The sequence below is a fragment of the Granulicatella sp. 20925_1_45 genome, from assembly GCF_041433555.1.
Taxonomy (GTDB): Bacteria; Bacillota; Bacilli; order Lactobacillales; family Aerococcaceae; genus Granulicatella.
Map to the genome: position 1 here is coordinate 1 of NZ_JAPWBR010000017.1, position 44192 is coordinate 44192.

Sequence of the window (44192 nt, forward strand, 5' to 3'; positions counted from 1 at the left end):
ATCCCCTTGACGATTTTTTGTTGTATATTGTTCGTCACTACCTGTTGAGTTTGTGGCAGTTACTTTTACTTGACCGATTTGTGCATTTACCCCTAAAGCACCTGTAGCTGCGGCTTCGTTTGCTTCAGAAGTAGTATTTTCTGTACTTACCGTAGTTTCAACTGCTGGTGTTTCACTAGTTTCTGTATTACTTGTCTCTACTGTTGTAGGTTCACTAATCTCCTGCGCATAGGCAAAAGTTGGCGCTACTTGATTCGTTAATAATGTGAATATTAATAATGTAGTTGATAATTTATGAATAAACCTTTTCATCTAGTTCTCCTTCTTTTTTAAAAATATTATTCTATAAAAATTCATATATATTATACTGTATTAATGTGAGTTATCCAAGAGAGAATCAAGACCAATTTTCTTCCTTTAAAAAGAATTTTTTTCACATTTGAAACCCAAATCAAGAAAAAAGAGCCGGATAAACCGACTCTTTCCATATTATTTACTTAAATAGTCTTTTGAAGATGCATTCAATTCTTTTACGATTTCGTTTACTTCTTCAAGAGTTTGAACAATCGCACCTGATGCTAATGGATGTCCTCCACCACCATGGTTTTGAGCAATCACATTCACGATTGGGCCTTTAGAACGAAGATTTACTCGGTAGCTTCCATCTGGTTGCTCAACAAATAACGCCCAGCAATGAATGCCTTCAACCGTACTTGGAAGTGAAATAACACCATGTGTTTGATCTTCTTCAATTCCAAAGTGCTCTAAATCCTTTTGCGTTAAAATTGTAGCTGCAACGCCATTCTCAGAAATTTCCATGTTTTGGTAAATATAACCTGCTAAACGGCTTACTGAAACAGGATTTGTAATCATGTGGTAAGCAATGCCTGAAATATCAACATCGAATTCTAATAGTTTAGAAACCATTGCAAATGTTACAGCTGTTGTTGATGGATAAAGGAATCGACCTGTATCTCCTACAATACCTGCATATAATGCATTAGCTGCTTCTTTTGAGACGTTCCAAGTACTTTCTTCACCAAATGCAAAACGACATAAAATTTCACTTGTACTACTTGAATTCGTATCTACAAATGAAATGGCACCATAAACATCTCTATCTGGATGGTGGTCGATTTTAATTACTTTCGATGGATCTACTTCAAATGGGCAGTCAATACGTGGTGTATTTGCACAGTCTAAAACAATAATCAGTGCAGAATCGAATTGTTCCTGTGTAATTTCATCCATTTCTCCAATATAACTTAGTGAACTTGGCATTTCACCTAATAAGTACACTGTTTTTTCTGGATAAGTTGCGCGAATAATTTCTCTTAACCCTACTTGTGAACCAATTGCATCTGGGTCTGGTGATTCATGACGCAAGATAACAATCGAATCTGCTTTTTTAATTTCTGCATCAATCTTTTTAAAAAACTCTGTATAATTCATTATTTAATATTTCCTTTCATCCAATGATTGGACTGATTTTTATTGTAAATACAACATCTTATAATACTCTTATTTAGGCGTAATTTCAATTTTTCTTAAAGGTTTTCACTGCCTCTTTTAACTCAGCATCCACTTCTAAAATTTGACTCTTCGTAACAGAAGGAATGCCACACGCTAGCGTATGTCCTCCACCGCCAAAAGCTTGCGCAATATGATTCACGGTTGGCCCTTTTGACCGCAAATGAACTCTAAAGGTGCCATCCTCTTGTTCCACATACATACTCCACGCCAGAATCCCTTCAACCGTTCCAGGAACTGAAACTACAAGTGAAGCTAATTGGTCAGTAGCTTGGAAACGTTCGAGTACTTCTTTCGTTAAAACTACACTCGCCATTCCTTTACTATATATTTCTAGATGCTCGTAAATATACCCTGTCATTCGATTCACGTTCAACGGTTTTGTAATCATTTTATCCGCAATTCCAGCCAAATCTACATCGTGTTGTATCAATTTTGATACAAGTGCAAAAGTTTTCGAAGTGGTTGACGGATATAAGAATCGACCGGTATCCCCGATGATTCCTGTGTAAATCACGTTAGCAGCTGACTTATTCATTTGAAATGGAGTTGCTTCGTCAAAAGCAAACTCAGCCATGATTTCACTGGCACTGGCTGCAGTTGTATCTACATAACAAATCTTTCCGTACGGTGTCACATTTGGATGGTGATCAATCTTAATTACCTCATCGACATTCACTTCAAATGGACAATTGATAAGTCTCGGTGTAGAACAATCGACAACAATAACAAGAGAGGTATCGAACACCTCTTGAGTGGTTTCATCCATGTCGCCGATATACTTCAAGTTTTCTGGCATATCTCCAATAACGTAAACAGACTTTTCTGGATAGGTTGCCTTAATGAGTTCACTTAGACCTATCTGTGACCCCAAAGCATCTGGATCTGGCTTTCTATGTCTTAATATCACAATTGAATCGGCTTTTTCAATCTCTGTGATGATTTCTTGTAATAATTCTTTGTAATCCATACTTAGTTTCTTTCCATTAATTGATTTGACATAATTGCCTTAGCAACAACAGAATTCTCTAGCAACACGGAAATATCTAATTTAGAGACTTTACGTCCATTATCCAAGGTTTGTATTTGAATTGAAATTTTACTTTCAATCGGAATCATCTTTAAGTAATGCATTTCTAATTGCTCAATAACTGTGTTACGACGTTGACTACGATGAATAAACTCTTTTGAGGCAACTGATACAACTTCACATAATACACCAAATGAAAGCATTCCAAGATTATTGGTCATTTGTGGCGTTACAGTAAAGCTAAAATGAGCACTTGTAGGGTTTACTTCAACGATTTCTAAGTTTTCACTTACATCATCTTCAAAAGTATTTCCAACTTGTGGTTGACGCTGTGTTAACTGCATTGCCTTCATTACATCACGACGTGAAATAATCCCAATCAATTCCATATTGTCTTGAACAACTGGAAGCATCTCCAATCCATTCCAAATCATCGAGTGCGCCACGCTGGCAACAGAAGCATGTAATTTTGAGACTGATGGATTCTTCGTCATTACGCGTTCCATTGTGAGAGTATCAGCTTTTGCTAAAATATCTTTAGCAGAAACAACACCCACCAAACGATTCGAATGATTAATAACTGGGAAGCGAGAGTTTCCTGTTTTTTCACTCAGTTGGCGATATTCTTTAACGGTTTGGTCCATCCTCATGTAATTCGTATTTTCTAAATCGTTATAAATATCTGCGACAATCATAATTTTTTTCTTAATTAATTGGTCAGTCATCGCACGGTTAATGAGACTAGCAACTGTAAATGTATCATATGTTGTTCCCATTAATGGAATTTTTAATTCATCGGCTTTTTGAATCAATTGTGGCGTTGCTTGGAATCCCCCAGTAATTAATACGGCTGCACCTTGATTCAATGCTAGTAATTGCGCATCTTCACGGTTCCCGATAATCACAAGGGATTCTGGTTGAATATAACGCGTCATTGCATCAAGAGTCATCGCACCAATAACGAAGCGATTTAGTATTTTATCTAGACCGTCATGTCCACCGAACACTTCTCCTTCGATGATTTTAATAATCTCACCAAACGACAACTTTTCAAGATTATCTTTTGTTTTACGTTCAATACGAATCGTCCCTACACGCTCGATGGTAGAAACAATACCTATATTTTCAGCTTCTTTAATCGCACGATACGCTGTACCTTCACTCATTTCCATGTTCTTCGCAATTGAACGCACAGAGATTTTTTCTCCCACTGGCAATGATTCAATATAACGAATGATTTGTTGATGCTTTGATGTCATAATATCTCCCTCTGTATTAAAAAAAATGAAACACCTTACTTAAACTGTACTATTATTGTACTAAAATTTTAGTAGAAATACTAGAGCTAAAATAAAAAACTGGCCTTAAAAAGACCAGTTTTATCATTTCATTATTCAGAATAAGGCGGGATTTCTTCACCATGAGGACAATGCGTTGGACTCCCTAAAAATTCCGCTAATCGCTCTGTCATTTCAACAGACGAAGCATGTTCGAGAATTTCTGCTTGTTCATGAACAGAATCTCCCCTAAAACCAAGAGAATTCACAAGAAAGACTTCCCATATTTTATGAGAACGAATTAGACGTTCTGCGACTTTAATTCCCTTTTGTGTTAATTTTGCGCCTTTATAACGGATGTATTCCACCGTACCATCAAGGACAAGCTTGTTTAACATCTCTGTCGTTGAAGCCGCTGAAAGATCCAGCATTTGATTGATGGCTTTATTCGTTACGAATTCATCTTTACCGCCTAATTTATAGATTGTTTTAATGTAATCTTCTTTATTGGGTGTCATAAGCCATCTCCTTTCATTTCCCTAACAGTATAGCATATTTTACTGCTGAAAAACAGAGCAAAGAAAGAGCCTTAGGAAACTCCTAAGACTCTTTAGATTCAAAATGAATTATTTGATACGACCTGGACGTTCTTTATATCCAAAGTATGCGTCAGCAAGAATTTCTTCCATATCAGCTACCATTGGTAAACGAGGGTTCGCAGGTGAACATTGATCTTCATAAGCAAGCATTGCAATTTCATGAATTGTAGCTAACCATTCTTTGTGGTTAACACCTTGTGCTTTGAAGTTCATTTCGATACCTACAGCTTCTCCTAATTCGTAAACAGCTTTAGCAAGTGCATCTACTGCTTCCTCAGGAGTTGAAGATGGTAATCCTAACATACGAGCGATGTCTTGGAATTTTTCATCCGCACGGTAATAGTTGTATTTTGGCCATGTAGCTGCTTTAGCAGGACGAGTACCATTGTAACGGATTACGTATGGTAATAGGATTGCATTAGTACGTCCGTGAACTGTGTGGAAGAATCCTCCAATCTTATGCGCCATTGAGTGGCTCATTCCAAGGAACGCATTGGCAAATGCCATACCAGCCATTGTAGAAGCGTTATGCATTTTTTCGCGTGATACGAAATCAGCATTTTTCACACTACTTACTAAGTTTTCAAATACTAATTTGATTGCTTGTAATGCTAATCCATCAGTATAGTCGTTTGCTAGTGTTGAAGTGTACGCTTCAATTGCGTGAGTTAACACGTCCATACCAGTATCAGCTGTTACAAAATCAGGAACTGTCATAACTAACGCTGGGTCAACAATCGCAATTGTTGGTGTTAGAGAGTAGTCAGCTAATGGATATTTACGGTTGTTTGCTTTATCTGAAATTACCGCGAATGGTGTTACTTCAGAACCTGTACCAGAAGTTGTTGGGATACCAACATATTTAGCACGTTCTCCTAATTCTGGGAATTTGAATGCACGTTTACGGATATCCATGAATTTTTGAACTAAGTCACGGAAGTCCACTTGTGGTTGTTCGTAGAACATCCACATTACTTTCGCAGCATCCATTACAGATCCACCACCAAGTGCAACGATTGTATCCGGCTCGAAGCTCTTCATGATTTCAGCACCACGGTTTACAGTTGTGATGTCTGGATCTGGTTCTACGTCTGAGAATACTTCATAAATTACTTTATTTGGACGTAATTCTAATTGTTCAATAACACGTTGTAAGAATCCTAATTTAACCATTGCTTGGTCAGTTACGATCATTACACGGCTTACATTTTTCATTTTTTGTAAGTATTGAATTGAATCGCGTTCGAAATAGATTTTTGATGGAACTTTAAACCATTGCATGTTATTTCTACGTCTCCCTACTTTTTTGATATTTAATAGATTTACAACACTTACGTTATCCCCAACTGAGTTACGTCCGTAAGAACCGCAACCTAATGTTAATGATGGGATAAATGCGTTATAAACGTCCCCGATACCACCGAAAGTAGAAGGAGCATTCCAAATGACACGAATTGCACGAACAACGCGTCCAAATTCTTTAGCTAATTCAGCATCTTCAGTATGAATTGCTGCTGAGTGTCCTAAACCATGGAATTCAACCATTTGACGTGCTTTTTCAATACCGTCTTCACGAGATTCTGATTTAAGCACTGCAATTACTGGAGAAAGTTTTTCACGAGTTAAAGGTTCTTTTTCGCCAACTTCTTTACATTCTGCAGCAAGAATGTTAGTTCCTTCTGGAACTGAGAATCCAGCTTGTTCTGCGATCCATGCTGCTGGCTTACCAACGATGTTCGCATTTAATTTAGCTCCAGCACAGTTTTTGCTGTTTGCTTTTACGCCGAAGCAGAATTCTTCTAATAATGCTTTTTCTTTTTTGTTTACAAAGTAAGTGTGATAGCTCTTTAATTCTTTAACAAAATCATCGTAAATTTCTTTATCAATAATTGCTGCTTGTTCAGATGCACACACCATACCATTATCGAACGATTTACTCATTACAATATCGTGAGCTGCTTGACGAATGTTAGCAGATTTTTCAACATAAGCTGGTACGTTACCTGCACCAACCCCAAGAGCTGGTTTACCGCAAGAGTACGCAGCTTTAACCATCGCGTTACCACCTGTTGCTAAGATTGTAGCAATGCCATCATGGTTCATTAAAGCATTTGTTGCTTCAATAGATGGATGTTCGATCCATTGAATACAATTTTCAGGAGCTCCAGCTGCAATGGCTGCATCGCGAACGATTTGAGCTGCGTGTGCAGAACTTTGCTGAGCTGATGGATGGAATGCAAACACGATTGGATTACGTGTTTTTAAAGCGATTAATGATTTGAAAATTGCAGTTGAAGTTGGGTTTGTTGTTGGAGTAATCCCACAGATAACACCGACTGGCTCAGCGATTAATGTTAATCCTGTTACTTCATCATCTGAAATAACGCCAACTGTTTTAGTATGACGCAAGTTGTGCACCACGTGTTCACAGGCAAATAAGTTTTTCGTAGCTTTATCTTCGAAAACACCACGTCCTGTTTCTTCGATTGCATGTTGCGCTAATACACCGTGTTGGTCTAACGCAGCAACTGATGCTTTTGCCACAATGTAGTCAACTTGTTCTTGATTTAACAAGCGGAATTCATCTAAGGCTTTCAACCCATTCTCCACGAGATGGTTGATTTCTTGTTGTACTTGGTTGTTGTTTTTTTCTTCACTCACTTGTGATTTCCCCCAGTGTTTGTTATTTTTATCACATTCTTATCTTACACTATTTTTGTAAAAATGTAAACTATTTTCATTGAAAAATTTTCCTTTGAAAACAGATTCATTTGTTTTCATTTCCCTTTCATAAAAATTCCCTAACCTATACCTTCATTCTAACCATTATTCCGAAAATAGCAATACTTTTGTAGCGCTTTTTGTAATCCTTTACAAAGTTTTTTATACAAAAAGAGAAGCTAGCGTACAGCTAGCTTCTCTTTTTAAAATAATTCACTTAAATTGATATCCTCAAGTGTAATCTCTTTATTCGTTTGTGCTTCTAAAGATTCAAAATCGAAATATTCATTAATACTTAATTGATTAATTTGAAAAATCTGCTCAAATAGATTTTCAGGAATTTTTTTCTTCCAACGATAATCAGCAAAATAATGCGCGAGATCTTCCGTTTGAATTGTTGTATATCCTAAATCGTTAAACTCACTGACTTTATAATATAACCAAGTTTTAAATTTATTTTTTAAACTTTCTTTATCCATCGATTACTCTTCTTCAGTTGCTACTTCATCAGTATACACTTCGTTATTTGTTGGAGCAGATTCTGAAACAACATGGTGAATAGCAGCACGTTCGAAAGTTAGGATGACTCCTTCGCAATCTAGGTCGACTGTTTTATTTACAGTATCAATGTTATCAATTACACCGTGCAATCCACCGATTGTAACTACTTTATCTCCAATTTTCATCGCTTCTCTTTGCGCTTGAATTTCTTTAGCACGTTGACGTTGTTTACGTCCGAAGAACCAGAACGCTCCTCCTGCTACAACGATATATGCAATTAATAATGTCATTTGATCCATAATCTTACCTCATTTCCAATTTTATGTTTTTACTTTATCAAAAAAGTCGCTTTATTTCTATACTCTTTAGAAATTTCTAGCATTTTCTTTGTTGAAGCCATATTCTTCAAAGAACGCTTCTCTAAACTCTAATAAGTTATCATCCATAATCGCTTGGCGTACTTGCTTCATTAAGTTTAATAAGAAGTACAAGTTATGATAACTGGTTAAGCGTAAGCCAAATGTTTCGTCTGTCTTAAATAAATGACGGATATAAGCACGTGTATAGTTACGACATGTGTAACAATTACATTTCTCATCCAATGGACGGAAATCACGTTCGTATTTCGCGTTCTTCACTACAAGACGCCCCGCACTGGTCATACAAGTACCATTACGAGCAATACGTGTTGGTAGTACACAGTCAAACATATCTACTCCGCGAATGACTCCATCGATTAATGAGTCAGGTGACCCCACTCCCATTAAATAACGAGGTTTATTATCTGGAATGAGTGGTGTTAAGTAATCCAACACTTCATTCATCTCTTGCTTTGTTTCACCAACCGACAATCCACCAATAGAATATCCTGGGAAATCTAGAGAAACCATGTCTTTTGCATGAGCGATACGTAAATCTTTATAACCAGCACCTTGTAAGATTCCGAATAACGCTTGTGTATCTGGTGATTTATGTGCCTTTAATCCACGCTCTGCCCAACGAGTTGTACGAGCGATTGAATCTTTCACGTAATCATGTGTATGGTGGAAATCTGGACACTCGTCAAAACTCATGATGATGTCTGCACCTAGTTTATTTTGTACATCGATTGAAATTTCAGGAGATAAGAATAATTTAGATCCATTTAAATGATTTCTAAAATGAACTCCTTCTTCTTCAATACGACGCATATCGCTCAGCGAGAAGACTTGGAAACCGCCTGAGTCTGTTAAAATCCCTTTTTTCCAATTCATGAAGTTATGGAGTTTACCGGCTTCATCTACAATATCTGCACCTGGACGTAACCATAAGTGGTATGTGTTACTTAAAATGATATTTGCGCCCATTTCATCTAATTCTTCCGGAGACATTGATTTCACAGTAGCAAGTGTCCCAACCGGCATAAACATTGGTGTTGGGAATGTACCATGTGGTGTAATAATTTCTCCAAGACGAGCGCCTGTATGTTTTTCTGTTTTAATCAGTCTATATTTTACTGCAGGTTCTGTCATTTTATAAATCCTTTCTTCGTTTCATAACTATCTAACTGTACTCTACAAATCACAAAAAGTCCAATAAAAACGGGAGTTAGCTCGCGCTTCACTCCCACTTTTTTCTATTATATTAATCTACAATTTTTGTATAATTGTAACTTGGCTCTTTTAACTTTTCGTCAAAGCTTACTTCTAAATTATGCCCTTGGAAAAACCATTCATCCCCAGTTTCAACAAAATATGTAATGCCGTTTTCTACTACACTTACATAAGGATTGCTTGGAGCATCTACTTCAACTGCTAGAGAGAACCCTTCATGAATAGGACTGCATCCGTATACCTTTCCTAGGAAACGAACACCACGTTCTTTAGATACACCCATTTCTTCTTCAAACCACGCTTGCGCTTTCTTATCGATTGTTAATTGCATTGTATCCACTCTTTCCTCTAGTTTACTCTCTCATTCTATCATAGAATCGTAGAAAGTCGGTAAAGTTTGCTCATCGCTTTCCAGTATATATGAATGAAACGCAATTTAGAGAAGTTAAACTTGTGAATCCATTAGACTCATAAAAAGAAACTGTTTTCGTTGAATCATCTGTTGCTAGTTGAATTTGATATACATTCTTGTACTTTTCTAGAGAGAGTTGTAACAATTTTGTGCCAATTCCCTGATGTTGGTATTCAGGGTACACTAAAATATCTTGAATAAATAGAATAGACGCCCCATCTCCAACCGCTCGCAATACACCAACGAGTTTTTCTTCTTCATTAAGCGCTGCTAATATATGAAGAGAATTTTTGTATGCCTCTTTCAGCATTGTTGGATTCAGTGTGTAATTGGTCCATCCTACTGCTTCATATAAAGGAAGAACCTCTTCTAAAGTTATAACTGGATTTTCAAAATAACGAATCATCTGATACTACCTCTTTCTATCATAATTATTTACTGTGCTTTCAAAAAAATTATAAATAAAAAAACTGGAATCCACAATAGTGAATTCCAGTTTTGAAATTGTCTAATAATATTAGCCAAGTTTGTTATAGTATTCAACGACTAGTGATTCGTCAACTTCAGAAGTTAACTCGTCACGTAATGGTAGACGGTTTAATGAACCTTCTAATTTATCTTCGTCGAAAGTAACGAACTCTGGACGACCATATAAAGCTTCTAGAGCTTCTTTAATGATTGTTAAGTTACGTGATTTTTCACGAACACCCACAACATCGCCAACTTGTACTTGGAATGAAGGGATATCTACGCGTTTACCGTTCACAGTGATGTGACCGTGATTTACTAATTGACGTGCTTGACGACGAGTAGTTGCTAAACCTAAACGGTATACTACGTTATCTAAACGTTGTTCAAGAAGAACCATGAAGTTTTCACCATGTTTACCTTCTTTAATTTTGCCAGCTTTTTTGAATAAAGTAGCAAATTGACGTTCGTTCATACCGTACATATGACGTAGTTTTTGTTTTTCTTGTAATTGTTGACCATACTCAGATAATTTTTTACGGCTGTTTGGTCCGTGTTGACCTGGTGCGTATGGACGACGAGCGATTTCTTTTCCTGTTCCTGAAAGTGAAATGCCTAAACGACGAGATAACTTCCAGCTTGGTCCAGTGTAACGTGACATTGAACATTCCTCCAATAATTGTTTATTTTTTTGGAGTAAAATAATCGCGAAATCTTCGATTCGTGCAGTCACTACAAGGGTTCACCTTTGCAGCCGCGGTTACTACCTTACCCTAAAGGCTAGGACTGTTGACGAGCTTCTATATTTCTGCTGCATATTTTACACAAAAAGTATTGTACCCTATTTCCTCTGAAAATACAAGGATTTTACTTTGTTTCCCACTCAAGAGATAAGTGGCAACATTTTTGTTCATCTGATTCTAATTGATGTAAAGTTTGAACCCCGTTTTCAGTATCACGAATTTCATAAAAACTCTTAACGGTAGCTTCTGGAAGAATTTCCTTATCATACTTTACAAGAACTGATTTTAAACTATGTGTCTTAATAAATTCCATTCCAAGGCTATCCATTACCCAATCAAAATACTTCGCGTTGTTCACATGGTGATTATAATCGATATCATTGAGGCGAACACGGTAAGTTTGAACACTTGCTTTGTCCAAATCAATTTTTGGAACTCTTGGATTACGACGAGTATCTTTTTTATTCTCAATTGGATATTCACTTAATACTTCTTCATCTAGTGAAATGAGTTTTCTCTCTTCAATATTAATCATTGAAAATGTCGTTAATGCGTCTACTAGTACTTCTTCGTCTAGAGACAAAATCGTATAACGACGGAACGTAAAGAACTTGTTATATCCAACTGGTTCTGTCTCGATAATAATTTCTTCTTCTAATTTTGGAAGGCGGTTCACAGTTAATTGGTTTTGAATCACAATCCACGATAAGCCTTTTTGATAAATCAAATCAGGATGTGCTAGACTGCGTTCTTGTTTACGCGAAGCAAGCATCATAATCCCAACGACATGGCTAAGAGATAACTCCCCTTTCCAGTTACACTCATACGCCTTCACAACATGATTCATACGACAAATTGATTCTACCATAGTACATCCTTTCGTAATTGACTAGTTCCACACATCGACACTATCTGTATTCAATACTGAAACTATTTCATGCCCCTTGAATAAGATAATATAGTCGGTAGGTAAATGCATTACTTCATATAATTCTGGGTAATCTGGAAAGATTTCATACGCTTGATTTCCTTCTAGCGGTTGCGGATCAATCGTTTGATCGATTGGAGCAATATACCAAGTTTCATCATCAAAACGATGCGCATACCACTCATCCACTTCAAATGTATGGTTGGCAATCACTAATGGTCCATCAAAGCGGAATGGAATGAGACGTCCTAATGTTTTCGTACGTTTTCCAGTTTGAATCGTTTTACGAATAATATCTAAGAAATAAGAGAAATCTTCTACCCATTCATCTAGTAGTTTATGTTCATAATTTTGAACAACCACTTGGAAATCTTCCCCTTTTGGAATGACTTTCACTTGTCCATAATGAATTGGAATTAAAGTGTCTACCTCGTCCCAATTCTCCTCAAAATATTCTTCTACAAAAGAGAGCATATCTTCTGCTTCTTTTTGATACTCTTCATCTGCCGTTAAAATCAAACGGCGACCATTCAATTCACGAATAAATTCCATAAAATCTCTCCTTTCACGTTTACTAGTGTACCTCATTTTCGAAAAATTTACCTGTATCATACCCGCAAACACTAAAAATTTGTTATACTGAATGAAAGCATGAAAGGAGCACATCGATGCAAAACAACCCTTTTTACAAGTTTTATCAAAAGCCTCTTGAAGAAAGAAAAGAAACTTTATTAAATCATCCATCATTATCTAATGAAGCGAAAGAACGACTCAAAAATGATCTTTCTCTTCCAGAATCAGTAGCAGGTCAAATGGTCGAAAACCAAATTGAAATTTACGGTCTTCCTTATGGGATTGTTCCAGAAATCATCGTAAACGGAAAAAGTTATATCGTTCCAATGGTAACGGAAGAACCTTCAGTAATTGCTGCAGCGAGCTATGCTTCAAAACTAATCAACTTGGCTGGCGGAACTACAACGATTCAAGAAAAGCGTGAAATGATTGGAGAAATTGCCATTGTTAAATCTCCTCTAACACTAGAAGCAGTAAAAGCCAAACTTGAGGAACAGAAAGAATCATTATTTACAATTGCTAATAACTCGCACCCTTCTATCGTGAAGCGCGGTGGTGGTATACGAGATATCTGGGTAGAAGAAAAGTCTACTGACAAGAAACGATTCTACATTTTCTATGTATCTGTTGATACACAGGAAGCGATGGGAGCAAATATGTTGAATACCATCCTCGAATCCCTTGTGTCTCCAATTGAGGCGATGACTGCAGGCGAAAGTATTATGGCTATCCTTTCGAATCTTGCGATAAACTCTGTTGTCACTGCTAAATGCGTGCTCTCTCCAAGAATTTTAGATACCAAAACAACAAAAGGAGAAGACGTTGTAGATCGCATCGTTTTAGCAAGTGAATTTTCAAAAGCAGATCCGTATCGTGCAACCACGCATAATAAAGGAATTATGAATGGAATTGATTCTGTCGTAATTGCAACTGGTAATGACTGGCGAGCAATCGAAGCAGGCGCTCATGCTTTTGCAAGTTTAAGCGGCAAGTACCAACCGCTAACAAACTGGACTAAAGATGAGACAGGAAATCTGGTTGGAACCATCACACTTCCGCTTCCCGTTGGAACGGTTGGCGGGTCGATTTCAATCCACCCTGGAGCGCAATTTGCTCATGAATTATTGGGACATCCAAGTGCTGTTGAATTAGCTGGAATTATCGCATCGATTGGATTAGCGCAAAACCTTGCAGCAGTGAGAGCTCTTGTGACTGACGGTATTCAAAAAGGCCATATGCGACTCCAAGCAAAATCATTAGGCCTAGCAGTTGGGGCAACCGAAGAAGAACTACCACATCTTATGAACTTACTCAGCCAAGCTCCTCACTTAAATCAAGAAACTGCCAAAGCTCTATTAGAAGAATTGAGAAAATAAAAAATAGACTTCCCTAGCAACTGGCTTAGGAAGTCTTCTTTATTTATTATCTTTCGTCTTCAGTGTATTCCATTAATGTGAAGATATCGTATTCGCTAATTTTTTCGCGACCTTTTAAGTCTGTTAACTCTATTAAGAAAGCTAAACCAACTACTTCACCGCCAAGCTTTTCAACTAGTTTTGCAGCGGCAGCCATTGTTCCACCTGTTGCTAATAAATCATCACAAATTAGAACTTTTTGACCAGGTTTTACAGCATCTTTGTGCAAGTGTAATTCAGCTGAACCGTATTCTAAATCATATTCTACAGCCACTGTTTCACGAGGTAATTTTCCTTTTTTACGAGCTGGTGCGAATCCAATTCCTAACTCATACGCTACAGGACATCCAACGATAAATCCACGTGCTTCTGGTCCAACAATCATTTCAGCGCCAATTCTACGAGCGTAATCAACAATTTGTTGTGTTGCGTATTGATAAGCTTTCCCGTCCGCCATTAATGGAGAAATATCACGGAAAATAATACCCTCTTTAGGATAGTTTGGAACACTAGCAATATATTCTTTCAAGTTCATTGAGAACTCCTCCTTTTATTTACCTTGTTGTGAATCCATCCAACTCTTAAGTTCTTGGAACTGGCTATAGTTGAATTTCTTTTCAAGCAACATTTGTTCATTTAACTTTTTCAATAAGGTTGACTCTTCTAAGTCGTTTGTTTTTGGACTTTCGTTAATCATTAAATGTCCATCTACTATTTTAACAAATTCCAACTCAAAAAACACTTTTAATATCACTCGGAATTGTTCAACTGGAATTTTGAGGAATCCAGCAACCGAAACTAGTTTTTCATTGTACGGAATTTTTACATGAGATTGGATATATTTGTATACTAGACCAAACTTAGGCTTATCAGGTATGCCTGTTGTCACAACCGAATTCTTCGTATATGCGATGACATAAAGAGGCTGTGTCCATTCCATTTTAAAGAAAGCTTCCACTTCTTCAATCTTTTCTGGTAGGTCGAATAACACAATTGCTTTAGCAGTTGGTTTCTCGTTTGCAGCTACAAAGGATGCAAAATCCATCACGCTTGAAGTACTTGGAATTCTTGTTTCTAGTTCCTTCAAGTACACTTCATTTGTTGCTAGATAAAGTGCATTTTCAACAGCTAGATGATCTTTTGTAATCTTAGAAGTACGCCAGTCGATAACGACTCTACCTTTAACAGCAATATCTTTTACTAATAATTGAGGAAGACGATTATTTTGCCATTCATTAATCTCTAACGTACCAGCAATACTAATCTTGGTATCTGGTTGAAGAGATGCTGCACATTCCCCTTTACTAAACGCCATCGCTTGAAGTGTATTTGCCGAACTGGCCTCTTTCAAATTAAGCTTCAAGTGCTGTTTATCCGCACCAAGTAATTGTGTTGACGCCACTTGAATTCCTTCCAGAGAAACAACCGGTTCTGGATTATCCGTACCAAATGGTTTGAGACTGGCTAATGATTCAATCCAATCAACCGTAATGTCTTTTAATGGAAGAATTTCATCAATTGTCAAAGTAGCTTTCGCATCTAACGAGTCTTGATGGTCTTTTGCATATTGCTCAAGGCCTTCGATAATCGTTGGAAGCATAATCGTTTCAACTGTCAATCCAGCAGCCATATGATGTCCACCGAATTTTAGAAGATGATCTTTAACACTTGTTAACGCATCATAGAGATTAAATTCTCCAAACGAACGCCCACTACCCTTGGCTGTTAAGCCGTCTTCACTAATTCCTAACACAATGGTTGGTTTACCAGTCTGTTCGACAATTCGACTCGCTACAATTCCAAGAACGCCTTCATGCCAGCCTGGTTGAGCTAACACAAGGATAGGTTGATTCATCTGTTCTTGAATAAGCGGACTGGCTTCTTCAACAATTTGATTCACAATTGCTTGACGTCTTTCGTTTTCAGATTGCATAAAGTCAACAATAGTCGCTGCTTCTTCATCATCAAACGTTGTCATCAATTGAACCCCTGGAGTGGCATCTCCTAGTCGACCCAATGCATTTAGGCGTGGTCCAATCTGAAAGCCTATTGTCTTTTCATCTAATTTATCAACTTTAACGGATAACTTCTCAATCAAAGTAACAAGGCCAATACGCTGCGTTTGTTTCATTTGACTGATTCCTAGTTTAGCAATCGTTCTATTTTCGTCTGTAAGGCTCACTAAGTCCGCAATGGTTCCAATCGCAGCTAATTCTACCATTTCTTCTGGAAACTCTCCTAGAAGCGCGTGAGCAAGCTTAAATGCAACACCAGCACCTGATAAATCTCCGCATGGGTAGTTTGCCTCTGGATGACGAGGATGGACAACGGCATAGGCTTCTGGAAGTTCACTTGGAATCTCATGGTGGTCCGTTAAAATCACATCACACCCATTTTCCATCGCATAACGAATTGGTTCATGCGCTGCAATTCCACAGTCTACCGTAATAATGAGTGTATGCCCCTCTTCAATCGCGCGTTGGAACGCTGGAATATTGGGACCATAGCCATCTGTAAAGCGATTCGGTAAATAGTACGATACTTGAGCTCCTAGCATTTCAAGAGTTTCATAGAGAATCGTTGTACTCGTAATCCCGTCTGCATCATAGTCGCCATATATATGAATTAATTCACCATTTTCAATGGCTTCTTGAATACGTGCTACCGCTTTATCCACATCATGTAACAAGAAAGGATCATGGATAAGATGTGGGGTTGGCGAAAGAAACTCCTGTAGTTCTTCTACAGTTTGAACTCCACGTTCCACACATAAGCGAACGAGATTTTCAGACACACCACTTTCACTTGAAAGAAATGTTACGAGTTCATCATCCACATTCTCTTTTAACTTCCATGCATAATTTGCAAAACTCATCGTACACCTCCTCTACTTTTTATTGAAAATACTCCCTAATAGTTTGTCTCCTATTTTCGGGAATAATACATTTAATTTACTCGCAAAGTTCATTGATTTTGGTAAATTCACTTCGCGTTTTTCTCTTTCAATCCCTTTAACAACTTCTCCTGCTACCTTCACTGGATCTAGTACGACAGAGCCTAATTGCTCTAAGTATTTCCCGGTTGGCTCCGCTTTATCAAAGAAATCTGTCGCAATCGGTCCAGGATTGACGGTCATCACATGGATGCCATAAGGTTTTAATTCTAAACGCAATGCATTCGAATATCCTAACACTCCAAATTTAGTTGCTGAATACACGGATGATTTTACCGTTGCCGATTTTCCAGCTTGAGAAGCGATATTCACAATTACTCCGCCCTTATCTTCAATAAACCTAGGTACAAAATGCTGAGTGATTTTAATTAATGTATTCAAGTTTAACTGAAGCATTTGAGTAATCTCAGATTCACTTAAGTCTTTAGCTAATTTAAGGTAACCAAGGCCAGCATTGTTGATGACCATCGTAATTTTGTATGTTTCATCAAGAGTTGCTAACAACTGATTAACAGATGCATCATCGGTTAAATCACACGAATAAACATCAACTGGTTTTGTAGTAAACGTTTTGCACTCCGCAGCTACTTGCTCTAGTTTAGCAGTATTTCGAGCCACAAGAATCAGTTGCACATCTCTTTTAGCTAATTCCAATGCGATTTGTGCGCCAAGCCCACCGCTAGCTCCGGTCACAAGAGCCACTTGATTTGTAAACCATTTAGCGTCCTTCATGATGTTTAATCCTTTCAACAGTCACAATGTCGAAGTCTTTGACAACTTGAACATTCTCAAAAATCTTTTTAGCCTCGTCTTCCAACTCTTGAGATTGTTTTCCAAGATAGCGAGCGCTGATATGCGTTAATAAAAGGCGCTTCACTTCGGCATTTTTAGCTACTTCAGCCGCTTGAAGGCTTGTTGAATGGAAATGACGATAGGCTTGTTGGCCTTTATCTCCTTCGTATGTCGCCTCGTGGACGAGAACGTCCGAACGATAGGCTAAGATTTCACTAGCTTCACATTTACGAGTATCCCCACAAATGGTCACAACTCGTCCTTTAATATCCGGAGAAATATAATCTTGACCATTCACGACCGTTCCATCTTCTAGAGTAATGGTTTCCCCTTTTTTCAACTTACCAAAGAGTGGCCCAAAAGGAATTCCTAACTCTTTTAGACGGTCCGCTTGCAGTTCGCCTGGTTGATCCTTTTCTGTCACACGGAATCCATATGAAGGAATCCCATGTTCGAGTCGCTTCATTTCTACTTTAAAATGTTTATCTTCGAAAAGAAGACCTTCTTTTTCAAATTCAACCACTTTTAAAGGATATCCTAATTTTGAACAAGAAGCTTGAATCGTTGTGTCGATAAAGTTCTTAATCCCTTTAGGACCATAGAGAGTTAAATCATCTTCTCCCCCTTGGAAAGAACGACTCGTCAGTAGTCCAGGTAACCCAAAGATATGATCTCCGTGCATATGCGTAATAAAAATCTTCTTGATTTTTCCTGGACGAATATTTGTATTTAAAATTTGTTGCTGTGTAGCTTCTCCGCAATCGAATAACCACACTTCATTAATCTCATCGAGAAGCTTTAATGCAATTGAAGTGACGTTTCTCATTTTAGAAGGTACGCCAGCACCTGTTCCTAGAAATTGCAATTCCATTTTAATTTCCTCTCAATGTTTCATAAATTTTCTTCGCAAAGAAGAGCGCTTCTTCATGAGCTCCTACTTCTGTTACATATGATTTATGTGAATAGAACCAATCTTGGTCTTTGGAATATTCATTCCAGTCAAGAACATGGACATTCGAATACTTTTCGCTAACAGCAGCGTAAACAGAATTCACATCATCTCTCCATGTTTTGGACGTTGTCGTTGTAACAAGGAAGATTTGTTTTTCCATCCCAATACGTTTTAATTCACGTTCCAATTGTCCTTTTGTAAATGCACTATTAGCCCCAAACATTAAAACAACAGTGTCATGTAATAGATTCTTTGCTTTCAGTTCATTAATGGTTGAAGCTAAATCTGTTACTTGGGCAATCGTTGTCGCATGCATCACGGCATTTGGATAAATGGTTGTTAGTTCATTCGCGATAGCTAATAACGATTGGTCCCCAATAAAGGTAATCGAACTATTACTGCTAAAAACGGTCTCCTCACGAGTAAGCCCGACCACATTATTAATGGTCTTTAATAGTTTCTTATCTGTTTGCTGGGTATTATCCACAATTGTTTGGTTCGTATGGATTAATTCAGTAAGCATGGTCTCTTGTTCAGATAATTTACTTGTAGACTGTGCGAGCCCTACCGCTAAAATAATGAGCGGTACTGCACAGAGTCCAAACAAAATTTGTTTTCCATAAGCCGTTTTTTCATTCAACAGTTCCATCAATTTACGGATCACTTGAAGATAACGTCTTTTCTCAAAAACTTGATACCAAACTTCTCCAAAGAAGAGAATGAGTACCAATTGGATGATACCGTGAATTAAATTACTTGAACCAGCAATCCCCATTTTTGCTTGGTATAACACAATAATTGGTAAAAACCATAAGTAATATGATAAACTTCTACGACCAATCACCGTTAATGGTTTGAAACGGAATAAAATCCCTGTTCCTACCTTAGGATGTACACTCATCAAAATAACAGCAGCTACTGTTAAGTCAAAGAGCAACATTCCTCCACGATAAGTAATATCTTCGTTACGTCCAAGTGTAAATAACAAGATGAACATTAACACAATCGGAATTAATCTTAAATATTGCTCATATGGCACTCTAGATTTATGTTCCTTTTGGAAACGATCTAAAGGATATAGCAATGCCGTACATGAACCAATCAGCATTGAGAATAATCGAGTTCCTGTGCTCATTGTGACATACGTTAATGAATCTGCACCTTTATAACTAAAGAGCATTAATCCAAATGAAGCAGTAGCTAACACTATGATTGCTACAAATAAAGAATTATGCTTTTTAAGGAATAAACTTAAAAATGCGAACACAATTGGCCACAATAGGTAAAATTGAAAAGCTAATGAAATATACCATAAGTGCTCAAATGGATTTTCAGTTAATAAGTTTGGAATAAACGTTTGTGCCTGGAAAATCTGCCACCAGTTATTTAAAAAGACTAAACTAGAAGTAAATGATCCTCTTAAGTTCACCAACATTTCATTTTGAAACAGCGTTATATAAATGAACACTAGAACAAGCATTGCAATTAAAGGAAGCGCAATACGTGCTAGTCGTTTTAATAAAAACTGCTTCAAAGGAATCTTTCCATCGTTCATCAAACTTGTCATTAAGCGGTTTGTCATAAAGTAACCCGCTAAAATGAGGAAGATGTCCAATCCAAGAAATCCACCCGGCAAGCGATAAGAATACAAGTGATAAATAATGATACTAAGGATTCCTATCGCTCTTAGGCCGTCAAATGAAGATACGTAAAAACGTTTTTCCATCTCACTTCTATCAATCATATTCAAAACTCCTTAATCTACGAACTCGAATGAGAAGTTTAGAATACGTACTAAATCGCCATTTTCAGCGCCTTTTTCACGTAAAGTGCTATCTACACCCATTCCACGTAATTGACGTGAGAATCGCATAACAGACTCATCATGTTCCATATTTGTCATCTTGAATAGTTTTTCAATCTTGTCACCATACAGTACCCATGTTCCATCTGGATCTCTTGTCACTTTGAATGGTGCTTCCTCTTCTTCTAATCCATAAACGATATGTGTTTCCACTACTTCTTCGTTTAATGGGAAGAATTCTGTTTCATCTAAAACTTCAGCAGTTCTAGCAAGTAATGCTTGGAGTCCTTCGCGACGATAGGCAGAAATCGGGAAAATCTCTGGCATTTCTTCTCCTTCAGCTAAGCTATCTGCTAAATCTTTCTTGAACTTCTCTAAGTTTTCTTCTGCTTGAGGTTGATCCATTTTGTTCGCCACAATCAACATTGGACGTTCTAGTAAGCGTAGGTGATAACTTCCGAGTTCCTCTTGAATAATCTTGTAATCTTCAAAAGGATCGCGGCCTTCCATTGCGGCCATATCAATGACATGAAGTAACACTTTTGTACGTTCGATGTGTTTTAAGAAATGAATTCCAAGCCCCACACCTGTATGGGCTCCTTCAATTAATCCTGGTAAGTCAGCAACAACGAATTGCTCGCCATTTGGAGACTGCGCCATTCCTAATTGAGGATTCAATGTTGTAAAGTGATAGTCTGCAATTTTTGGTTTTGCACTTGAAATTACAGATAGTAAAGTCGATTTCCCTACTGATGGGAATCCAACTAAACCAACGTCAGCTAAAACTTTTAATTCTAAATCGAGTTCAAACTCTTCCCCTGGTTCACCATTCTCAGCAATGTCCGGTGCAGGGTTTTTATGCGTTGCAAAACGGATATTTCCTCGACCACCACGGCCACCTTTAGCAACTACTACTTCTTGCCCATCTTCTACTAAGTCAGCAATCAAGGCTTTTGTTTCAGCGTTTCTAACGATTGTTCCTGGTGGAACTTTAACGATTAAGTCTTCTGCTCCACGGCCATACATACTTTTACTCATACCGTTTTCACCAGGTTTTGCTTTGAAATGACGTTTGTGACGGAAATCTAATAAGGTTCTAAGTCCTGAATCGACTTTAAAAATGACACTTCCGCCTTTACCACCGTCTCCACCAGCCGGGCCTCCGTCTGGTACGTATTTTTCACGACGAAACGCAACCATTCCGTCTCCACCTTTTCCGGCTTTGACTTGAATCGTGGCACGATCATAAAATACTGCCATTTCATTCACTCTCCTTTCTCTTTGAGGGGTCTTATTTAACGATTAATGATGTGAAATCTGCGAAATCTAAAATGATTTGAGATAGTAATCCTAAGAATCTTAGACGGTTACGACGAACTGCCTCATCATCTACCATTACCATGTTTTCATTGAAGAAATCATTGATTTTTGGTGCTAATGCTTCTAAATGACTATAAAGTTCTTCAGGAGTTAATGTTTGTACTTTTGAATGAAGTTCTTTAATCGCTTTTACTAAAGTACGTTCACTTGCTGTTTCAAGACGATCTTCTAAAATTTCGCCACTCGCATCATCTTGAGCTTTCGCACTAATATTGATAACACGGTTTAATGCCTCTGTAATTCCTTTAAATTCTTCTGATTCAGAAACAGCTGAAAGAACTTTTGCAGCTTTCAATTGTTCAGGAACTGATGAAGTATGACTGTTTACAACCGCATCGATAATATCATGACGTTTTGTAATCGTAGCAATACGTTGTGCCACACGTTCACGAATAAAGCTTAAGATAAACTCTTCAATTTCATCTTCTTTACCTGATAGGAACTCAGCGTAATCAAGACCTAACAATAGTTTTGTAAAGTCTTCAATTTCAATGTTCCAATCAAAGGACGCAAGAATTTGTACAAGACCCATTACTTGACGACGAAGCGCATATGGGTCATTTGAACCTGTTGGAAGCATTCCAGCAGCTGTAAAGCTTAAGAAAGTATCTAATTTATCGGCAACAGCAAGTAAAGCGCCTGGTACAGAAGAAGGCAATTCACCATCAGCACTTGTTGGCATATAGTGTTCACGGATTGCTTGAGCCACTTCAGGAGTTTCTCCTTGTTTCAAGGCATAGATTTCACCCATGATTCCTTGTAATTCAGGGAATTCACCAACCATGTTTGTTACTAAGTCGAATTTGTAAATTGAAGCCGCGCGTTGTGCTGTGACAACAACATCACTTGGTACGTTCAACTCTTTTGCAATACGACCAACAAGTAATTGAACGCGGTCCATTTTCTCTGTCATAGAACCAATTTTGGCATGGAAGTTCAATGTTTCTAGTTTCTTCAAGAAAGTTGTCATTGGAATCTTTAAGTCTTCTTCATAGAAGAATAAAGCATCTTCTAGACGAGCAGTTAGTACTTTTTGATTTCCTTTTGCGACATTTTCAATCATGTAATCATTACCGTTACGTACTGAAACAAAGAATGGTAATAATTGTTTTTCTTGGTTATACACAACGAAATAGCGTTGGTGTTCTTTCATTGATGTCACTAATACTGGTTCTGGAACGACTAAGTATTTTTCATCAAAAGTACCCGCAAATGCTGTTGGGTATTCAAGAATTGAGCTTACTTCTTCTAATAAGTCTTCATCAATTGGAATAATCCAATTGTTCTTAGCAGCTAATTCTTCAATTTGCTTGCGAACTAATGCTTTACGTTCATCTTGGTTCACGATAACGAATTGTTCAGCTAAAGCTTTTTCATAGTTTTCTGGATTTTCAATCGTTGCTTCTTTTCCTAAGAAACGATGTCCTCTTGAAATACGTCCAGCTTTTGCGTCTAATACGCCGACTTCTTCGATTACTTCATTGCCGTATAAAGCCACAATCCAGTGAATTGGACGTAAGTATTCAAATGTATGAGCTGCCCAACGCATTGTCACTGGGAATTTCATATCTGTAATCACAGAAGATAAGTTTTTAACGACTTCTTTTGTTGATTTACCAGCGATATGTTGTTTTACATGAATGTATTCAACTCCATTCACTTCTTCAACGTAAATATCATCTGTTGTTAACCCTTTACCACGAACAAATCCTTCAGCCGCTTTTGTCCATGCTCCATCTTTTTGAGCGATCGCTAGTGATGGTCCTTTGAAAATTTCTTCGCGGTCAGCTTGTTCTTCGACTAAGCCATTTACACGAACCGCCAATCTTCTTGGAGTTGCAAATGCTTCTACGGATTCAAATGCTAAGTTTTCATCTTTGAAGAAGTCTTCTACACGTTTTGCTAATTGTTCAGAGCTTGTTCGAACATATTGAGCAGGTAATTCTTCTAAACCGATTTCTAATAATAATGATTGTGTCATTCTTTCTCCTCCAAACTCTCTTATTTCTCTTTCAATAATGGGAATCCTAATGCTTCACGTTCAGCCACGAATGTTTTCGCGATTGTACGAGCCATTTTACGAATACGGCCTAGGAATCCAGCACGGTCTGTTGCAGAAATAATTCCGCGAGCATCCATTAAGTTAAATGCATGAGAGCATTTCAATACATAATCATAAGCTGGGTGCACTAAGCCTTTTTCCATTAATACAGTGGCTTCTTTTTCAAAGTCTGTAAATAATTGCATTAATAATTCTACATTGCTTTCTTCAAAAGCGTATTTAGAATGTTCATATTCAGGTTGTGTGAAGATATCTCCGTATTTAACATCTCCAGTCCAAACTAAATCATATACACTCTCTACTTCTTGAATGTATGAAGCAAGACGTTCTAAACCGTAAGTGATTTCACTTGTTACAGGGTGGCATTCTAGTCCACCTACTTGTTGGAAGTACGTAAATTGAGTCACTTCCATTCCGTCAAGCCATACTTCCCATCCTAAACCAGCACAACCAAGAGATGGGTTTTCCCAGTTATCTTCCACGAAACGAATATCGTGTTCTAAAGGGTTAATTCCAAGAGCTTCTAGGCTTCCTAAATATAATTCTTGAATGTTTTCAGGAGATGGTTTCATCACCACTTGGAATTGGTGGTGTTGGAATAAACGGTTTGGGTTTTCCCCGTAACGTCCATCTGCAGGACGACGTGAAGGTTCCACGTATGCTGCATTCCATGGTTCAGGCCCAATGGCACGAAGGAATGTATAAGGGCTCATTGTCCCTGCCCCTTTTTCAGTATCGTATGCTTGAAGAAGCAAGCATCCTTGGTTTGACCAATAATTTTGTAATGTTAAAATAATTTCTTGAACACTTAATTTTTTTGCCATAATTGTTCCCCTTTCTATTGTGCATTCACAACTGGATAGAATTCATAAATCACACCAGGAATCACTTCACATTTCACTTCTTTAATCGCTTCATTTTTCGTTTTAAAACCGTACATTGAATGGTTAACACTTGTTTGGAATTGCTCCAACACTTCATCTTCATGACCGATCACACTGACTTTAATCGGCGCTAATGACACCACCTTCAATTGAAAATCTTTGAATTCTGAAGCTGGGATGACCATTGTAAAATCCATACTATTTCCTCCTTTGACTAAATAAAAAAGTCCCTATGTACACAAAAAGCATACATAGGGACGACTAATCGCGGTTCCACCCTAATTTCTTGGTTTAAAACCAAGCTTCATTGTTGATAGACTCAAGTGCGCCATTTTTAATGAACCATGATATGGATTCCACCAGCCCATACTCTCTTTGACATTTTATCATTAAAAATCTCACTGTCAACGTCCTATTAATCTTTCACTATAGTACCGATAATTGCTTAAAAAGTCAAGTAAAGACAGCGTTTTGCGCTACTCTTAATCTTGTTCTCTTTTCTGCATTAACGTTTCCCACTCGACCATCTGATCTAAGAATTTTTTGCTCTTCAATCGAATGCCCACATACTCATCCATAATGGTGTCAAACAACCGTCTTAACTCACTTGTAGTCTCACTCGATAACTGAATAGACCCTATTTGTTTTGGAGAAAATACAAGCGCTAACTGCCTTGCGACATACAATGCCTTTCTAGAAAGCTGCATGCGATACTCGTCTTCGTCTAAGTGATTCTTGCACAGGCATCCATGCTTCTGAATTGAAAAATCGACTAAGTCTGTATCTCTATTACAAATGACGCAATGTTGCCATTCCACCTCGACTCCATAGTAACGTAGAATCTTGATTTCAAAGAAACGCAAAATCACTTCCGCATCGACTCCATTATTAATGGCTTCAATAGAGTCCCAAAGCAGTTGGAACACCGTCTTGTTCACAATATGGTCATCCATCACCGCATCTGTTAATTGCGTTAAATACGCTAAAACCGCTTGTGCCTTTACATCTTGCAAGACAATCGTCGCAGGCTTTATATCGTGACTATCCTTTAGGAAACTAAACCCATTTTGATGAATATGCCCAAGAAAAGTCGCTCTTGTAAACACCTGTGTTGCAGCTGTTAATGGATGATTGCTTTGCTGTGCATTTCGTAAAAAGAACATTAACTTTCCGTGGTCTCTCGTCAAAATTTTAACAAGCATATCTTTCTCGCGATACGCCTGTCGCATTAAGACAATTCCATCAAAATAGTGATAATAATCCATTTGATTCCATCCTAATCTCTATAGTCTGTATCTCGATATCCGTATTCTTGTATGTTACTCTTACGTTTACGCCAATCTTTCTCAACTTTTACCCACAGTTCAAGGTAAACCTTATTTCCAAGTAATTGTTGAATATCGCGTCTCGCTCTCGTCCCGATTTCTTTTAAGAGACGGCCGCCTTTACCAATAATAATGCCTTTTTGCGATTTTCGCTCAACAATGATATTCGCATACACATGTACTTTATCGAATTCATCTTTTTGCATTTTATCCACTGTTACAGCCACTGAGTGAGGAATTTCTTCCTGTGTTAACTGTAAAATTTTCTCACGAATCAATTCGGAAACAACAAAGTATTCAGGGTGATCTGTGATTTGGTCTGCTGGATAATATTGTGGTCCTTCAGGAAGTGCGTTAATCAGACCTTCCATTAGTTCGTTCACATTATTACCTTGTAGTACTGAAATTGGGAATACACCAGCAAAATCAAGTGCATCTTTATAACTTTCAACTCGTTCTAATAACACTTCTGGTGTGACAAGGTCAATCTTATTTAATACTAAGAAAATCGGTGTCTTAATTCCTTTTAGTTTTTCAATAATGAAGTCGTCTCCTGGTCCACGTTTTTCACTAACATTCACCATAAATAAGACTGCATCCACTTCTTTTAGCGCAGAATAAGCACTCTTCACCATGAATTCTCCGAGTTCATGTTTTGGTTTATGAATCCCTGGAGTATCTAAGAAGACGATTTGCGCATCATCTTTTGTATAAACCCCTTGAATTTTATTTCTTGTAGTTTGTGCTTTGTCAGACATAATGGCAATCTTTTGACCAAGCACATAGTTCATAAATGTTGATTTGCCGACATTAGGACGACCTACAATCGCCACAAATCCTGATTTAAATGGTTTTGTCATACTCTCTCCTTAAAAATGAATCCATTTTGGCAAAATAATAATCATTGCAATAACTACAGTAAAACTAGCGCTGAGTAACACTCCACCAGCTGCAATATCTTTTGCCTTCTTTGCTTCAATATGATATTCCTTCTTCACTAGTAAATCGACTAAATTTTCAACGACGGTGTTTAAGATTTCCATGAGAAATACGATGAAAATACATAGTAAAATAAAACACCACTCGACTGCTGATAAACCAGAGAAAAAACTAATTATAATCGCTAGCCCTGCAATGCAGAGATGCGCCTTCATGTTTCTTTCTTCTTGAATCACTGTTTTAATACCATCTATGGCATGCTTTAGTGAGGTCAAAAAGTTAGAATTCTTTTCTGTTTGTTTATGCGTCATCACGTTTCAACCCATATGCTTCTAGGATTTCTTTTTGCAATCCTGTCATTTCAGCTTCCTCTTCTTCTGTTTGGTGATCATAACCATTTAAGTGTAAGAAGCCATGCAGTGCCAAGAATCCAAGTTCACGTTCAAGCGAATGTCCATAGTCTTCTGCTTGTTCTTTTGCACGGTCTAAAGAAATAACGATATCTCCAATCGAAGTTACAAAGCTATCGTCCTCTTCCATAATGGACTTCATACTTTCAAAGTCATCATCTGAATCATCTAACGCAAAACTAATCACATCTGTCACTTTATCAATATTTCTAAACTCACGGTTGATTTCACGAATACGTTCGCTAGAAATAAATGAGATACTACATTCTTTGTTTTCAGGGATTTTCAAGTAATCCGCAGCAAAACTAACCACACTATGCACAAGTTCTTGATGGCTTTCTGGTACTACTTCTGTTTCATCGATAATTTCAATAATCATATTAAAAACTCCTTTTTTAGCGTCACTAATATTGTAACAAACTCCCTACATTATTGGAACTTTGACGGTCTTAAAGTTTGCTTTTAAAAAAACTCCCCTCAACTTTAACGAGTTGAAGGGAGAGAATCTTTTACGATTGTTTTTTAGGAAGTTTTGGATATTCAATTCTTGAGTGGAATGTTCCGTTTAATGAAGCCACGATATTCTTTTCGATAATCGCTAACTCTTTCAATGTTATATCGCACTCTACAAATTGCTCATCCTCTAAGCGATTCATAATAATCGAATGCACTAAGTTTTGAACCTTCTCAAGCGTTGGTTCTTTCATCGCACGAGTCGCCGCCTCAGCACTATCCACGATATTGATGACTGCAGATTCTTTTGTTTGAGGTTTAGGTCCTGGATATCTGAAATCTGCCTCATCTGCATCTGGATTGTCTTTTAAAGCTTCTGCATAGAAATATTTCATCAACGTTGTACCGTGGTGTTCCGCACAAATATCAATCACTGATTGTGGCAATTGATGTTGTTTAAGAATTTCTACCCCTTTACGAACGTGATCAAAAATAATTTCTTTCGACTCATATGGTCCAATCATCTTATGAGGGCTCTCCATATGAGCTGGTAAATTCTCAATAAAGAAGAATGGATGCTCTGTTTTACCAATATCGTGATAATAACAAGCCACTCTTGCCAATTGTGAATCTCCACCAATCGCTTCTACACAGTTGGCTGATATGTTTGCCACCATTAAACTGTGATGATAAGTTCCCGGAGCTTTTGTAATTAAATCTTTTAACAACGGTTGATTTGGATTTGATAATTCTGCCCATAATAATACTGAACTATCTTCAAATAAGTAATTAAAGTACGGCATTAAAATAACCGGTATCAAATACGATAAAAATCCACTGATTGCAGCAAAAGCAATTAACCAACCTGATTGTGTGGAAATCAATTCATAGTTACTAAAGAATATAAACGGAGGCATCAATGCAACCGGAATAAAAATGTGTAATAGTAACTGTTTAATCCAAGATAAGTCTTTCCAGTAAACTTCTTGTATCACTCCTAGCCATGCAACTAGCGAGAAGAAAACGGTGGTTAAGGCAATTTCCGTATTAATGCTATCACTGCCAAACATAAACCAGACTAAAATTGGGTATACTACCATCGCAATAATCGTGAAGTAAAACTTCGTCGTTAACTTATAAATGATGTAGATGAATCCTGCAATCGGGAATGCAACACCAATATATTCAATCCCACGATTTTGAAGAAACGAAAGAATCTTCAGCAAGATTGCACCAATCGTAAATACAACTGAGAAAACAGTCAACTCATTAACTCGTGTATCCCACTCTTTCTTAGATGCACTCAGCTTAAAGCGGAAAGTGAATGCTAATAGCGAAATCATTAAAATTCCTAGGAATAACAAATAACTATAAAGTTGATGGTAATTACTTGAATTGCCATCGATTCCTAATAGTTCAAGAATACGTAAGTCTTCTTGGGTAATAATGTGCCCCTCTTGAATTAATACTTGTCCTTGTAAAATTCGAACAGTAGAAACGCTTTGTTTTGCATTTTCCTTTGCACTATTCGTTGCATCTTTATCAACAACATTATTGACAACAATACTGTTCGTTAATAATTGTCCTAGCATTTCTCGTTCATTATCTGTAAATCCGCCATTAAATAATGATTTCTTTGCGGCTTCTTGCGCCTGAAGCAAATTCGATTCCGTAATAGATTTTGCCATTTGCTCTTTAATCGCACTCTCAAGAGCTGCTTCGTAATCATCTAATTTATCTGAGCTAACAGAAAGCAATTGAATGATAACACTATCTGGTATATACAAAGCAAAATCACGAATGGCTTTATTTTCCGCTTCTAAACTCTTCTTGAAATAAGTGAGTCGATCTTGAATCGTCGCTACTCTTGTTGACACTTCCCCAGAAGTCGTCGTTGTAGAATCAGTCGCAAAGATTTCACTGGAAGCTTTCGCAGCTACTGTTTTGATTGCTTGGAAGAACTGCTTTACTTTATCAATTTGTTGTTGCTGGCGACTTTGGTCAAAGACATAAATATCTCCAACGCCATCCATCGCCATCTGCTGATTTTTCTCAGTTTGCTCTTTATCCTCAATTGTTTTAGGTGCACGAATCGTTTCTTTTGCAACTTGATTTAATTCAAAAGAATAAGAAGTTGGCTGAACATTACTCCATCCTAATACTAATAAGAAAAGGAATGTCACACCTAACAGCGCAGGTACATATAAAATTCCTAATGTTTCTTGAAACTTACGGAGCTTTTGTCTCACTTTCTTCACCTCGTTCCTTCTCAATACTATTAGAAGCTGAGTAGGCATTAATAATTTCTGATACGATTGGATGACGAACGACGTCTCCTGCATCAAATTCAACGAAGGCAATTCCATTGATTCCTTTTAGTTTGCGTTCTGCATCTAAAAGTCCACTCGCCTGGTGCCCTTTTGGTAAGTCAATTTGAGATTTATCTCCATTGACAATCATCTTCGACCCAAATCCAAGACGTGTTAAGAACATCTTCATTTGGGCTCTTGTTGTATTTTGAGCCTCATCTAAAATAATAAATGAATCTTCTAATGTACGTCCACGCATATACGCTAATGGCGCAACTTCAATAACTCCTCGTTCAAGGAGACGATTCGTATGCTCCATACCGTATACGGTATATAACGCGTCATATAACGGACGTAAATAAGGATCTACCTTTTCCTTTAAGTCCCCTGGTAAGAATCCTAAATTTTCACCGGCTTCAACGGCTGGACGAGTCAAGATAATTTTCTTCACTTCACCTTTTTTCAACGCTTGAACAGCCATCACTACGGCTACGAACGTTTTACCAGTTCCGGCAGGTCCGATACCAAATACCACATCCGTCTTCTTGATCGCATGAATATATTGCTGTTGACCGTACGTTTTTGCACGAATCGCTTTTCCAGCAAATGTACGTCCAATTTCCTCATTATATAAATTCATGAAGAAATCCAGAGTCCCGCGTTTAGCCATTTTCACAGCTGTAATGATATCGGTTTTAGAAATCGAGATTCCACGTGCAATCAAGTCTTGAAGCTGATTAAGAAGTTCTTTTACTTGAGAAACAGCTTCTTCTTCACCCGTAATAAAGAGTTGTTCTCCACGATGGGTAATCTGTACTTGAAATGACTCTTCAATAAAACGAATATTCTGATCTTGAGAACCAAATAATTGAATTAATTGAGGATTATCGCTTAATTCAACACTTGTTTTTACGGTTTCATTTTCCAATCAGTTATCCTCCAATCCACACTTATTTATTTAAGTGTGCTTTTACTTGTTCTTTAATGACATTACCATCTGCTTGTCCTTTAAGAGCTTGCATTACGGCACCCATTAATTTACCGAATTCTTTTTGTGTTGTTGCTCCTACTTGTTCAGCAATTTCGGCAATTTTTGCTTGAACTTCTTCTAATGAAAGTTGCGCTGGTAAGTATTTCTCAACAATCGCTAATTCGCCTTGTGTTTTTTCAACTAATTCTGGGCGATTTGCTTTTTCAAATTCAGCAATCGAATCACGACGTTGTTTTGCTTCGCGTGATAAAATTGTTAATTCTTCTTCAGCTGTTAAATCTGATTTTTTGTCAATTTCAGCAGCTTGAATCGCTGTTTTAATCATACGTAATACTGCTAAAGTTTCTTTATCCTTAGCTTTCATCGCTGTTTTGATATCGTTATTAATGGTTTCTTTTAATGACATTATAATCTCTCCATTCTTATAATTTCGTTTGATTGATAAAAAAGACTGGGACTAATAGCCCCAGCCTGACATAGTCTATGATACACAGAGTTGACTAGAACTTGCGTTTACGAGCTGCCTCTGATTTTTTCTTACGTCTTACACTTGGTTTTTCATAAAACTCACGTTTGCGAGCCTCTTGTAAAGTTCCGGTTTTAGAAACAGTACGTTTGAAGCGACGAAGAGCATCATCAAGTGATTCGTTTTTACGAACAACTGTTTTTGACATATCCTATTCCCTCCCTCCGAGCAATAAAAAGTAACTGTTTTCTTTTGAATAGAATAACCAAACAAACGAAATGTCCTTTTTTTATTATAGGAAAGGTTCCATAAAATGTCAATCAACTTTACTAAGGTTCTTTCAACTTTTTTAGGAAAGCCTTAAACTACGCTTTTGCCGCGCACTTTTCGCAAAGACCAAAAATTTCAAAACGATGTGAATGAATTTCGCATCCTTCTAATTGATCTTTAAAGAAATCCATTGGGCACATATCAATCTCTCTTGTGCTACCACATTTTTCGCAAATGAAATGATGATGATGGCCATGAGCTTGGCAACGGAATCTAAAAAGTTTTTCTCCGTTCAGCTCTGTCTCTTCTAAAATATTTAATTGTACAAAGGTATATAAATTACGATAAATTGTATCATAACTTAATTGTGGGAATTCAGGTGCAATTAATTCTTGCACTTGTTTTGCTGATAAGTAACGGTTGGCATCATTTAAAATTTCAACAAGGCGTTGACGTTTATTCGTATGTTTATAACCCGCTTCTTTTAAAATTTCTAATGCCTCTTCCACATGATTATGGGAATGGTTATGATGATGATGTTCTTTATGATCACAATGTTCGTGACCACAGCAATGATCGTGCGAATGCATATTATTTCCCTCTTTCTTCGTTTAATAACTCTTCAATCCATTGCGAATCGAATTTTCCAGAACGAATCATTTCGATTTCCTTTTTGTATGGGGCAATTTGAACTTTATCTTCTACTTTAATCCATGGTGTTTCAAGAATTTTTGGAAGATCTTTAAATTCAGGAATATTGATGACGTTCATTAGCGCTTCAAATCCGATTTCTCCAAAACCAAAGTTCTCATGTCTATCTTTATGCGCTCCAACCGGATTTTTCGAATCATTCACATGAAGTACTTTAATGCGATCAAGACCGACTGTTTTATCAAAGTGAGTTAATACTCCTGATAAATCATGTTTAATATCAAATCCTGCATCATGAACATGGCAAGTATCAAACGTTACTGATAAATGTTCATTGTATGTCACGCCATCGATAATACGCGCTATTTCTTCAAACGTACGTGCTAACTCGGTGCCTTTACCAGCCATTGTTTCTAAAGCAATCTGAACTTTTTGATCTTTCGTTAATACTTGATTTAGTCCATAGATGATTTGATTTAAACCAACATCCACACCAGCACCGACATGTGACCCCGGATGAAGAACGACTTGAGTTGCACCTACTGCTTCTGCTCGTTTCAATTCTTCTTTTAAGAACTCAATTGCAAAATCAATATATCCTTCTTTTGTAGTATTTGCTAAGTTAATAATATACGGCGCATGAACGACAACTTCTTCGATTCCGTTATCTTTCATAAACATTTTTCCTGCTTCAACATTTAATTCTTCTATTGGTTTTCTTCTTGTATTTTGTGGGGCACCAGTATAAACCATCATGACATTAGCATTATAACTTGCTGCTTCCTTTGCAGAATTCAAGAGCATTTCTTTTCCACTCATTGAAACATGAGACCCAATTAACATAATCATCCTCCAACTATTTCATTATTCTCTATTATTTTACTAAAATAATTCTTCTGCAATCAAGCTGTAAGCAATTTTTTATACACAAATAGCGCTTTTATTGGTATAATGATTAAGAAATATACAAATAAAAAGGAGCCCTTATGGATTCATTACTGAAATTCTTTAAAAAGAAAAATATACAGCAGCTGCTGGGCTTTCTTGTTTCTCTTTTACTACTGTGGATTATCGCTTATCCATTAGTGAGTGAAAGTTCGACAATTAAACCGCAAGCAAATACTCAACAAGCCAATACAGATACGAATAGTTCAAACACTGCTACTCAAACCTCTACAGTGGTTAAAAATAAAATTGTTCAATTCGCAGTTAATACAAGTGACACTTCTTTAAAGGTATACCATACGATGGATGCTAAAGGTATTCCAGTTGGCGAAATTAAAAAGAATGAATACTTGTTGGCTTTACACAAACTTGATAATGGTTGGATTCAAGTTCAATATGACGATCAAGTTGCCTATATCGAAGACAAGGATATTCTCATTACTACGATGATGAAAGGATATGCATCAGGTGGATTGAAATTACGCGAGACGCAAGATGAAAATTCGAAAGTTCTCTTAACGATTCCTAACGGTGAACTCTTCTATCTTGTTGAAGAACTAAATGATAAAGTCTTAAAAGTTCGTTATTTCGATAAAGAAGGTTATGTAGACAGCGACTCTACTAACTATGCGATTGAAATCATTCAAGAGATTCTCAACAAACAAGCTGGTCTTCCAACTACAATTGACTCTAACAAGATGTTTGTTACTAAACTAAAAGAAACACCTATTTACTCAGCTTCCAATGTCACTTCCGATTTAATCGGTACAGTAGATAAAGGAACACAATTTGTGTATGAAGACCGCGAAGGCGATTTCTATAAAGTATCTGTTGGTAATGGGAAATACGGATATATCCCTTACTGGCTAGTGACTACAAACTTTGCCGGAATCGAAACGGATGAAACGATTCCTCAAGGGATTAAAAATGCAACAATTGTCATCGATCCAGGACACGGCGGTGAAGATCCAGGTGCTGTTGTAAGCTTCAGTGAAAAGCACGAAGCGGACCATACATTAACAACTGCTCTACTTGTTAAGAAAGAACTCGAAGCAATGGGTGCTAAAGTTATCTTAACAAGAACTAGCGATACATCCGTGTCTCTTGCAGAGCGTGCAGAAATTAGTAACAAAAATAATGCAAATGCATTTATTAGTATCCACTTTGATTCTTCTGAAGATGATAGCGCAAGTGGAACAACAGCTTACTACTACAGTGATAAGAGTGAAAGCTTAAGTCAAACTGTGAATAAATATTTATCTCGAAACCTTCCATTGAAGAATCAAGGAAGCAGATTCCAAAACTTCATGGTTCTTCGAGATAACGCTCGACCATCGATTCTTTTAGAACTTGGGTACTTAAACAACCAAGGTGATAACAAGGTGATTTCTTCTGAAGAATATCAACAAAATATCGCTAAAAGTATTGCAAACGCACTTAAAGAATACTTCCAATAAAACAAATAGCGATGCTACTCCACATGGAATAGCATCGCTTCTTTTTATTTTAAAATAAATCATCAATTTCTTGACTTGTTGTTTCTACTGGAGTTGTATAGTTTGCAGTAATTTCTTCAATCACTGTCCCCTCTACAGCTTCTTTAATTAATCCTTCTATGTCAAGACGAGCTTCATATTGACGAGCCTTCTCCAGTTTAGGTTTTGTCTTTGGACTTGGCGGCGCAAACACCGTACAACAATCCTCAAACGGTTGAATCGACAACTCGAATGTATCAATTTCTTCAGCAACTTTAATAATATCGAGTTTATCCATTGTAGCTACTGGACGAATAATTGGTGTATTTGTGACATCATTAATCGCCACCATGCTATCTAATGTTTGAGAAGCCACTTGCCCCACTGATTCCCCATTGGCAATCGCAAGAGCTCGTGCATTTTCTCTAAGTTGATCCGTAATACGAAGCATGAAACGACGCATAATTGTCATTAAATACGCTTCCGGTACACTCTTCTTGATTTCCTCTTGAATTCTTGAAAAAGGTACCGTTAAGAATTGAATACTTCCTCCAAAACGAGCAATTTTAGCTGCTAAGAGTTTTGTTTTCTCTAACGCTTGTGGGCTCGTATACGGTGGGCTTGCAAAGTGCACGCATTGAATTTCCATTCCACGTTTCATCGCAAGATATCCTGCTACTGGTGAATCAATCCCACCAGATAGCATCAGCATCACACGACCACTTGTTCCAACAGGAAGTCCTCCTGCTCCTTGGATTGTCTTCAGACTCACCATTAAGTGTTCACGTCGCACATCAATACGTACCGTAATATCTGGTTGTTTTAATTGAACCTTGATGTCTGGAAATGCTTCAAGAACAGCATCCCCTAAAAACAAGTTGATTTGATTCGTATCCATCTCAAATGTGTGATCCGATCGTCTTGTCATAATCTTAAATGTTTTGCCTTCAAGATCTTCTTGGCTTAATAAGTCGAGAACAACTTTTTTAGCCACTTCCATATCTTTTTCAACAATATATACTGGTGAAATAGATTGAATCCCAAAAATTGGTTTTACCTTTTCGATGACTGCTTCTTCAGGCGCTTCATGTAAATCTAAATACATAAAGTCATAATCAGGAATCACCTTTACCTGAGGAAAGTCTACTAAGGCTTTTTTAATATTTGACGCTAATTTTTGAGTGAACATTTTTTTGTTTCTACCCTTTGTAGAAAGTTCACCATAGCGAATCAAAATTCTAGTTTTCAACGATTTCCTCCTTTTATTTTAAAAACGAAAATTGTTTCATTAACTGATGCAGAACCTCGATAAACTGTTCGACTTCTTCTTTCGTATTGTCGTTTGAGAAGCTTACACGAACGGCTCCTGTCGCCCATTCAGTTGGCACATCCATCGCATAAAGCGTACTAGATGAATCTCCTTTTTTACTTGAACAAGCCGAAGTCGTAGAAATATAAATGCCGTGATTTTCAAAGGCATGGACAACCACTTCTCCACGAACGCCTTTAATGGCAAAGCATAATACATGAGACGCTCCATCTTCAGGCGAGAAGATGCGAATTTCAGGTTTTGTTGCTAACTCTTTCCATAATTGACTACGAAGTTTCCTCGTAACAGACTGTTCTTCTAAAGCCATTCGAAGAGCTTTTGTTGTAGCTACAATTCCTGGAAGGTTTTCCGTTGTACTACGTTCTCCTTTTTCTTGTCCGCCACCAGTTAAGAGGGCTTGAATCTTTCGTCCAAATTTCTTATACATAATCCCAACGCCTCTTGGTCCATGGAATTTATGCGCAGAAAGGCTCAATAAGTCAATACGTCCAATAAATAATAACTGGCTTGCGCGTTCTACTGCTTGCACACAGTCCACATGAAAATGAATCGATGGATATTCCTCTAGTACTTTGGCAATCTCAGCAATTGGTTGAACTGCTCCAACTTCATTATTAACAGCCATCACACTTACTAAAATCGTATCTTTACGAAGGCTCTCTTTTAATTGGTCTACACTTACAATCCCTTTAGAATCGACATCTAAGTACGTCACTTCAAACCCGAAGCGTTCAAGTTGCTTACATGTTTGAATGACTGAAGGATGTTCAATCTTTGTCGTAATGATATGCTTCCCAAATACAGATTTTTCTAGAGCTGTTCCTTTAATCGCCCAGTTATTCGATTCAGTTCCGCCTGAGGTGAAGAAAATCTCCTCAGGTTGAACTGATAATAAACTAGCTACTTGAGCTCTAGCTTTGGTCAACACTTGGTAAGCATCGACTCCTAATTGGTGTAAGCTTGATGGATTTCCGAAGAACTTTTGGCTAACTTGAACATAGCTCGTTAATGCATCATCATAAATTTTCGTTGTTGCTGCATTATCAAAATAAATCATTCTACTATCCTTTCAAATTCCATTAGTTCGCAACGATGTTTACTAAACGTCCTGGAACGGCAATCACTTTACGGATTGTTTTTCCTTCGATGGCAGATTTCACAGAATCATGCTCTTTTGCAAGTGCTTCAAGAGCTGCAGCGTCTGCATTTGTAGGAACCATTACGCGTGCTTTAATTTTTCCATTGACTTGGAAAATCACTTCTACTTCGTCTTCTACTAATTTAGATTCATCGTAAGTTGGCCATGGTTCGTAGCTAATTGATTCTGTGAATCCGAATTTACTCCAGATTTCTTCAGCCATATGTGGTGCTAATGGCGCAATCAACTGTACAAGACCTTTCATATATTCGAATGGTAAAGCATCTGCTTTATAAGCTTCGTTAACGAAAATCATCATTTGAGAAATTGCAGTATTGAAATGCAACTCTTCGTAGTCTTCGGTCACTTTCTTCACTGTTTGATGGTACACTTTATCCAATTTACCATCGTTTAGTTTTGTGATACGGTCACGCATTTTACCATTATCATCAATCATCAATCTCCAGAAGCGGTCTAGGAACTTACGGCTACCTTCAAGTCCTTTTTCACTCCAAGCAATCGATGCGTCAAGTGGCCCCATGAACATTTCATAAACACGTAATGTATCCGCACCATATTCTCGAACCACATCATCAGGGTTTACTACATTTCCTTTTGATTTAGACATTTTCTCGTTACCTTCACCAAGAATCATTCCTTGGTTAAATAATTTTTGGAATGGTTCTTTGTTAGGAACCACGCCTAAATCGTATAACACTTTATACCAGAAACGAGCATATAGTAAGTGAAGAACGGCATGCTCTGCACCACCAATATATAAATCAACTGGTAACCATTGTTTTACTTTTTCAGGATCTGCAAGTCTTTCTTTGTTATGTGGATCAACATAACGTACAAAGTACCATGAGCTTCCTGCCCATTGTGGCATTGTATTTGTTTCACGACGACCTTTCTTACCTGTTACAGGGTCTGTGACATAAAGCCAGTCATCAATTGCAGCCAGTGGTGATTCACCTGTACCACTAGGACGAATTTTATCTGTTTTTGGTAATACTAATGGCAATTCTGATTCAGGAACAGTTGTCATAGTACCGTCTTCCCAATGAATCACTGGAATTGGTTCTCCCCAATAACGTTGACGAGAGAACAACCAGTCGCGTAGACGATAGCTTACTTTAGCTGCACCTACGCCATGTTCTTCTAGCCATTCATTCATTTTTGCAATCGCGTCGGCTTTATTCAATCCATCAAGGAATTCTGAATGGATATGCACACCGTCACCAGTGTATGCTTCTTCTTCAACGTTTCCGCCTTCGATGACTGGAAGGATGTCTAATCCAAAGACTTTAGCAAATTCATAGTCACGTTCATCGTGCGCTGGAACGGCCATAATCGCACCTGTACCATAAGTACTTAATACATAGTCCGCAATCCAGATTGGAATTTCTTTCCCGTTCACTGGGTTAATCGCATATGCTCCAGTGAATACTCCTGTTTTTTCTTTAGAAAGTTCTGTACGTTCTAAGTCAGATTTTGTAGAAACAGCAGCAATATAAGCATCTACTGCTTCTTTTTGTTCAGGAGTGACAATCTTTTGAACTAATTCATGTTCTGGCGCTAATACATTGTAAGTCGCTCCAAATAATGTATCCGGACGTGTTGTGAAGACTTCGAAGCTTTCATCTGTTCCTTTAACGTTGAAACGAACTTGAGCCCCTTCTGAGCGACCAATCCAGTTACGTTGCATATCTTTAATGCTTTCTGGCCAATCTAGATCATCCAAATCTTCTAATAGACGATCCGCATAAGCTGTGATTTTAAGCATCCATTGTTTCATTGGTTTACGGTAAACAGGATGTCCTCCACGTTCACTCTTACCATCGATTACTTCTTCGTTAGCAAGTACTGTTCCAAGAGCTGGACACCAGTTCACTGGAATTTCAGCTTCATATGCAAGTCCCATTTCCACTAATTTAGTGAAAATCCATTGAGTCCATTTATAGTATTCTGGATCCGTTGTATTAATTTCGCGGTCCCAGTCATAGCTGAACCCTAATTCATTAATTTGACGTTTGAAGTTCGCAACGTTTACTTTTGTGAATTCTGCTGGGTCATTTCCTGTATCAAGAGCGTATTGTTCTGCAGGGAGTCCAAATGCATCCCATCCCATTGGGTGAAGTACATTGTATCCTTGTGCACGTTTCATACGAGAAATGGCATCTGTTGCTGTATAACCTTCTGGGTGTCCTACGTGAAGTCCTTGTCCTGAAGGATAAGGGAACATATCTAACGCGTAGAAGTTTTTCTTAGAAGGATCTTCTGTTGTTTTGAACGTATGATGTTCTTTCCAATATTTTTGCCATTTAGGCTCGATTTCTAGATGATTAAATGTCATCTGATTCACTCCTTTCAAAATAAAAAACGCCCCACCTGTCAATGACAGATAGGACGCAATACGTGTTACCACCTAATTATTTTACTCATCTTACCTGTAACGCTGGCGAGGCGGAAACTCTTACTATTAGTTCAGAGTTCAGCTAAAAGGCGAGTTCAGTTTATTGAAATGATGCATTTTCACCAGCCATGCACTCTCTACGTCTATCAAAGAAACTTACTATTCCTCTATCTGCTTTTGTGAGTCTTATTCTAGCAGATTATTTTGAAACTTTCAACACTTGACCAACACGGATGTTGTTTGAAGTTAAGCCATTTAAAGCTTTTAATTCAGATAATGTTAATCCGTTATTCTTAGCGATACGGAATAAAGTATCACCAGCTTGAACAGTGTGAGTTGATGCACCTGTTGAATAGCTTACTGTTTTAGCTGAAGTTGTAGTTGTTGTTTTTGCTGATCCAGATACCGCTAATTGTTGACCAGGACGGATTGTGCTTGTTTCTGACAAACCGTTGATTGATAACAATGTTGTTAATGAAATACCGTGGTTGTAAGCAATACGGTATAAAGTATCTCCTGCTTTAACAGTATAAGTACCGTTACCAGATGTTGACCCAGCTGATTGGTAGCTTACTTGTGTAGCAGTTGCTTGGCTAGCATTTCCTGAAACAGATAATGTTTGGCCAGGACGGATTACTGAAGATTGTGATAATCCATTGATGCTTAATAATGTATTTAAGCTCATGCCTGAACGACGAGCAATACTGTATAATGTATCACCTGCTTGAACTGTATATGTTCCAGAAGTTGATGTTGAAGTCGCCGTTGTTTTAGATGGTGTGTATCCAGCAGATACTGTACGTCCATCTGATTGACCAACTGTTAAGCTTTGTCCAGGGAAAATCACTGATGATTGTGATAATCCGTTGATGCTTAATAATGTGTTTAAGCTCATGCCTGAACGACGTGCAATACTGTATAAAGTATCTCCAGGTTGTACAATGTAGTTACCTCCGCTTGTACGAGTTGAAGCAGTATTTGTTTTAACAACTGTTGATGCAGATTCGCCACCTACAACACGTAAAGTTTGACCTGGTTGGATTACGCTAGAAGTAGAAATTCCATTTGCTGAAACTAATTGAGATAAACTCATACCGAATTTACGGCTAATTCCATATAATGTATCCCCTGCTTTAACAGTGTAGTACCCATTTGCAGTTGCTTTAGCAGTATTTGAAACTGATTTTGTGCTAACTGTTGTAGCTACTGTAGAGTTTGTTTGTTTTGCTGGTGTACCTAAAGATAATGATTGACCAGGACGAATCACTGATGAAGTTGATAAACCATTCACAGTTAATAATTGGTCCACACTTACACCAGCTTTACGGCTGATACCGTATAAGGTATCACCTGCTTGAACTGTGTATTGTCCACCAACTGAAGAAGTTCTTTCTTCAATACCAGCAGCAATTGCAGTTGCAGTTCCATTATCATATTTTGTTAATCCATATTGTTCAATAATACGGTTTAATTTTGCGTAATATGCAGTATCTGTTGCATAACGTCCTGTTAAGTAACGTGTAGCATCTTGATAGCTGTTTGTACGGCTCTTCCATGCACCTGAATAGAACATTGGCGCACCTTTAATACCGTTAATAATTTTATCTACATAATCATCCATAGACTCTTTGTAAGAAGGATATTTTCTGAAGTTGTCGTAAATACCATAGTATTTTTGAGCTCCAGCATCTTCTAATGTATACATGTTTACAGATTGACCGTTATAGTTCCCTTTCACACCAAATAAGTTGTGGTTTGGTTCAGCAGATAACGCACTAGTTCCCCATGCAGATTCTAACGCTGCCTGTGCGATCATTACTGAAGTATATACATCTTTTCCTTCTGTAGCTTGTTGAGCTGCAGGAATAATTTTATTTAAGAATTGTTGCGCTGGTGATTGTACTTGATTTGAAGTTACTGTATATGCATGTGATTTTGGCGCAAGTACTAATCCCGCTACTGTCGTCGCTCCAACAACTGCAACTGTCTTTTGTAAGTTTTTATTTGCAGCCTTTAAAGCTTTCATTTGTTTTTCCTTTTTCAAACGTAAATATCTTTCGTGTTTTGTTTCTGTCATCCTTTTTTCCTCCATCTAAAAACTAATTCGTTATTCATTATAGTAGGATAAATTCTTTTGTGTAGGGGAACGTTGCACGAACACGCAAATCGTCGTATACTCTTAATATCCGTAAAAATTATGTAACAAAATGTAAAATTTTAGTTAAGAGGTGCTTATTTTGAAAAATGCACAGCAATTTAGTCACGAAATGATTCTTTCTGTAAATTTAGAAGGTGGGATCTTTATCGACGCAACCGCAGGAAATGGACATGATACACTTTTCCTGGCACAACATATAGAAAAAGGATCAAAAATTCTTGCTTTCGATATTCAAGAGCAAGCTATTTTACAAACAAGACAATTATTACAAAACAATGACTTGGAAGGAAAAGTAACGTGTATTTTGGACTCTCACGCTCAAATTTCTAATTATTTAGGTGATCAAGATTTGGTTCGATTAGCGATTTTTAATCTTGGATATTTACCAGGAAGTGATAAAAAAATCATCACGACCCCCTCTTCCACTATAGAAGCTATTCAAATTTTACTAGATCGATTAGAGAAAAAAGGAAAAATCATTATCGTTTCCTACTATGGGCATGATGGTGGAATCGAAGAAAAAAATTCTGTAGAAGAACTCATTTCAGTTCTCCCGCAAAAGAAATGGTCCGTATTAAAATATCAATTCATCAATCAAATTAACTGTCCACCAATTTGTTATGTCATAGAAAAAAAGTAGAACATTATCATATATGATAATTTTCTATTAAAAACAAAATCCAACCTCTTTTTAGAGGTTGGATTTCTTCATTATATTAAGCAAAATAAGCTTTTAACTCTTCTACTTTATTCAGTTGTTCCCATGGAAGTTCAATATCTGTTCTACCGAAATGTCCATAAGCGGCTGTTTGTTGGTAGATTGGTCTACGTAAGTTTAATGTTTCGATAATTCCTTTTGGAGTTAAACGGAACTCTTTACGAATCACTTCGATAATTTTTTCTTCTGGTACATGGTTTGTTCCAAATGTATCTACAGCGATGGAAACAGGTTGTGCTACCCCAATGGCATACGCTAATTGGATTTCACATTTATCAGCAAGACCGGCTGCTACGACGTTTTTAGCGATATAACGTGCTGCATAACTTGCAGAACGGTCTACCTTAGTAGAGTCTTTACCAGAGAAAGCTCCACCACCATGACGAGCATAACCACCGTACGTATCAACAATGATTTTACGTCCAGTTAATCCTGAGTCTCCTACAGGTCCACCGATAACGAATTTACCAGTTGGATTAATAAAGTAACGAGTCTCATCGTCAAGTAATTCAGACGGTACTACAGGCTTAACAACATACTCTAGTACATCTTTACGAATTTGCTCTTGAGAAATTTCTTCATCATGTTGTGTACTTACAACAATTGTATCAATACGTTTTACAATATGCTCAGGAGTATATTCAATGGTTACTTGAACTTTTCCATCTGGACCTAAGTAATCTAATTGTTTTTCCTTACGAACTTTTGCTAGTTGGTAAGCTAACTTATGACTTAGGTCAATTGGCAGTGGCATATAAGACTCTGTTTCATTAGTAGCATAACCAAACATTAAACCTTGGTCTCCTGCTCCAAACTCTTCAGATTGTCCACGAGTTTCTAAAGCATCATCAACACCCATTGCAATATCAGGTGATTGTTTATCGAGTGAAACTAATACAGCTACTGAATCTGCATCATATCCGTATTTGCGATCTGTATAACCAATTTTACGAATCGTATCACGAGCAACTTGTTGATAATCGACAACTGCACTTGTTGTGATTTCTCCTACTAATACGACTAAACCAGTATTTACTACTGTCTCACAGGCTACACGCGCTGTTGGATCTTGAGTAAGAATGGCATCTAAAATACCATCACTAATTTGGTCTGCGATTTTATCGGGATGTCCTTCTGTTACGGATTCCGATGTAAATAAAATTTTTTCCATTTCTTTTTCCCCCATTCAATTCCGGTTACAAGGCATCTACACATTGTGTATCCTTTCGGGAATATCATTTTTAACTTTCTCATTATAGCATTTATTGTAAAAAAAGATAGCAAAAACTACTATATATATGAACATTTTTTCAAACATAAGAAAAAAGCCTAAGTTGAAGGACTTAGACTTTCTTCATGAGGATTTATTCTATTATTTTACTTCTTTACGAACAATTGCGTATGCGCCAACTAATAACACACTTGCGATTACAACTAGAAGATTGTAGTTTGTTGTACCTGTATTTGGTAATTCAGGTTTTTCTTCAGTAGTTGTTGTATTTTCAGTTGTCACTACTGTACTTGGTCGTTCTGTTGTTGTTGTAACAGTTGTAGGAGCTTCTGTAGTAGTTGTTACTGTTGT

The 44192-nt window shown here is 37.4% G+C and carries 42 protein-coding genes, 1 riboswitch and 1 other annotated feature; of the genes, 3 read left to right on the top strand and 39 right to left on the bottom strand.

Going from position 1 to position 44192, the window contains the following annotated elements:
- The 14 genes from O3798_RS06335 to O3798_RS06400 all read right to left on the bottom strand — a co-directional run.
- Positions 1-312: hypothetical protein (locus tag O3798_RS06335; RefSeq protein WP_371463969.1), on the bottom strand; the 312-nt coding region annotated here is incomplete at its 3' end.
- 177 nt (positions 313-489) lie between these two features.
- Positions 490-1452: a bifunctional oligoribonuclease/PAP phosphatase NrnA gene (locus O3798_RS06340; RefSeq protein ID WP_371463970.1), complete on the bottom strand. Its 963-nt coding sequence runs from the start codon at positions 1450-1452 to the stop codon at positions 490-492.
- A gap of 85 nt (positions 1453-1537) precedes the next feature.
- On the bottom strand, positions 1538-2500 hold the full coding sequence (locus tag O3798_RS06345) for a bifunctional oligoribonuclease/PAP phosphatase NrnA (protein WP_371463971.1): 963 nt from the start codon (positions 2498-2500) through the stop codon (positions 1538-1540).
- A 2-nt stretch (positions 2501-2502) separates the two neighbouring features.
- Positions 2503-3819, bottom strand: a complete 1317-nt coding sequence (locus O3798_RS06350; protein WP_371463972.1) for a DRTGG domain-containing protein — start codon at positions 3817-3819, stop codon at positions 2503-2505.
- Between the two features lie 131 nt (positions 3820-3950).
- On the bottom strand, positions 3951-4355 hold the full coding sequence (locus tag O3798_RS06355) for a metal-dependent transcriptional regulator (RefSeq protein ID WP_371463973.1): 405 nt from the start codon (positions 4353-4355) through the stop codon (positions 3951-3953).
- 108 nt (positions 4356-4463) lie between these two features.
- Positions 4464-7097 (bottom strand): bifunctional acetaldehyde-CoA/alcohol dehydrogenase, encoded by a 2634-nt coding sequence (gene adhE, locus O3798_RS06360; RefSeq protein ID WP_371463974.1) that lies wholly within the window; start codon positions 7095-7097, stop codon positions 4464-4466.
- A gap of 263 nt (positions 7098-7360) precedes the next feature.
- The gene (locus O3798_RS06365; RefSeq protein WP_371463975.1) at positions 7361-7636 is read right to left on the bottom strand and encodes a post-transcriptional regulator; all 276 of its coding nucleotides are present in this window, start codon (positions 7634-7636) and stop codon (positions 7361-7363) included.
- 3 nt (positions 7637-7639) lie between these two features.
- Positions 7640-7957 carry a preprotein translocase subunit YajC gene (gene yajC, locus O3798_RS06370; RefSeq protein ID WP_371463976.1) on the bottom strand — a complete coding sequence of 106 codons (318 nt, stop codon included), beginning with the start codon at positions 7955-7957 and terminating at the stop codon, positions 7640-7642.
- 66 nt (positions 7958-8023) lie between these two features.
- Positions 8024-9169, bottom strand: coding sequence for a tRNA guanosine(34) transglycosylase Tgt (gene tgt, locus O3798_RS06375; RefSeq protein ID WP_371463977.1), 1146 nt, complete (start codon positions 9167-9169; stop codon positions 8024-8026).
- 112 nt (positions 9170-9281) lie between these two features.
- Complete coding sequence (locus O3798_RS06380) at positions 9282-9581, bottom strand: HesB/YadR/YfhF family protein (protein ID WP_371463978.1); 300 nt, start codon at positions 9579-9581, stop codon at positions 9282-9284.
- Between the two features lie 70 nt (positions 9582-9651).
- Positions 9652-10068 (bottom strand): GNAT family N-acetyltransferase, encoded by a 417-nt coding sequence (locus O3798_RS06385; RefSeq protein WP_371463979.1) that lies wholly within the window; start codon positions 10066-10068, stop codon positions 9652-9654.
- Between the two features lie 111 nt (positions 10069-10179).
- A complete protein-coding gene (gene rpsD, locus O3798_RS06390; RefSeq protein WP_070445329.1) occupies positions 10180-10791 on the bottom strand; it encodes a 30S ribosomal protein S4 in 612 nt (203 codons plus the stop codon).
- A 206-nt stretch (positions 10792-10997) separates the two neighbouring features.
- Positions 10998-11741 carry an acyl-[acyl-carrier-protein] thioesterase gene (locus O3798_RS06395; protein ID WP_371463980.1) on the bottom strand — a complete coding sequence of 248 codons (744 nt, stop codon included), beginning with the start codon at positions 11739-11741 and terminating at the stop codon, positions 10998-11000.
- 21 nt (positions 11742-11762) lie between these two features.
- Positions 11763-12353 (bottom strand): hypothetical protein, encoded by a 591-nt coding sequence (locus O3798_RS06400; RefSeq protein ID WP_371463981.1) that lies wholly within the window; start codon positions 12351-12353, stop codon positions 11763-11765.
- 116 nt (positions 12354-12469) lie between these two features.
- On the opposite strand from O3798_RS06400, the gene O3798_RS06405 reads away from it, so the two are divergent.
- The gene (locus O3798_RS06405; protein ID WP_371463982.1) at positions 12470-13750 is read left to right on the top strand and encodes a hydroxymethylglutaryl-CoA reductase, degradative; all 1281 of its coding nucleotides are present in this window, start codon (positions 12470-12472) and stop codon (positions 13748-13750) included.
- A 46-nt stretch (positions 13751-13796) separates the two neighbouring features.
- On the opposite strand, the gene O3798_RS06410 is transcribed toward O3798_RS06405, so the two are convergent.
- From O3798_RS06410 to O3798_RS06500, 19 genes are all read right to left on the bottom strand, one after another.
- Positions 13797-14324, bottom strand: a complete 528-nt coding sequence (locus O3798_RS06410; protein WP_371463983.1) for an adenine phosphoribosyltransferase — start codon at positions 14322-14324, stop codon at positions 13797-13799.
- Between the two features lie 15 nt (positions 14325-14339).
- On the bottom strand, positions 14340-16664 hold the full coding sequence (gene recJ / locus O3798_RS06415; protein ID WP_371463984.1) for a single-stranded-DNA-specific exonuclease RecJ: 2325 nt from the start codon (positions 16662-16664) through the stop codon (positions 14340-14342).
- Positions 16665-16676: 12 nt separating this feature from the next.
- Positions 16677-17474 carry an SDR family NAD(P)-dependent oxidoreductase gene (locus tag O3798_RS06420; RefSeq protein ID WP_371463985.1) on the bottom strand — a complete coding sequence of 266 codons (798 nt, stop codon included), beginning with the start codon at positions 17472-17474 and terminating at the stop codon, positions 16677-16679.
- Positions 17461-18405 (bottom strand): ribonuclease Z, encoded by a 945-nt coding sequence (gene rnz / locus O3798_RS06425; RefSeq protein ID WP_285252231.1) that lies wholly within the window; start codon positions 18403-18405, stop codon positions 17461-17463. The genes O3798_RS06420 and rnz overlap by 14 nt, the downstream gene beginning before the upstream one ends.
- Before the next feature lies 1 nt (position 18406).
- Positions 18407-20230, bottom strand: a complete 1824-nt coding sequence (locus tag O3798_RS06430; RefSeq protein ID WP_371463986.1) for an acyltransferase family protein — start codon at positions 20228-20230, stop codon at positions 18407-18409.
- Between the two features lie 12 nt (positions 20231-20242).
- Positions 20243-21550, bottom strand: a complete 1308-nt coding sequence (obgE, locus tag O3798_RS06435; protein WP_371463987.1) for a GTPase ObgE — start codon at positions 21548-21550, stop codon at positions 20243-20245.
- Positions 21551-21581: 31 nt separating this feature from the next.
- Entirely contained in the window at positions 21582-23651 is a 2070-nt protein-coding gene (glyS, locus tag O3798_RS06440; RefSeq protein WP_371463988.1) for a glycine--tRNA ligase subunit beta, read from the bottom strand.
- A gap of 20 nt (positions 23652-23671) precedes the next feature.
- Positions 23672-24556: a glycine--tRNA ligase subunit alpha gene (glyQ, locus tag O3798_RS06445; RefSeq protein WP_371463989.1), complete on the bottom strand. Its 885-nt coding sequence runs from the start codon at positions 24554-24556 to the stop codon at positions 23672-23674.
- A 14-nt stretch (positions 24557-24570) separates the two neighbouring features.
- On the bottom strand, positions 24571-24813 hold the full coding sequence (locus O3798_RS06450; protein ID WP_259948571.1) for a hypothetical protein: 243 nt from the start codon (positions 24811-24813) through the stop codon (positions 24571-24573).
- A gap of 285 nt (positions 24814-25098) precedes the next feature.
- Complete coding sequence (gene recO / locus O3798_RS06455) at positions 25099-25881, bottom strand: DNA repair protein RecO (protein WP_371463990.1); 783 nt, start codon at positions 25879-25881, stop codon at positions 25099-25101.
- An 11-nt stretch (positions 25882-25892) separates the two neighbouring features.
- Complete coding sequence (gene era, locus O3798_RS06460; RefSeq protein WP_371463991.1) at positions 25893-26801, bottom strand: GTPase Era; 909 nt, start codon at positions 26799-26801, stop codon at positions 25893-25895.
- A gap of 9 nt (positions 26802-26810) precedes the next feature.
- Entirely contained in the window at positions 26811-27191 is a 381-nt protein-coding gene (locus tag O3798_RS06465) for a diacylglycerol kinase family protein (RefSeq protein WP_048711265.1), read from the bottom strand.
- Positions 27181-27669 carry an rRNA maturation RNase YbeY gene (gene ybeY, locus O3798_RS06470; protein WP_048711267.1) on the bottom strand — a complete coding sequence of 163 codons (489 nt, stop codon included), beginning with the start codon at positions 27667-27669 and terminating at the stop codon, positions 27181-27183. The genes O3798_RS06465 and ybeY overlap by 11 nt, the downstream gene beginning before the upstream one ends.
- 130 nt (positions 27670-27799) lie before the next feature.
- Positions 27800-29992: an HD family phosphohydrolase gene (locus tag O3798_RS06475; protein WP_371463992.1), complete on the bottom strand. Its 2193-nt coding sequence runs from the start codon at positions 29990-29992 to the stop codon at positions 27800-27802.
- Positions 29973-30980: a PhoH family protein gene (locus tag O3798_RS06480; protein ID WP_371463993.1), complete on the bottom strand. Its 1008-nt coding sequence runs from the start codon at positions 30978-30980 to the stop codon at positions 29973-29975. The genes O3798_RS06475 and O3798_RS06480 overlap by 20 nt, the downstream gene beginning before the upstream one ends.
- Positions 30981-31002: 22 nt before the next feature.
- Positions 31003-31449, bottom strand: coding sequence for a GatB/YqeY domain-containing protein (locus tag O3798_RS06485; protein WP_371463994.1), 447 nt, complete (start codon positions 31447-31449; stop codon positions 31003-31005).
- A 94-nt stretch (positions 31450-31543) separates the two neighbouring features.
- Entirely contained in the window at positions 31544-31717 is a 174-nt protein-coding gene (gene rpsU, locus O3798_RS06490; RefSeq protein WP_005605651.1) for a 30S ribosomal protein S21, read from the bottom strand.
- Positions 31718-31874: 157 nt separating this feature from the next.
- Positions 31875-32288, bottom strand: a complete 414-nt coding sequence (locus O3798_RS06495) for a Fur family transcriptional regulator (protein ID WP_371464004.1) — start codon at positions 32286-32288, stop codon at positions 31875-31877.
- Between the two features lie 82 nt (positions 32289-32370).
- Positions 32371-33273 carry a deoxyribonuclease IV gene (locus tag O3798_RS06500; protein WP_371463995.1) on the bottom strand — a complete coding sequence of 301 codons (903 nt, stop codon included), beginning with the start codon at positions 33271-33273 and terminating at the stop codon, positions 32371-32373.
- 143 nt (positions 33274-33416) lie between these two features.
- Here O3798_RS06500 and O3798_RS06505 point away from each other — a divergent pair, with 143 nt between their 5' ends.
- Positions 33417-34832 (top strand): N-acetylmuramoyl-L-alanine amidase, encoded by a 1416-nt coding sequence (locus O3798_RS06505; protein WP_371463996.1) that lies wholly within the window; start codon positions 33417-33419, stop codon positions 34830-34832.
- 49 nt (positions 34833-34881) lie between these two features.
- Here O3798_RS06505 and thiI read toward each other — a convergent pair whose 3' ends face one another.
- The 4 genes from thiI to O3798_RS06525 all read right to left on the bottom strand — a co-directional run bounded on the left by thiI (position 34882) and on the right by O3798_RS06525 (position 41811).
- A complete protein-coding gene (thiI, locus tag O3798_RS06510; protein ID WP_371463997.1) occupies positions 34882-36099 on the bottom strand; it encodes a tRNA uracil 4-sulfurtransferase ThiI in 1218 nt (405 codons plus the stop codon).
- Positions 36100-36112: 13 nt separating this feature from the next.
- On the bottom strand, positions 36113-37237 hold the full coding sequence (locus O3798_RS06515) for a cysteine desulfurase family protein (RefSeq protein ID WP_371463998.1): 1125 nt from the start codon (positions 37235-37237) through the stop codon (positions 36113-36115).
- Between the two features lie 22 nt (positions 37238-37259).
- Positions 37260-39674, bottom strand: a complete 2415-nt coding sequence (gene leuS / locus O3798_RS06520; protein WP_371463999.1) for a leucine--tRNA ligase — start codon at positions 39672-39674, stop codon at positions 37260-37262.
- Positions 39675-39720: 46 nt separating this feature from the next.
- Positions 39721-39915, bottom strand: a binding site (T-box leader).
- 18 nt (positions 39916-39933) lie between these two features.
- Positions 39934-41811, bottom strand: a complete 1878-nt coding sequence (locus O3798_RS06525) for a LysM peptidoglycan-binding domain-containing protein (protein WP_371464000.1) — start codon at positions 41809-41811, stop codon at positions 39934-39936.
- 151 nt (positions 41812-41962) lie between these two features.
- Between O3798_RS06525 and O3798_RS06530 the strand changes: the two genes are divergently transcribed.
- Positions 41963-42532: a class I SAM-dependent methyltransferase gene (locus O3798_RS06530; protein ID WP_371464001.1), complete on the top strand. Its 570-nt coding sequence runs from the start codon at positions 41963-41965 to the stop codon at positions 42530-42532.
- A gap of 76 nt (positions 42533-42608) precedes the next feature.
- Here O3798_RS06530 and metK read toward each other — a convergent pair whose 3' ends face one another.
- Together metK and O3798_RS06540 are read right to left on the bottom strand one after the other, a co-directional pair.
- Positions 42609-43781, bottom strand: a complete 1173-nt coding sequence (gene metK / locus O3798_RS06535) for a methionine adenosyltransferase (RefSeq protein ID WP_371464002.1) — start codon at positions 43779-43781, stop codon at positions 42609-42611.
- Positions 43779-43860: riboswitch (SMK box riboswitch) on the bottom strand. It overlaps the preceding gene by 3 nt.
- Positions 43861-43982: 122 nt before the next feature.
- The coding region (locus tag O3798_RS06540) for an LPXTG cell wall anchor domain-containing protein (RefSeq protein ID WP_371464003.1) at positions 43983-44192 on the bottom strand (210 nt) is incomplete at its 5' end.

What these genes read in the sequence shown, in the direction of transcription:
- O3798_RS06340 (WP_371463970.1), bottom strand. Translation starts at nt 1,452, where the DNA reads ATGAATTATACAGAGTTTTTTAAAAAGATTGATGCAGAAATTAAAAAA.
- O3798_RS06345 (WP_371463971.1), bottom strand. Translation starts at nt 2,500, where the DNA reads ATGGATTACAAAGAATTATTACAAGAAATCATCACAGAGATTGAAAAA.
- O3798_RS06350 (WP_371463972.1), bottom strand. Translation starts at nt 3,819, where the DNA reads ATGACATCAAAGCATCAACAAATCATTCGTTATATTGAATCATTGCCA.
- O3798_RS06355 (WP_371463973.1), bottom strand. Translation starts at nt 4,355, where the DNA reads ATGACACCCAATAAAGAAGATTACATTAAAACAATCTATAAATTAGGC.
- O3798_RS06365 (WP_371463975.1), bottom strand. Translation starts at nt 7,636, where the DNA reads ATGGATAAAGAAAGTTTAAAAAATAAATTTAAAACTTGGTTATATTAT.
- yajC (WP_371463976.1), bottom strand. Translation starts at nt 7,957, where the DNA reads ATGGATCAAATGACATTATTAATTGCATATATCGTTGTAGCAGGAGGA.
- tgt (WP_371463977.1), bottom strand. Translation starts at nt 9,169, where the DNA reads ATGACAGAACCTGCAGTAAAATATAGACTGATTAAAACAGAAAAACAT.
- O3798_RS06380 (WP_371463978.1), bottom strand. Translation starts at nt 9,581, where the DNA reads ATGCAATTAACAATCGATAAGAAAGCGCAAGCGTGGTTTGAAGAAGAA.
- O3798_RS06385 (WP_371463979.1), bottom strand. Translation starts at nt 10,068, where the DNA reads ATGATTCGTTATTTTGAAAATCCAGTTATAACTTTAGAAGAGGTTCTT.
- rpsD (WP_070445329.1), bottom strand. Translation starts at nt 10,791, where the DNA reads ATGTCACGTTACACTGGACCAAGCTGGAAGTTATCTCGTCGTTTAGGC.
- O3798_RS06395 (WP_371463980.1), bottom strand. Translation starts at nt 11,741, where the DNA reads ATGGTAGAATCAATTTGTCGTATGAATCATGTTGTGAAGGCGTATGAG.
- O3798_RS06400 (WP_371463981.1), bottom strand. Translation starts at nt 12,353, where the DNA reads ATGGAATTTATTCGTGAATTGAATGGTCGCCGTTTGATTTTAACGGCA.
- O3798_RS06405 (WP_371463982.1), top strand. Translation starts at nt 12,470, where the DNA reads ATGCAAAACAACCCTTTTTACAAGTTTTATCAAAAGCCTCTTGAAGAA.
- O3798_RS06410 (WP_371463983.1), bottom strand. Translation starts at nt 14,324, where the DNA reads ATGAACTTGAAAGAATATATTGCTAGTGTTCCAAACTATCCTAAAGAG.
- recJ (WP_371463984.1), bottom strand. Translation starts at nt 16,664, where the DNA reads ATGAGTTTTGCAAATTATGCATGGAAGTTAAAAGAGAATGTGGATGAT.
- O3798_RS06420 (WP_371463985.1), bottom strand. Translation starts at nt 17,474, where the DNA reads ATGAAGGACGCTAAATGGTTTACAAATCAAGTGGCTCTTGTGACCGGA.
- rnz (WP_285252231.1), bottom strand. Translation starts at nt 18,405, where the DNA reads ATGGAATTGCAATTTCTAGGAACAGGTGCTGGCGTACCTTCTAAAATG.
- O3798_RS06430 (WP_371463986.1), bottom strand. Translation starts at nt 20,230, where the DNA reads ATGATTGATAGAAGTGAGATGGAAAAACGTTTTTACGTATCTTCATTT.
- obgE (WP_371463987.1), bottom strand. Translation starts at nt 21,550, where the DNA reads ATGGCAGTATTTTATGATCGTGCCACGATTCAAGTCAAAGCCGGAAAA.
- glyS (WP_371463988.1), bottom strand. Translation starts at nt 23,651, where the DNA reads ATGACACAATCATTATTATTAGAAATCGGTTTAGAAGAATTACCTGCT.
- glyQ (WP_371463989.1), bottom strand. Translation starts at nt 24,556, where the DNA reads ATGGCAAAAAAATTAAGTGTTCAAGAAATTATTTTAACATTACAAAAT.
- O3798_RS06450 (WP_259948571.1), bottom strand. Translation starts at nt 24,813, where the DNA reads ATGGATTTTACAATGGTCATCCCAGCTTCAGAATTCAAAGATTTTCAA.
- recO (WP_371463990.1), bottom strand. Translation starts at nt 25,881, where the DNA reads ATGGATTATTATCACTATTTTGATGGAATTGTCTTAATGCGACAGGCG.
- era (WP_371463991.1), bottom strand. Translation starts at nt 26,801, where the DNA reads ATGACAAAACCATTTAAATCAGGATTTGTGGCGATTGTAGGTCGTCCT.
- O3798_RS06465 (WP_048711265.1), bottom strand. Translation starts at nt 27,191, where the DNA reads ATGACGCATAAACAAACAGAAAAGAATTCTAACTTTTTGACCTCACTA.
- ybeY (WP_048711267.1), bottom strand. Translation starts at nt 27,669, where the DNA reads ATGATTATTGAAATTATCGATGAAACAGAAGTAGTACCAGAAAGCCAT.
- O3798_RS06485 (WP_371463994.1), bottom strand. Translation starts at nt 31,449, where the DNA reads ATGTCATTAAAAGAAACCATTAATAACGATATCAAAACAGCGATGAAA.
- rpsU (WP_005605651.1), bottom strand. Translation starts at nt 31,717, where the DNA reads ATGTCAAAAACAGTTGTTCGTAAAAACGAATCACTTGATGATGCTCTT.
- O3798_RS06500 (WP_371463995.1), bottom strand. Translation starts at nt 33,273, where the DNA reads ATGTTAATTGGGTCTCATGTTTCAATGAGTGGAAAAGAAATGCTCTTG.
- O3798_RS06505 (WP_371463996.1), top strand. Translation starts at nt 33,417, where the DNA reads ATGGATTCATTACTGAAATTCTTTAAAAAGAAAAATATACAGCAGCTG.
- O3798_RS06515 (WP_371463998.1), bottom strand. Translation starts at nt 37,237, where the DNA reads ATGATTTATTTTGATAATGCAGCAACAACGAAAATTTATGATGATGCA.
- leuS (WP_371463999.1), bottom strand. Translation starts at nt 39,674, where the DNA reads ATGACATTTAATCATCTAGAAATCGAGCCTAAATGGCAAAAATATTGG.
- O3798_RS06525 (WP_371464000.1), bottom strand. Translation starts at nt 41,811, where the DNA reads ATGACAGAAACAAAACACGAAAGATATTTACGTTTGAAAAAGGAAAAA.
- metK (WP_371464002.1), bottom strand. Translation starts at nt 43,781, where the DNA reads ATGGAAAAAATTTTATTTACATCGGAATCCGTAACAGAAGGACATCCC.